This window comes from Arthrobacter sp. UYP4 (assembly GCF_057291175.1).
Genome location: NZ_JBXAVU010000005.1, coordinates 1 through 54,152, shown reverse-complemented (window position 1 = coordinate 54,152; position 54,152 = coordinate 1). Strand labels below are relative to the sequence as shown.

59 protein-coding genes and 1 tRNA gene (1 of these 60 running past the window's edge) are annotated in these 54,152 nt (G+C 69.6%); 38 read left to right on the top strand and 22 right to left on the bottom strand.

What is annotated here, in order from left to right:
* On the top strand, nt 1–364 hold the 3' portion of the coding sequence (locus AC0Z9V_RS16070) for a dihydrodipicolinate synthase family protein (protein WP_485142100.1). It extends 551 nt beyond the left edge of the window; the window shows 364 of its 915 coding nt (coding positions 552–915); its start codon lies off the left edge, out of view; the stop codon is at nt 362–364.
* A gap of 67 nt (nt 365–431) precedes the next feature.
* Nucleotides 432–1,571, top strand: a complete 1,140-nt coding sequence (locus AC0Z9V_RS16065; RefSeq protein WP_485142099.1) for an MFS transporter — start codon at nt 432–434, stop codon at nt 1,569–1,571.
* A gap of 150 nt (nt 1,572–1,721) precedes the next feature.
* Here AC0Z9V_RS16065 and AC0Z9V_RS16060 read toward each other — a convergent pair whose 3' ends face one another.
* Complete coding sequence (locus AC0Z9V_RS16060) at nt 1,722–3,281, bottom strand: alanine/glycine:cation symporter family protein (protein ID WP_485142098.1); 1,560 nt, start codon at nt 3,279–3,281, stop codon at nt 1,722–1,724.
* A gap of 213 nt (nt 3,282–3,494) precedes the next feature.
* Between AC0Z9V_RS16060 and AC0Z9V_RS16055 the strand changes: the two genes are divergently transcribed.
* Both AC0Z9V_RS16055 and AC0Z9V_RS16050 read left to right on the top strand, forming a co-directional pair.
* Nucleotides 3,495–3,776, top strand: a complete 282-nt coding sequence (locus tag AC0Z9V_RS16055) for an ArsR/SmtB family transcription factor (protein ID WP_485142097.1) — start codon at nt 3,495–3,497, stop codon at nt 3,774–3,776.
* Nucleotides 3,773–4,162: a VOC family protein gene (locus AC0Z9V_RS16050; RefSeq protein WP_485142096.1), complete on the top strand. Its 390-nt coding sequence runs from the start codon at nt 3,773–3,775 to the stop codon at nt 4,160–4,162. Before AC0Z9V_RS16055 ends, AC0Z9V_RS16050 begins: the two co-directional genes overlap by 4 nt.
* 32 nt (nt 4,163–4,194) lie before the next feature.
* On the opposite strand, the gene AC0Z9V_RS16045 is transcribed toward AC0Z9V_RS16050, so the two are convergent.
* The gene (locus AC0Z9V_RS16045; protein ID WP_133081428.1) at nt 4,195–4,410 is read right to left on the bottom strand and encodes an AsnC family protein; all 216 of its coding nucleotides are present in this window, start codon (nt 4,408–4,410) and stop codon (nt 4,195–4,197) included.
* Between the two features lie 63 nt (nt 4,411–4,473).
* Entirely contained in the window at nt 4,474–5,016 is a 543-nt protein-coding gene (locus AC0Z9V_RS16040) for an acyl-CoA thioesterase (RefSeq protein WP_485142095.1), read from the bottom strand.
* A gap of 63 nt (nt 5,017–5,079) precedes the next feature.
* On the opposite strand from AC0Z9V_RS16040, the gene AC0Z9V_RS16035 reads away from it, so the two are divergent.
* Nucleotides 5,080–5,823 (top strand): maleylpyruvate isomerase family mycothiol-dependent enzyme, encoded by a 744-nt coding sequence (locus AC0Z9V_RS16035; RefSeq protein ID WP_208739079.1) that lies wholly within the window; start codon nt 5,080–5,082, stop codon nt 5,821–5,823.
* A gap of 63 nt (nt 5,824–5,886) precedes the next feature.
* Nucleotides 5,887–6,888 (top strand): NADP-dependent oxidoreductase, encoded by a 1,002-nt coding sequence (locus AC0Z9V_RS16030; RefSeq protein WP_485142094.1) that lies wholly within the window; start codon nt 5,887–5,889, stop codon nt 6,886–6,888.
* Between the two features lie 170 nt (nt 6,889–7,058).
* Here the strand turns inward: AC0Z9V_RS16030 and AC0Z9V_RS16025 are convergent, their stop codons facing one another.
* Nucleotides 7,059–7,691 (bottom strand): GNAT family N-acetyltransferase, encoded by a 633-nt coding sequence (locus AC0Z9V_RS16025; RefSeq protein ID WP_485142093.1) that lies wholly within the window; start codon nt 7,689–7,691, stop codon nt 7,059–7,061.
* A 292-nt stretch (nt 7,692–7,983) separates the two neighbouring features.
* Between AC0Z9V_RS16025 and AC0Z9V_RS16020 the strand changes: the two genes are divergently transcribed.
* The 4 genes from AC0Z9V_RS16020 to AC0Z9V_RS16005 all read left to right on the top strand — a co-directional run bounded on the left by AC0Z9V_RS16020 (nt 7,984) and on the right by AC0Z9V_RS16005 (nt 11,535).
* On the top strand, nt 7,984–8,811 hold the full coding sequence (locus tag AC0Z9V_RS16020; protein ID WP_208740157.1) for an aldo/keto reductase: 828 nt from the start codon (nt 7,984–7,986) through the stop codon (nt 8,809–8,811).
* Between the two features lie 125 nt (nt 8,812–8,936).
* Nucleotides 8,937–9,569 (top strand): Rho termination factor N-terminal domain-containing protein, encoded by a 633-nt coding sequence (locus AC0Z9V_RS16015; protein WP_208740158.1) that lies wholly within the window; start codon nt 8,937–8,939, stop codon nt 9,567–9,569.
* Nucleotides 9,570–9,697: 128 nt separating this feature from the next.
* Nucleotides 9,698–10,474: a sulfite exporter TauE/SafE family protein gene (locus AC0Z9V_RS16010; RefSeq protein WP_459287700.1), complete on the top strand. Its 777-nt coding sequence runs from the start codon at nt 9,698–9,700 to the stop codon at nt 10,472–10,474.
* A gap of 32 nt (nt 10,475–10,506) precedes the next feature.
* Nucleotides 10,507–11,535 carry a zinc-binding metallopeptidase family protein gene (locus tag AC0Z9V_RS16005; RefSeq protein WP_208739914.1) on the top strand — a complete coding sequence of 343 codons (1,029 nt, stop codon included), beginning with the start codon at nt 10,507–10,509 and terminating at the stop codon, nt 11,533–11,535.
* A 39-nt stretch (nt 11,536–11,574) separates the two neighbouring features.
* Here the strand turns inward: AC0Z9V_RS16005 and AC0Z9V_RS16000 are convergent, their stop codons facing one another.
* Entirely contained in the window at nt 11,575–12,237 is a 663-nt protein-coding gene (locus AC0Z9V_RS16000; RefSeq protein ID WP_208739915.1) for a pyridoxine/pyridoxamine 5'-phosphate oxidase, read from the bottom strand.
* A gap of 127 nt (nt 12,238–12,364) precedes the next feature.
* Here AC0Z9V_RS16000 and AC0Z9V_RS15995 point away from each other — a divergent pair, with 127 nt between their 5' ends.
* From AC0Z9V_RS15995 to AC0Z9V_RS15975, 5 genes are all read left to right on the top strand, one after another.
* The gene (locus tag AC0Z9V_RS15995; protein WP_485142092.1) at nt 12,365–13,159 is read left to right on the top strand and encodes a phosphatase PAP2 family protein; all 795 of its coding nucleotides are present in this window, start codon (nt 12,365–12,367) and stop codon (nt 13,157–13,159) included.
* Entirely contained in the window at nt 13,143–13,772 is a 630-nt protein-coding gene (locus tag AC0Z9V_RS15990; protein ID WP_485142091.1) for a TetR/AcrR family transcriptional regulator, read from the top strand. The genes AC0Z9V_RS15995 and AC0Z9V_RS15990 overlap by 17 nt, the downstream gene beginning before the upstream one ends.
* 95 nt (nt 13,773–13,867) lie before the next feature.
* Nucleotides 13,868–15,328 carry an amino acid permease gene (locus AC0Z9V_RS15985; RefSeq protein WP_485142090.1) on the top strand — a complete coding sequence of 487 codons (1,461 nt, stop codon included), beginning with the start codon at nt 13,868–13,870 and terminating at the stop codon, nt 15,326–15,328.
* Nucleotides 15,329–15,469: 141 nt separating this feature from the next.
* Complete coding sequence (locus AC0Z9V_RS15980; protein WP_485142089.1) at nt 15,470–16,951, top strand: APC family permease; 1,482 nt, start codon at nt 15,470–15,472, stop codon at nt 16,949–16,951.
* Nucleotides 16,952–17,091: 140 nt separating this feature from the next.
* Nucleotides 17,092–17,517: a DUF4190 domain-containing protein gene (locus tag AC0Z9V_RS15975; protein WP_133081441.1), complete on the top strand. Its 426-nt coding sequence runs from the start codon at nt 17,092–17,094 to the stop codon at nt 17,515–17,517.
* Nucleotides 17,518–17,521: 4 nt separating this feature from the next.
* On the opposite strand, the gene ppk2 is transcribed toward AC0Z9V_RS15975, so the two are convergent.
* A complete protein-coding gene (gene ppk2, locus AC0Z9V_RS15970; protein ID WP_485142088.1) occupies nt 17,522–18,580 on the bottom strand; it encodes a polyphosphate kinase 2 in 1,059 nt (352 codons plus the stop codon).
* Between the two features lie 283 nt (nt 18,581–18,863).
* On the opposite strand from ppk2, the gene AC0Z9V_RS15965 reads away from it, so the two are divergent.
* The 5 genes from AC0Z9V_RS15965 (at nt 18,864) to AC0Z9V_RS15945 (ending at nt 23,113) form a co-directional block, all read left to right on the top strand.
* Nucleotides 18,864–19,682 carry a DUF1684 domain-containing protein gene (locus tag AC0Z9V_RS15965; RefSeq protein WP_485142087.1) on the top strand — a complete coding sequence of 273 codons (819 nt, stop codon included), beginning with the start codon at nt 18,864–18,866 and terminating at the stop codon, nt 19,680–19,682.
* 98 nt (nt 19,683–19,780) lie between these two features.
* Nucleotides 19,781–20,368, top strand: a complete 588-nt coding sequence (locus AC0Z9V_RS15960; RefSeq protein ID WP_485142086.1) for a GNAT family N-acetyltransferase — start codon at nt 19,781–19,783, stop codon at nt 20,366–20,368.
* A 172-nt stretch (nt 20,369–20,540) separates the two neighbouring features.
* Nucleotides 20,541–21,002, top strand: a complete 462-nt coding sequence (locus AC0Z9V_RS15955) for a MerR family transcriptional regulator (RefSeq protein ID WP_133081445.1) — start codon at nt 20,541–20,543, stop codon at nt 21,000–21,002.
* Nucleotides 21,003–21,108: 106 nt separating this feature from the next.
* Complete coding sequence (locus AC0Z9V_RS15950) at nt 21,109–22,155, top strand: NAD(P)-dependent alcohol dehydrogenase (RefSeq protein ID WP_208739231.1); 1,047 nt, start codon at nt 21,109–21,111, stop codon at nt 22,153–22,155.
* Between the two features lie 307 nt (nt 22,156–22,462).
* Entirely contained in the window at nt 22,463–23,113 is a 651-nt protein-coding gene (locus tag AC0Z9V_RS15945; protein WP_133081602.1) for an alpha-ketoglutarate-dependent dioxygenase AlkB family protein, read from the top strand.
* Here AC0Z9V_RS15945 and AC0Z9V_RS15940 read toward each other — a convergent pair.
* The 3 genes from AC0Z9V_RS15940 to AC0Z9V_RS15930 all read right to left on the bottom strand — a co-directional run bounded on the left by AC0Z9V_RS15940 (nt 23,110) and on the right by AC0Z9V_RS15930 (nt 25,056).
* Nucleotides 23,110–23,622 (bottom strand): mycothiol transferase, encoded by a 513-nt coding sequence (locus AC0Z9V_RS15940; protein ID WP_485142085.1) that lies wholly within the window; start codon nt 23,620–23,622, stop codon nt 23,110–23,112. The two genes, AC0Z9V_RS15945 and AC0Z9V_RS15940, sit on opposite strands and share 4 nt — an antisense overlap.
* A complete protein-coding gene (locus tag AC0Z9V_RS15935; protein ID WP_485142084.1) occupies nt 23,619–24,287 on the bottom strand; it encodes a GNAT family N-acetyltransferase in 669 nt (222 codons plus the stop codon). Before AC0Z9V_RS15935 ends, AC0Z9V_RS15940 begins: the two co-directional genes overlap by 4 nt.
* 76 nt (nt 24,288–24,363) lie before the next feature.
* Nucleotides 24,364–25,056, bottom strand: a complete 693-nt coding sequence (locus AC0Z9V_RS15930; protein WP_485142083.1) for a FadR/GntR family transcriptional regulator — start codon at nt 25,054–25,056, stop codon at nt 24,364–24,366.
* Nucleotides 25,057–25,142: 86 nt separating this feature from the next.
* Between AC0Z9V_RS15930 and AC0Z9V_RS15925 the strand changes: the two genes are divergently transcribed.
* Entirely contained in the window at nt 25,143–26,432 is a 1,290-nt protein-coding gene (locus AC0Z9V_RS15925; RefSeq protein WP_459267914.1) for an alpha-hydroxy acid oxidase, read from the top strand.
* 16 nt (nt 26,433–26,448) lie between these two features.
* Here AC0Z9V_RS15925 and AC0Z9V_RS15920 read toward each other — a convergent pair whose 3' ends face one another.
* Nucleotides 26,449–27,477, bottom strand: coding sequence for an alpha/beta fold hydrolase (locus AC0Z9V_RS15920; protein ID WP_485142082.1), 1,029 nt, complete (start codon nt 27,475–27,477; stop codon nt 26,449–26,451).
* A 122-nt stretch (nt 27,478–27,599) separates the two neighbouring features.
* Between AC0Z9V_RS15920 and AC0Z9V_RS15915 the strand changes: the two genes are divergently transcribed.
* Complete coding sequence (locus AC0Z9V_RS15915; RefSeq protein ID WP_208739042.1) at nt 27,600–27,911, top strand: hypothetical protein; 312 nt, start codon at nt 27,600–27,602, stop codon at nt 27,909–27,911.
* A gap of 71 nt (nt 27,912–27,982) precedes the next feature.
* On the opposite strand, the gene AC0Z9V_RS15910 is transcribed toward AC0Z9V_RS15915, so the two are convergent.
* Nucleotides 27,983–28,285, bottom strand: coding sequence for a DUF4193 domain-containing protein (locus AC0Z9V_RS15910; RefSeq protein ID WP_133081453.1), 303 nt, complete (start codon nt 28,283–28,285; stop codon nt 27,983–27,985).
* Between the two features lie 129 nt (nt 28,286–28,414).
* On the opposite strand from AC0Z9V_RS15910, the gene AC0Z9V_RS15905 reads away from it, so the two are divergent.
* From AC0Z9V_RS15905 to AC0Z9V_RS15880, 6 genes are all read left to right on the top strand, one after another.
* On the top strand, nt 28,415–29,068 hold the full coding sequence (locus AC0Z9V_RS15905) for a DUF2243 domain-containing protein (RefSeq protein WP_485142081.1): 654 nt from the start codon (nt 28,415–28,417) through the stop codon (nt 29,066–29,068).
* Nucleotides 29,061–29,939, top strand: a complete 879-nt coding sequence (locus AC0Z9V_RS15900; protein ID WP_485142080.1) for a cytochrome c oxidase assembly protein — start codon at nt 29,061–29,063, stop codon at nt 29,937–29,939. The genes AC0Z9V_RS15905 and AC0Z9V_RS15900 overlap by 8 nt, the downstream gene beginning before the upstream one ends.
* Nucleotides 29,940–29,941: 2 nt before the next feature.
* Nucleotides 29,942–30,691: a hypothetical protein gene (locus AC0Z9V_RS15895; RefSeq protein ID WP_485142079.1), complete on the top strand. Its 750-nt coding sequence runs from the start codon at nt 29,942–29,944 to the stop codon at nt 30,689–30,691.
* 174 nt (nt 30,692–30,865) lie between these two features.
* Nucleotides 30,866–31,300 carry a hypothetical protein gene (locus AC0Z9V_RS15890; RefSeq protein ID WP_133081457.1) on the top strand — a complete coding sequence of 145 codons (435 nt, stop codon included), beginning with the start codon at nt 30,866–30,868 and terminating at the stop codon, nt 31,298–31,300.
* A 65-nt stretch (nt 31,301–31,365) separates the two neighbouring features.
* Nucleotides 31,366–32,691, top strand: coding sequence for an alpha-amylase family glycosyl hydrolase (locus AC0Z9V_RS15885; RefSeq protein ID WP_485142078.1), 1,326 nt, complete (start codon nt 31,366–31,368; stop codon nt 32,689–32,691).
* A gap of 96 nt (nt 32,692–32,787) precedes the next feature.
* Entirely contained in the window at nt 32,788–33,054 is a 267-nt protein-coding gene (locus tag AC0Z9V_RS15880) for a hypothetical protein (protein WP_208739037.1), read from the top strand.
* 81 nt (nt 33,055–33,135) lie between these two features.
* Here AC0Z9V_RS15880 and AC0Z9V_RS15875 read toward each other — a convergent pair.
* Nucleotides 33,136–33,208: transfer RNA gene (locus AC0Z9V_RS15875), tRNA-Ala, on the bottom strand.
* Between the two features lie 112 nt (nt 33,209–33,320).
* Between AC0Z9V_RS15875 and AC0Z9V_RS15870 the strand changes: the two genes are divergently transcribed.
* From AC0Z9V_RS15870 to AC0Z9V_RS15860, 3 genes are all read left to right on the top strand, one after another.
* Complete coding sequence (locus tag AC0Z9V_RS15870) at nt 33,321–34,880, top strand: DHA2 family efflux MFS transporter permease subunit (RefSeq protein WP_485142077.1); 1,560 nt, start codon at nt 33,321–33,323, stop codon at nt 34,878–34,880.
* A 36-nt stretch (nt 34,881–34,916) separates the two neighbouring features.
* Entirely contained in the window at nt 34,917–36,389 is a 1,473-nt protein-coding gene (locus AC0Z9V_RS15865; RefSeq protein ID WP_459267906.1) for a S10 family peptidase, read from the top strand.
* 212 nt (nt 36,390–36,601) lie between these two features.
* The gene (locus AC0Z9V_RS15860; protein WP_485142159.1) at nt 36,602–38,371 is read left to right on the top strand and encodes a glycoside hydrolase family 15 protein; all 1,770 of its coding nucleotides are present in this window, start codon (nt 36,602–36,604) and stop codon (nt 38,369–38,371) included.
* Nucleotides 38,372–38,375: 4 nt separating this feature from the next.
* Here the strand turns inward: AC0Z9V_RS15860 and AC0Z9V_RS15855 are convergent, their stop codons facing one another.
* Entirely contained in the window at nt 38,376–38,876 is a 501-nt protein-coding gene (locus AC0Z9V_RS15855) for a DUF456 domain-containing protein (protein ID WP_485142076.1), read from the bottom strand.
* A 127-nt stretch (nt 38,877–39,003) separates the two neighbouring features.
* Between AC0Z9V_RS15855 and AC0Z9V_RS15850 the strand changes: the two genes are divergently transcribed.
* A complete protein-coding gene (locus AC0Z9V_RS15850; RefSeq protein ID WP_485142075.1) occupies nt 39,004–40,020 on the top strand; it encodes a hypothetical protein in 1,017 nt (338 codons plus the stop codon).
* 107 nt (nt 40,021–40,127) lie between these two features.
* Here the strand turns inward: AC0Z9V_RS15850 and AC0Z9V_RS15845 are convergent, their stop codons facing one another.
* Nucleotides 40,128–41,045 (bottom strand): SDR family oxidoreductase, encoded by a 918-nt coding sequence (locus AC0Z9V_RS15845; protein ID WP_459267903.1) that lies wholly within the window; start codon nt 41,043–41,045, stop codon nt 40,128–40,130.
* A 358-nt stretch (nt 41,046–41,403) separates the two neighbouring features.
* Here AC0Z9V_RS15845 and AC0Z9V_RS15840 point away from each other — a divergent pair, with 358 nt between their 5' ends.
* The gene (locus AC0Z9V_RS15840; protein WP_459267902.1) at nt 41,404–42,060 is read left to right on the top strand and encodes a histidine phosphatase family protein; all 657 of its coding nucleotides are present in this window, start codon (nt 41,404–41,406) and stop codon (nt 42,058–42,060) included.
* Nucleotides 42,061–42,147: 87 nt separating this feature from the next.
* Here the strand turns inward: AC0Z9V_RS15840 and AC0Z9V_RS15835 are convergent, their stop codons facing one another.
* Both AC0Z9V_RS15835 and AC0Z9V_RS15830 read right to left on the bottom strand, forming a co-directional pair.
* Entirely contained in the window at nt 42,148–43,341 is a 1,194-nt protein-coding gene (locus tag AC0Z9V_RS15835) for an MFS transporter (protein WP_485142074.1), read from the bottom strand.
* 82 nt (nt 43,342–43,423) lie between these two features.
* A complete protein-coding gene (locus AC0Z9V_RS15830) occupies nt 43,424–44,227 on the bottom strand; it encodes an SGNH/GDSL hydrolase family protein (RefSeq protein ID WP_485142073.1) in 804 nt (267 codons plus the stop codon).
* A 115-nt stretch (nt 44,228–44,342) separates the two neighbouring features.
* On the opposite strand from AC0Z9V_RS15830, the gene AC0Z9V_RS15825 reads away from it, so the two are divergent.
* The 3 genes from AC0Z9V_RS15825 (at nt 44,343) to AC0Z9V_RS15815 (ending at nt 47,016) form a co-directional block, all read left to right on the top strand.
* The gene (locus tag AC0Z9V_RS15825) at nt 44,343–45,182 is read left to right on the top strand and encodes an SDR family oxidoreductase (protein ID WP_485142072.1); all 840 of its coding nucleotides are present in this window, start codon (nt 44,343–44,345) and stop codon (nt 45,180–45,182) included.
* Nucleotides 45,183–45,186: 4 nt separating this feature from the next.
* The gene (locus AC0Z9V_RS15820) at nt 45,187–45,816 is read left to right on the top strand and encodes a flavin reductase family protein (protein WP_485142071.1); all 630 of its coding nucleotides are present in this window, start codon (nt 45,187–45,189) and stop codon (nt 45,814–45,816) included.
* 117 nt (nt 45,817–45,933) lie between these two features.
* On the top strand, nt 45,934–47,016 hold the full coding sequence (locus AC0Z9V_RS15815; protein ID WP_133081469.1) for a fatty acid desaturase family protein: 1,083 nt from the start codon (nt 45,934–45,936) through the stop codon (nt 47,014–47,016).
* 16 nt (nt 47,017–47,032) lie between these two features.
* On the opposite strand, the gene AC0Z9V_RS15810 is transcribed toward AC0Z9V_RS15815, so the two are convergent.
* The 3 genes from AC0Z9V_RS15810 to AC0Z9V_RS15800 all read right to left on the bottom strand — a co-directional run bounded on the left by AC0Z9V_RS15810 (nt 47,033) and on the right by AC0Z9V_RS15800 (nt 50,000).
* On the bottom strand, nt 47,033–48,427 hold the full coding sequence (locus tag AC0Z9V_RS15810; RefSeq protein WP_485142070.1) for an FtsX-like permease family protein: 1,395 nt from the start codon (nt 48,425–48,427) through the stop codon (nt 47,033–47,035).
* Nucleotides 48,424–49,245, bottom strand: coding sequence for an ABC transporter ATP-binding protein (locus AC0Z9V_RS15805; protein ID WP_485142069.1), 822 nt, complete (start codon nt 49,243–49,245; stop codon nt 48,424–48,426). Before AC0Z9V_RS15805 ends, AC0Z9V_RS15810 begins: the two co-directional genes overlap by 4 nt.
* Before the next feature lie 89 nt (nt 49,246–49,334).
* Nucleotides 49,335–50,000 carry a TetR/AcrR family transcriptional regulator gene (locus AC0Z9V_RS15800; protein ID WP_485142068.1) on the bottom strand — a complete coding sequence of 222 codons (666 nt, stop codon included), beginning with the start codon at nt 49,998–50,000 and terminating at the stop codon, nt 49,335–49,337.
* Nucleotides 50,001–50,116: 116 nt separating this feature from the next.
* On the opposite strand from AC0Z9V_RS15800, the gene AC0Z9V_RS15795 reads away from it, so the two are divergent.
* Nucleotides 50,117–51,574: an MFS transporter gene (locus tag AC0Z9V_RS15795; protein WP_485142067.1), complete on the top strand. Its 1,458-nt coding sequence runs from the start codon at nt 50,117–50,119 to the stop codon at nt 51,572–51,574.
* 118 nt (nt 51,575–51,692) lie between these two features.
* Nucleotides 51,693–51,923, top strand: coding sequence for a zinc-ribbon domain-containing protein (locus AC0Z9V_RS15790; RefSeq protein ID WP_459267892.1), 231 nt, complete (start codon nt 51,693–51,695; stop codon nt 51,921–51,923).
* Here the strand turns inward: AC0Z9V_RS15790 and AC0Z9V_RS15785 are convergent.
* The 3 genes from AC0Z9V_RS15785 to AC0Z9V_RS15775 all read right to left on the bottom strand — a co-directional run bounded on the left by AC0Z9V_RS15785 (nt 51,920) and on the right by AC0Z9V_RS15775 (nt 53,970).
* Nucleotides 51,920–52,678, bottom strand: coding sequence for an anti-sigma factor domain-containing protein (locus AC0Z9V_RS15785; protein ID WP_485142066.1), 759 nt, complete (start codon nt 52,676–52,678; stop codon nt 51,920–51,922). The two genes, AC0Z9V_RS15790 and AC0Z9V_RS15785, sit on opposite strands and share 4 nt — an antisense overlap.
* Nucleotides 52,665–53,228, bottom strand: a complete 564-nt coding sequence (locus tag AC0Z9V_RS15780; RefSeq protein WP_485142065.1) for an RNA polymerase sigma factor — start codon at nt 53,226–53,228, stop codon at nt 52,665–52,667. The genes AC0Z9V_RS15785 and AC0Z9V_RS15780 overlap by 14 nt, the downstream gene beginning before the upstream one ends.
* 70 nt (nt 53,229–53,298) lie before the next feature.
* Nucleotides 53,299–53,970 carry a class F sortase gene (locus AC0Z9V_RS15775; protein ID WP_485142064.1) on the bottom strand — a complete coding sequence of 224 codons (672 nt, stop codon included), beginning with the start codon at nt 53,968–53,970 and terminating at the stop codon, nt 53,299–53,301.
* Nucleotides 53,971–54,152 lie beyond the last annotated feature (182 nt).

The window sequence follows — 54,152 nt, the reverse complement described above, 5'->3', positions numbered from 1 at the left end:
GGCCGTCATCCCCGATCATGTGAGCATCGGCGTATCAGGAGACGCCGGCGCCGTTGCCGGCCTGGCCGCCGGATGCGACACCTGGTACTCCGTCATCGGAGGCACCCTGCCCGCCCTTGCCTCGAGGATCACCCGGGCAGCCCAGGAGGGCCGGATGTCCGACGCCGCCACCGAATCCCGGCGGCTCACGCCCTTGTGGGATCTGTTCGCCGAGTGCGGGGGAAGCATCAGGGTCGTCGCCGCTATCGCTGAGCAGCTCGGGCTAGCGCCCGCCGCAAGCCTGCCGTTGCCTCTTCAGGGCCTGACCAAGGAGCAGCGTCACCGGGTCACCGAGGTCATCGATGAACTCGGCCTCGACGAGTAGACACCCAGAAGTGCCACGCCGGGTACCGCGCGGGACAGGCCGACGACACCGTGCGCTGATTCGGTACGTGGTCGCCGCGACGCTGGTGCGCAGCGCCGACGGCGGCGCCGTCGTCGCCATCGTGCTCCTGGCGCATGATCTCGGGATGCCCGGCTGGATCGCGGGGCTCCTCGGGGCGTCGATCACCGCGCCTCACCTCCTCGGACCCTTCATTGCCCGCCGCCTGGACACCGCCCGCGACGGGCGTGCGGTGATCGCGGTGTCCGCGGTCCTCCACGGCGCACTGCTGGGCGCCGCTGCGCTGCTCATGCCGGTCACCTGGGCACTCTGGCCGGCTGTCCTGCTCCTCGTCTCCGGGATGTTCGGGCCGATGCTCACCGGTGGCATCAGTAGCCGCCTGCCGTCCATCGCCGGGGCTGACCAGCACGCCCAGCGCAGGGCGCAAAGCTGGGATGTGGCGACCTATGGTTTCAGCGGCACACTCGGACCGGCCGCAGTGGCGTGGATCGCGGCGGCATCGCACCCCCTGACGGCAACCCTGGTCCTCGCCATGGCATCCGTGATGGGCGCTGCCGCTGTGCTGGCGCTTCCCCGGCAGACTCCGCCGGACCCGGCGGTCGATGTCCCCTCACCTCTACGGACCCTGGCGGGTATCGTGCGGTACGGTCCGCTCCGGCGCACCCTGGGCCTGACCGCCACCGTCGCCTTCTCGGTCGCAGCACTTCCGATCCACGCTGTCGCGATCGCCCCGGGGATGGGCGGCGCATCCACGGCCGGTGCACTGGTCGCCGGATACGGCGTGGGAAACCTGCTCGGATCGATAGGCCTGATGCTCCGACCGCTGCGCGGGGACGCCGACCGGCTGATGACCCTGCTGTCCGTCCTCGTCGCCGTCACCTTGATACTGGTCGCTCTCGGGCAGGACCTCCCGACGTCACTTCTCGCTTTCGGTCTGGCCGGGATCGCCAACGCGCTGTTCTTCGCGGCAACACTCGCCGCGCGCAGCGAATATGCGCCCCGCGCGGCACGCGGGCAGGTTTTTGTCTGGGTCGGCGCCCTCAAGATCGCGGCAGGATCCGCCGGCACGGCCGCCGCCGGTACGATCACAGGTTCCGCCGGCTGGGCACCGCTCGTCCTGGCGGCAGCGCTCACCCTCCTGGCCGCCGGGTTCAGCACACGAGGACGAACGCGGGCACTCCCCCGATGATCCGGTCGGTTCGTCCCCGCACCGTCGCGGCGGGAGCTCCCTCCACCCCTGCTGGAGGACGACCCATCGGCACATCCGTGTAGCCGATCAGCCATCGTCAGCACGGAGCAGGTGGTCCACCCGCCCCAGGACCGGGCGGGTGGAGACCAACTACTTCTCGGCCCGCAGTTCGTCCTTCTCGATGCCGAGGAGGAGCTTCCCGCTTCGGCGATCGGCCAGGTAGTCGCGCATCTCCCGCTTGATGACGGGGAGCAGGAAGTACACGCCGAGCAGGTTCACGAAGGCGCAGACGAACAGCGCGGCATCGGCGAAGCTGATGACCTGGCTGAAGGTCAGCACGCACCCGGCCACCGTGAAGAACAGGAAGATGACCTTGTAGGTCAGCTCCGCCACCTTGCCACGACCGAAGAGGTACTCCCAGGCCTTGAGTCCGTAGTAGGACCACGTGATGAGGGTCGAGTAGGCGAACAGGACGACGGCGACGGCCAGGACGATGGGGAACCATGGCAGGACCGTCGCGAACGCGTCCGACGTCAGGATGACGCCATCGGGCGTGTCCCCGCCACCCTGGACCTGGTCGATGCCCGCCTGCAGGCTCGGGGCACCGGCGATCACGATCGCGAGGGCGGTCATGGTGCAGATCAGCACGGTGTCCACGAGCGGCTCGTAGAGGGCCACGAAGCCCTCGCTGACCGGACGGCGGGTCTTGACCGCGGAGTGGGCGATGGCTGCCGAGCCGACGCCGGCCTCATTGGAGAAGGACGCACGCTGGAAGCCGACGATCAGCACGCCGAGGATGCCGCCCGCGATGCCCTGCGGGTTGAATGCGCCGCCGATGATGGCACCGAACGCGGCGGGCACCTGCTCGATGTTCACGATGATGACGAAGAGGCAGGCCAGGACGTAGATGCCGCCCATGGCCGGGACGAGCCGGGACGTCGTGGCGCCGATCGACTTGATGCCACCGAGGATGACGATCGCGACGAAGAACGCGAGCACGACACCGAAGATGAGGGCGGCACCGGCGCTGCCGAGGAACCCGTCCTCGCCACCGGTGACGTTCTGCACCTGGGCGAAGGTCTGGTTGGCCTGGAACATGTTGCCGCCTGCCAGACCGAAGATGAGGATAGCGACGGCGAAGACGCCGGTCAGGATCTTCGCCGGGATGCGACCGAGCTTCCGGAACGCGATGGGCAGGTACTTGAAGGGGCCACCGCTGATGCTGCCGTCCTCGTGAACCTCCCGGTACTTCACGCCGAGCGTGCATTCGGCGAACTTCGTGGCCATGCCGATCAGTCCCGCGCAGATCATCCAGAACGTGGCTCCCGGGCCGCCGAGGGCCATCGCGGCACCGACACCTGCGATATTGCCGAGGCCGACGGTTCCGGAGAGTGCCGAGGTGAGCGCCTGGAAGTGCGGGACCTCGCCCGGATCGTCCTTGGAGGAGTAGCGTCCACGGACCACTTCGTAGCCGACCTTGAGGCCGCGGAACTGGGGAACCCCGAAATAGATGGTGCACACGATGCCGGCAAGGATGAGCCAGGCGACCACGGCGGGGAAGCTGACCTCCCCGATGGTGATCGGGAAGAACACGATGCCCGAGAAGATCTCGGTGGGCCTCGCGAAGGCGTTGTTGATAGCCTCGTCGACGGCCGCCAGCCATCCGACGTCTTCGGTCACTGCCCTGGGAAACGCTGCGTCGAATGTCATCCGTCAACGAAACCCTGCCTGAAGCGGGAGCGCAGTGACAATCGGTCCTGAACCGGAAAATATTCCGATCGTGACGTCCGTGAGTGCGACGAGGCGGAGGAAACCGATTCCACTCCTCACCCCGGCAGGTGGCCGGCCGCCGGCGCACAACCCGCACCTGTCCCGACGACGAGCCCCTTTACAGGTAACCGCGAACTTACCTATTATGCTCGCGTGACTGATATCTACCGGGCGCTGGCCGACGAGACGCGGCGGGCGCTCCTGGATGAACTCCTGGGCCGGGAGAAGCAGACCCTGTTCGAGCTGTGTTCGAAGCTCGCCATGAACCACGGCATCACCCCGTCACGCCAGGCGGTGGCACAACACCTCGACATCCTGGAGGCGGCCGGGCTCGTGCACTCCGAACGCAGTGGCCGTTACCGGTTCCACATCATCGACACCTCGCCACTGGCCGGGATCCTCGACCGCTGGCCGCCCCGGAAGGCAGAATCATGAAACTCGAAGCAATCAGCATCTTCGTCGACGACCAGCAGCGGGCCCTCGACTTCTACACCCAGCACCTCGGCTTCGCCGTGTCCGCGGACATCCCCATGGGCGAGCACCGCTGGCTCACCGTGATCGATCCCGATCGCCCCGACGGCACGCAGATCTCCCTCGAGCCCAAAGGTCACCCTGCCGCAGGGCCTTTCACCGACGCGCTGGCCGCCGACGGCATCCCGTTCTGCGTCCTCGGGGTCGCGGACGTGCACGCCGAGTACGACAGGCTGACGGCCCTCGGTGTCACCTTCACGCAGCCGCCGACCATGATGGGCCCTGTCATCGTGGCAGTCCTCGACGACACCGTCGGCAACCTGCTGCAGCTCGCACAACCCACCGGCTGACGGCAGCCAGGAAGGGCGAGGCACGTGCGCCGCTACTGCTTCCCGTACTTCCGGTGCACGGCCTGCTTGCTCACCCCGAGGCACTGCGCGATCGCCTCCCAGGACAAGCCTGCCTGACGTGCACCACGCACGAGCCCGGCCTCGGCCCGGCCCACCTCGCGGTGCAGTTCGGCGATCGCCTGCAGGGATTCTGCCGGCCCTTTCCCATCCATCGAGCCAACGAGTGTCTTCATCCGCTCCACCTCCATGCGTCAACATTAGTTGACGCAGGGAGGTCACTGCAAGAGCTCTCCGATCTGCAGCGCCGGGCGCTACCAGGAATGCGGCGCAGGCCTGCGGGTGCTCGGGAGCGCGTTGTTGAGCCGCCATTCGTGGATCCACTCGGGCAGCACCAGGTCCTCGGGCGGCGCACCGAATGCGGTGACGATCTCCTCGTTGCTCACCGGCCCGGACCCGGAGACCAGGCGTGTGGCGATGAAGGCCCGGGCGTAGATCTCGCCGTCGGCCACTGCCCGCTGCTCGAAGTAGATGGCTCGCTCATCGAGTCCGATGATGCGCGTCTCGATCGCGTAGAGCTGGCCGAGCTGGAGGGACTTACGGAAGCTGATGGTCTCGCCGGCGGCAACCGGACTCCACCTCCTGCGGCGCACCTGCGCCCACACGCCGCTGCGCACCATGAGATCGAAGCGCCCGAGGTCGAAGACGGAGAAGTACATGCCGTTGTTCATGTGCATCGCGATGTCGATATCCGTCGGAAGGACGCGCAGGGTCACGCTGCTGGAATCCCAGATGCCGAGGGCAGGCCGCCTTCGCGACAGGAGCAGTTGCAGCATCGTGCGGAAGATCAGGTGCATGGCAGCAATATTACTCACCAGTAACATGGGCGACCTCCAGTCGCTCCCCCCTAGACTCGGTGGATGGAGCAGCCCTCACCGCACGCCCTTCCGTTCGGCCGGTACAGGGAACTGCTGGACCAGGAGTACCGCACCCTCTCGAACCTCGTCGGGCCCGCGCTCGACCGCCCGGTGCCGGCCTGCCCGGGCTGGACCGGTGAGGATCTGGTACGCCACACCGCGATCGTCTTCCTGCAGAAGGCGGAGACGATCCGGACGGGCGTGAGGCCGAGCCACGGCTGGCCACCCGTCAGTGTGGGGAGCTTCCCTCCGCAGGCACTCCTCGCCCACTGCTACGCCAGCCTGATCGAGCAGTTCGATGCGCATGAGCCCGGCGACCGCGTCGAGACCTGGGTCCCGGAGGACCAGACGGTCGGATTCTGGATCCGGCGCCTCACCCATGAGACCGCGATCCACCGCTTCGACCTCGAGGACACGGTCGCGGGCGGCACCACGCCCCTGGACGCCAAGCTGGTACTGGACGGCATCGACGAGGTCCTGACGGTGATGCTGGGGCGCGGACACCCCGATCCGTCGGCCTCGGGGGCGGTGGTACGACTCGAGGCGGGGGGCCACTCCTGGGACATCCGACTCGACCGGCGGCGGGCCGTCGTCGAGCGTGACATCGCCGCGGACGGCCAGGCGACCCTCCGGAGTACGGCGGAACCGCTCCTCCTCTGGCTGTGGGGACGTGCACCCGGGCCAGGACCCGCAGCCATCGAGGGACCCGCGGCCGAACTGCGGGCCCGACTGGCCGCCGCCCTGTAACCGGAATAATTCCTCCGGATAATTGCTTGTCGCCTGCAGGAAGCAACCAGCACAAGGAGCACCATGGCCATCAGCACACAGATCCAGCTCGTCCGGCGCCCGGTCGGCAGTCCCACCGAGGAGGACTTCGCCACCGTGACGGCGGAACTGCCCGCACTCGGTGCGGGTGAGGTACGGGTCCGCAACGACTACGTGTCCGTCGATCCCTACATGCGCGGGCGCATGAACGACTCCCGGTCCTATGTCCCGCCCTTCGGACTCGGCGAGACGATGACCGGTGGCGCGGTGGGCAGGGTGGTCGAATCCGACTCCGACGCGATGCCCGTGGGCACCGCCGTGCTCCACAGCTACGGCTGGCGCGACCTCGCACAGGGCCCCGCGGCGCACTTCTCGCCCCTGCCGGAGACGGACCTGCCCCTGTCGGTCTTCCTCGGTGCGGCCGGCATGACGGGTCTCACCGCCTACGCCGGGCTCAAGCGCGTCGCAGGGCTCGGGGAGGGCGACGTCGTCTTCATCTCCGGAGCGGCCGGCGCCGTCGGCTCGATCGCAGGGCAGGTGGCACGGAAGCTCGGCGCATCGCGCGTCATCGGCTCGGCGGGCTCCGCCGAGAAGGTGGCCCTGCTCAAGAGCCGGTACGGATATGACGAGGCATTCAACTACAAGGACGCCCCGGTGCGGCAGCAGCTGCGCCAGGTCACGCCCGACGGCATCGACGTGTACTTCGACAACGTCGGCGGCGACCACCTTGAGGCGGCGCTTGACCGCCTGAACACCGGTGGGCGCGCCGCGCTGTGCGGCGCGATCTCGCAGTACAACGCCACGCAGCGGACGCCGGGACCGGACAACATGGCGAACCTCGTCACGCGGTCCCTCAAGCTCGAGGGCTTCATCGTCGGCCGGCACCAGGACCTGCAGGCCGAGTTCGTCCAGCAGATGACCGGATGGCTGTCGGACGGCAGCGTGGTCTTCGACGAGACCGTGGTGGACGGCGTCGGGAACTCCGTGCGGGCTTTTCTCGACATGATGAACGGCGCCAACACCGGCAAGATGCTCGTCCGCGTCTGACAGCACGGGCCTCGCAGCGCTCGGACGGCGGGACGGCGACGACGATGGGACGGACCAGGTGACTGCGGCTCGGTCGGCGCGATGGTGGAGCGCGTCCTGCTCCGCCCATCCGCGCGGTACCCGTCGCAGCCCACGGCCGCTTCCCGCCGGTCGAGCCGGCAGCGTGCGGGCTAGGCGGTGCCGCCGTCCCGCAGGCTCGCTTCGAGCCTGCGGCGCTGGTCCGCGGGCAGCAGCGCCCGGTACTGGGGGAACTCGGTGAGGAACGCGCGGACCCGCGGGCAGTAGGGGACGACGGCGATGCGCCGCTTGTGCGCGTTCAGCAGGACCTCCCGGACGAGTGCCGGCTCCACGTCGACGGCGTCGAAACGCGGGTCGACGACGGCCTGGATCAGCACCGCGTGTGAGCCCTTCATCTCGTACTTCACGTGGCCCACCATGGTCCCGTCGCTGAAGAGCTCGAACCGCGAGAACAGCGCGTTGTCACGGAAGCCGCTGCGCGCCCTGACCGGGGCGGTGCGGGCCTCGGCCTGCACCTCCCGCCGCTCGATCTCCTCGACCAGCAGCTCGTACCGGTGCAGGGCTTCCATGGGCGGGAAATCGCGGTCGAGCAGGCGGTAGGCCTGGTTGCACAGGACCCGCAGCTGCCGGGTGGACACGACCGTGAGATCGTCGGGAAACTCCGACTCCTCGGCCCGGGGAGTCGGACTGGGGGAAATCCTCGGGAACGCACCCCACGCGGACTGCTCCGGCTCGGCAGCCTGGACGGACTGCGGATGGGGATCGACAAGAAGGGAAGTTTCCATGATCAGCTCCACGATGGTGGTTCGATGGCCCGCTGCTAGGCCCTGCCAGAGACTATAGGCCCATTCTTTCGGGATGTGAAATTAAGTACCCTTACTACTTCTCCCCGGAACAGGTCGCCGCCGCACGGCCGGCCTTGAACCGATCTTGAGGATTCCTTCGGCCTACCTTGATCCATTCGAGACCGAAACGGAATCGTTCCCCTGCCCTCCGAGGTCGGGGACCGCGTGTTGACGACGCCGAGGCCGTCGGTGGAGGCTGGACCGACACCACCCCTCGAGCAGGAGCTCCACCATGGCACTCGCCCCCACCGTCCAGCTGCGCGGCGGCGCGCACCTCCCCCTCCTCGGACTCGGCACCTGGCCGCTCGACGACGACGAGGCGGCGGAGACCGTCAGCCTCGCGATCGACACCGGATACCGGCTCATCGACACGGCGGAGAACTACCGCAACGAGAAGGGCGTGGGTGAGGGCATCCGCCGCTCGGGCGTCGCCCGCGACGAGCTGTTCATCACCACCAAGTTCAACCGCGAGCACCACAGCAAGGACGGCGTCCGACGGGCGTTCGAGGCGAGCGCCGCACTGCTGGGCCTCGACTACGTGGACCTGCTGCTCGTCCACTGGCCCAACCCCGACCAGGGTCGCCATGTCGAGGCAGTGCAGGGCATCGCGGCGCTGATGGAGCAGGGACTCGTACGGGCCGTCGGGACGTCCAACTACAAGCCGGCACACCTGCAGCAGGTTCTCGACGCCGGGATCGTGCCCGACGTGAACCAGATCCAGCTCGACCCCCAGCGGCCCCGCATCGAGGAACGCGCGTTCCACAACGAGCACGGCATCGTGACGGAGTCCTGGAGCCCGCTCGGCCCGGGCAGCGGACTGCTGGACGACGCCGGCGTCGTCGCGATCGCGGAGGCGCACGGCAGGACTCCCGCACAGGTGGTGCTGCGCTGGCACGTCCAGCAGGGCATGGTCGCCATCCCGAAATCGTCCAACCCGGAACGGCTCGCGCAGAACCTCGCCGTCTTCGACTTCGAACTGTCGGGAGAGGAATTGGCCCGCATCTACAGGCTCGACACCGGCGAGGCCGAGATCGTCGATTCGGACACCTTCGGCCACTGAGCCGGGCTCGCCCGTTCTCCTTGACACCGGCCCCGGTCGCCGGGAAAGTGATAAGCACGCTTAGTTCTTCGTGCCGACCGGACCTGCCGATCTGCGCGGGAGCATCGACCGGAAGGAAGATCAGCATGGCGGACGAACCCGGGAATCAGACCCCGAACACCCGCGAGGTCAGTGAGACCGAACTACGCGGGATGACGGTGGACGAGCTGCGCAAGGAGGCCAGGGAGGAGGGACTGCCGGGCACCTCGGGGATGCGGAAGGACGAACTCGTCGATGCGGTGGCCTCGGCCCGGCAAGACTCCACGGACGGCCCGTCCGGGGCCGGCGGCGACCGGTCCCGTTCCGAGGAGGAGGACACCTCCGCGGAGGTGGGTGCCGGCCCGGACGGCGGCCGGATCCGCACGGGATCCGAGACCTCGAAATCGCTGAAGTATTCGCAGGAGATCACCTCGCCCGACGAGGACCCCGAGCGGGAGGGCCGCAGCCTGGCGACGACACACCACGAGGTCATCAAGCAGTGGGCCGAGTCGCGGGACGCCCGTCCAGCGACCGTCGACGGGACGGAACACGGTGACCACCTCGGCGTCCTCCGCTTCGATTTCAACGAGGACACCGACAAGCTGCGCCACGTGAGCTGGGAGGAGTGGTTCCGGACATTCGACGAGCGCCGGCTGAACTTCATCTACCAGGAGCAGCGCAAGGACGGGAAGCAGTCGAACTTCTTCATCCTCGAGAGTCCCGACCGCGAGGACGCCTGACGCACCATCCGGTCCGGGTCGGTCCGCAGGGAAGGGTGACCAGGCATATCCTTGGCCTGGTGCCCCTCCCGCCGCGCATCCCGATGCCCTGAATCGGCGGACACCTCCCATCACCGAGAGGACCCCGCTTGCTCGAGATCGCCGTGATCCTGGCCGCCGGCTTCTGGGCCGGAATGATCAACGTCGTCGTCGGCTCCGGCACCCTGGTCACCTTTCCCACCCTCCTGCTCTTCGGCTACCCTCCGATCGTCGCCAACATCTCCAACAACATCGGCCTGGTGGGCGGCGGTCTATCCGGATCGTGGGGCTACCGCCGCGAGATCGCCGCGAACAAGCGCCTGCTCCTGCGGCTCCTGCCCCTCTCGGTCCTCGGCGGGCTCGGCGGGGCGCTCCTGCTGCTCGTCCTGCCGGCACAGGCCTTCCAGGCGATCGTGCCCGCCCTCATCATCATCGGACTGGTCATGGTGGCGCTGGCCCCCCGGGTGCAGCGCGCCGCCGCGGCCAAGGCCGCCGAGAGTGCGCCGGACGCGGCGCCGTCCCGCCGTCGTTCCCTGCTCCTCCTCGCGGGGATCGGTGTCCTCGGCCTGTACGGCGGCTATTTCGGTGCGGCGCAGGGCATCCTGATCGTCGGCCTGATGAGCATGGTGACCATCGAGAGCCTGCAGCGCATCAACGCCATCAAGAACGTCCTGACCACCGCCGTCAACAGCGTGGCCGCCGTGACGTTCATGGCCTTCGCCTGGGAGTCGATCAACTGGTCGCTGGTGCTCCTCATCGCCGTCGGCGCCACCCTCGGCGGCTTCCTCGGCGCCCGCGTGGGCCGCAGGCTCTCCCCGCTCGCACTGCGGGCGACCATCCTCGTTCTCGGGACCGCCGCCCTGATCCGCATCGTCTTCTTCGGCTGACACGCCACCGCCCACGAATCCCAGGACCCTCCATGCAACGTTTCGCCTGTGCCGTCTGCTCGGCGCCCCTCTTCTTCGAGAACTCCCGCTGCCTCGCCTGCCGCACGCAGCTCGGCTTCCACCGCGGCGAGCGGGCCATCGCACCGCTCGACGACGACGGCGCCTACCGCGACCTCGAGGGCCAGGTACTCCGTCGCTGCGTCAACCTGAAGCTGTCGGGGTGCACCTGGCTGGTGCGGGAGGAGGGCGACGAATGCTTCAGCTGCAACCTCACGCGGACGCGCCCCGACGACCACGACACCACCGGACTGGCGCAGTTCCTCGACGCCGAGCGGTCCAAGCGCCACCTCATCTACGAGCTCGACGGGCTCGGCCTGCCGATCCGGGACCGGACCGAGGACCCGGACCGCGGCCTCGCCTTCGACCTGCTCTCGAGCGTCGAGGAGAAGGTGGTCATCGGACACCAGAACGGCCTGATCACCATCGACCTCGCGGAGACCGTCGACTCCCACCGCGAGAAGATGCGGGCCAGGCTCGAGGAGCCCTACCGCACCATGCTCGGGCACTTCCGGCACGAGACCGGACACTACTTCGAGGGCACGCTCGTGTTCTCGGATGCCGAGCTGACGGGGAGGGCGCGCGACCTGTTCGGTGACGACCGTGCGAGCTACCAGGACGCCATCAAGCGCCACTACGACGAAGGCGCACCCGAGGGCTGGGAGAACGACCACATCTCGATGTACGCGACCATGCACCCGTACGAGGACTTCGCCGAGACGTTCGCCCACTACCTGCACATCTGCGACACGGTGGACACGGCCCGCAACCATGGACTCGCCTCGGGCCCGGGACCGGACACGACCGAGGACTTCGGGACGGTGGTCCGCGAGACCTGGATCCCGCTCGCCGTGGCCCTCAACCAGGTCAACCGCAGCATGGGCGCCAATGACCTGTACCCGTTCGTCCTACCGCCCGCCGTCGTCGACAAGCTCGACTTCGTGCACAAGCTCCGCGTGCGGGTCGGAGGGACCCCGGTCGGATCGGGGACCGTCCCCGCATAGACGCAGTCGTGCCGGGGGTGGCCGTCGTCCGGAGACGGACTACGGCCAGAGCATGGTCCTGCGCCAGCCCTCCCCGAAGCGGGTGTAGAGCAGCCGCGTATGCCTGCGCTCCTGGTCGGCCTGCCAGAACTCGACGGCGTCGGCGGCGACCGTGTAGACGGTCCAGGTGGTCGAGGCCAGGCCGCCGGCGGCGTCGATCTTCCGCACCTGGTCCTCCACCGCCGCGTCCAGGTCCTCGCGGCCGCCCATCACCGCGCTCTGGCTCCCCGCCAGGACGAGCGCACGCGCCACCGGGTGGCGGCGCTGGAAGTCGGCGTCGTTCTCGTCCGCGCTGCCGACGGAGACGGAACCGCGGATCCTCACCTGCCGCCCGGCGGCCGGCCAGAAGAAGGTCAGCGCCGCCGCGGGATGCGCCGCCAGCTGCCGACCCTTGGGACTGTCGCTGCTGGATGCGACCTGCCAGCCGGCAGCCGTCACGTCCTTCACGATCACGACGCGGGCATCCGGGGTGCCGTCCTCGCCCACCGTCGACAGGGTGACCGCGTGCGGCGCGGCGATACCGTCCTGCACCGCGCGCTCCAGCCACTCCACGAAGAGGTCCACGGGCGAGGAGGGCGCCGCCGAGGGGTCGAAGGGCGGCATCACGTCGGGGAACACGGGTACGCCGCGGACTACGTCGCGGATCCTTCCGGGGTCGGTCATGGCGCCAGCCTAGTTGCACAGCGCCCGCAAGCGCAGGAACACAGCAGGCCGGGGGCAGGACCGCCAGTGCCGGCGGCGGAACCCACGGGGAATGCCGGGCACGGCACGACCGGCATAGAGTCGGAGGATGCCCTCCCACCAGGACCAGTACGTAGGACCCCGCGATCTCACGCGATGGACGACCCCGGTCGGCCGCCTGCTCGTGCGGTGCGTCCGGCCCCTCGCCCAGTGGCTGGGACCGCATGCGGCACTGCTGCTCATCATCGCGATCGGGGGCGGTGTCGCCGCGGCCCTCACCGCGGCATCGGCCGAGGTGTACGAGTCGGTGGTGGAGGCCGACGGCGTCGCAGCCCTCGACCAACCCGCCCTCGACCTCGCCGTGTCGCTGCGGCAGGACTGGCTCAACGCCGCCATCACGGGCTACACGCACATCGGCGGCCCCATCGGCATGCCCATTCTGGCGGTCGCGATCCTGGTGCTGCTCGCCGTGCGCCGCAGGTCCTGGACGCCGGTGATCCTGCTACCGGCCGCGGCCTTCGGCTCGCTGCTGATGACCGTCGCCGGCAAGGACGCGATCGGCCGCCTGCGCCCGCCGATCGAACTCGCCGTCCCACCCTATGAGACCTCGCCGTCGTTCCCCAGTGGGCACTCGCTGAACGCCCTGGTGATCGCGGGCATCGTGGCCTACCTGCTCGTCCTGCGGCAGCACCGCAAGCGCACCAGGGCACTGACCATCACCCTCGCCGTCGTGTTCGCTGCGACCATGGGACTCAGCCGTGTATTCCTCGGCCATCACTGGCTCACCGATGTTCTCGTGGCATGGACCCTCGGCATCGCCTGGCTCGCCGTCGTCATCACCGCGCACCGGCTCCTCCTCACGTTCCGGCTCCACCGGGCGGCGGCGCGTGGCACACCCGCCTGAACCACCCGAGGCGGTTTCCGCCGTCGTCCGGCCCCTTCGGCGGGACGCGCAACGCAACCGCGAAGTGGTCCTCGCGGCGGCGCGACGGATGTTCGCCGAGCACGGGGCCGAGTGCGCATTCGAGGACATCGCCCGGGAGGCCGGGGTGGGAGTGGGCACGGTCTACCGCCGCTTCCCGGACCGCCGGACGCTCATCGAGGCGATCCTCGAACAGCGTGTGGCCGACGTCGCCGCGGTCGGCGTGGATGCCCTCGCCACGGCCGAGCCCTGGGCCGCAGCACGGCTGTTCGTCGGATCCACCGCACGCATGCAGCTCGAGGACCGGGGCCTGCGGGAACTGCTGCAGGACTCCGGCTTCGTGTCCGCGGGCCTCGCGATGCTCCGCGAGCGCATCGCACCCGTCGCGGCGGAGCTGGCCCGACGGCTCCGCGACGACGGCGGCGCCCGACAGGACGTCACGGGACAGGACCTGCTGGTCCTGATCCGCATGCTCGCCTCCCTCACCCCCGAGGCGGCAGGCCGGCCCGCAGCAGCTAACGGCGTCGAGCGGTACCTCGACCTCGTCCTCGACGGACTCCACCCGCCGCCGGAAGAAACACGTAAGGAGGAATGAACCTTTCCGTTCAGGTACGCCCACTTCCGCTGATGGGTAGCCCGCCCCATACTTGGCTGGTGCGGAAATGCCACCCCTCCTAGGAACGGACGATGATGTCGAACAGCTCAGGCGTACAGGGCACGCAGTCGATCCTGCGGCGTAAACCCATCGACAACGTCGAGGACGAGACGGGCCGCACCGGCCTCTTCAAGAGCCTCGGCCTGTGGCAGCTGACGGCCATCGGCGTCGGCGGCATCATCGGCGTGGGCATCTTCACGCTGGCAGGGCTCGTCGCCAACGGTGGCGAGGACGGCGCGCCGGTGGGGCCGGCCGTCCTGATCTCCTTCCTGGTCGCAGGGCTGGCCAGTGCGGCGGCCGCGCTGTCCTACGCCGAATTCGCCGGCATGATCCCCAGGGCCGGTTCCGCCTACACCTACGGGTACGTCGCCCTCGGTGAGATCATCGGCTGGTTCATCGGGTGGGATCTCCTGCTCGAGTACATCGCGATCGTGGCCGTGGTCGCCATCGGCATCTCCGGCTACTTCACCGAGTTCATGTCCGGGATCGGGGTCACCGTGCCCACCTGGATGCAGGGGACGCCGGACACCATCGAGGGTGGCGTGGTCAACGTGCCCGCGATCGTGGTGTGCCTGCTCATCACCTTCATCCTGAGCCGCGGCACCAAGACGTTCGGCCGGTTCGAGCTCATCGCCGTCGGGCTCAAGATCCTGCTCATCCTCGGCATCGTGGGCCTTGGCTTCTTCTACGTGAACGCCGACAACTACTCTCCGTTCCTTCCCTCCGGCTTCGGCGCCGTCTTCACCGGGGCCGCCACCGTCTTCTTCGCGGTCTTCGGGTACGACGCCATGAGCACCGCGGCGGAGGAGGCCACCGACGGCAAGAAGCACATGCCGAAGGCCATCCTGCTGTCGCTCCTGATCGCGATGGTGCTGTACGTCCTGGCGACCCTCGTCCTCACCGGCATGCAGAACTACACGGACATCAGCCCGACGGCGGGCTTCGCCTCCGCCTTCCAGTCCGTGGGCCTGCCGGTCGTCGCGACGATCATCTCGGCCTTCGCCGTGATCTCCATCCTCACCGTCATGCTCACGTTCCTGCTCGGCGTCACCCGCGTGTGGTTCTCGATGAGCCGCGACGGCCTCCTGCCCGCCTGGTTCTCGACGACGGACCGGAACGGCACGCCGCAGCGCGTCACCTGGATCGCCGGCACCGCCGCGGCGCTCCTCGCCGGGGTCTTCCCCATCCGCGCCGTCGCCGACCTCACCAACATCGGCATCCTCGCCGCGTTCATCGTGGTGTGCATCGCCGTGATCGTGCTGCGCCGCACGCGCCCCGAGGTACCCCGCACCTTCCGGTTGCCGCTGATGCCGATCGTGCCCGCCTTCGGCGTCCTCGCGTCGCTGTTCCTGATCCTGCAGCTCCACTGGGAGACCTGGCTGCGCTTCGGCGTGTGGCTCCTGATCGGGCTGGCCCTCTACTTCCTCTACGGCAGGAAGCATTCGCTCATGAACCCGGACAGTCCCCGCCACGCCCTCCTCAAGCGCGACGCATAGCCTCTTCCGGCACCGGAGGGAACGGGCCCGCCGCATCGTCACCAAGATGCGGCGGGCCCGTTCGTTTCCTATCCTCGACAAGGGCCTGCCGCGTTCCCGCGGCCGGCCGCCACCCCGAACAGATGAAGGATCAGCACACCCATGGACCTCTTCCGGACCAAGTCCATCGAGCAGTCGATCAGGGACTCCGACGAAAAGGGACACGGCCTCAAGCGGTCCCTCAACACCTGGGACCTCATGATCATGGGCGTCGCGGTCGCCGTCGGCGCCGGCATCTTCTCGGTGGGTGCGCAGGCGGCGGCGTTCAACGCCGGTCCGGCCGTGACCATCTCCTTCGTGCTGGCGGCGATCACATGCGCCCTCGCGATCATGTGCTACGCCGAGTTCGCGACGGCGCTGCCCGTCGCGGGCAGCGCCTACGTCTTCACCTACGCGACGATGGGCGAGCTGCTGGCCTGGATCATCGGCTGGAACCTGATCCTCGAACTGCTCATGGCAGCGGCCGTGATCGCCAAGTTCTGGGGGGTCTACCTCTCGGATCTCTTCAGCGTCCTCGACCTCGACATCCCCGCGGAGATCAGCCTCCTGGGGCTCGACCTCACCTGGGGGCCGCTGCTGATCGTGGCGATCTTCACGGCCGTGCTCATCTACGGGACCAAGCTCTCCGCCCGGGTCAACAGCGTGTTCACCGTCATCAAGATCGGCATCGTGCTGTTCGTGATCGTCGTCGGCTTCTTCTACGTCAGCCCCGAGAACTACGCGCCGTTCGTGCCCGCCTCCGAGCCTGCCGCCGAGACCGGTTCCGACTGGGCGAACCAGCCCTTCCTCTCCTTCCTGAGCGGCGCCTCCCCGGCGGCCTTCGGTTTCACGGGCATCATCTCGGGTGCCGCCCTCGTCTTCTTCGCCTTCATCGGGTTCGACGTCGTCGCCACATCGGCGGAGGAAGTGAAGAACCCCAGCCGCACGCTGCCGCGCGGCATCTTCGCGGGCCTCGCGGTGGTCAGCGTCCTCTACATCCTGGTGACCCTCGTGGTCACCGGCATGGTCTCCTACAAGGAGCTCGGCGCCTCGGGTGCGCCGTCGCTCGCCACCGCCTTCCAGCTCGTGGGCGCCGACTGGGCCGCGGGCATCATCTCGCTCGGCAGCCTGATCGGCCTGACCACCGTGATCATGGTGCTGCTCATGGGACTCGCCCGCGTGATCTTCGCGCTCAGCCGCGACGGCCTCCTGCCGCGCGGGCTCAGCCGCACCTCCGACAAGCACGCGACGCCGGCACGCACCCAGATCCTGTGCGGCGTCGTCGTCGCCCTGCTCGCCGGGTTCACGCAGGTGGAGGTGCTGGCGGAGATGATCAACATCGGCACGCTGTCCGCCTTCATCACGGTCAGCCTGGGGATCATCGTGCTGCGCCGGAAGCGCCCCGACCTCCGGCCCGCGTTCCGGGTCCCGTTCGGCAAGGTCATCCCGATCGCCTCGGCCGCCCTGTGCCTGTACCTCATGTCCAACCTGGCCACCATCACCTGGCTGTTCTTCGCCGGCTGGCTCGTGGTCGGCTTCGTCATCTACTTCGCCTACGGCAACCGCCACTCCCGCCTGCGGTCCGCGCAGCGCGTGGACGCCTAGCAGCAGGGGCCCGGGCCCGGGCCCGATCCCGGGAACCCGGCGGTGCGGGGTATGCGCCGGCGGGTCGGACGCGAGATGATGGTGCCCCGGCAGCAACAGCTCCGGGGCACCCGCGCACCAGCAGAGCAGAGGAACCCGCCATGTCCCAGGACCCCTACCCCAGCGAGCTCCCCTACTCAGGCCGCCATTCGAGCCCGTACGACGGCGGTGCGTACGGCAGCCAGGGCGGCGCTCCCTACCCGCCCACCCAGCCGTACCAGGGGGGCTACCAGCCGGGACCGTACCAGTCCTCCTACCAGTCGTCCTACCAGTCGATCGAGGGCGAGAAGGCGGCGCAGCTCTCCCTGATCCTCGGCATCGTGGGCCTGTTCGTGGCCGGGATCGTCCTGGGGCCGCTGGCCATCTGGCAGGCGAGGAAGGCCGAGCGCCTCGGCGTGCCCGCGACGGCGGGGAAGGTGCTCGGCTGGATCAACGTCGTGCTCTACGGCCTCGCCATCCTGTTCGGGATCCTCCTGGTGGTCCTCATGTTCGCCGGATTCGCGGCCACCTCCAGCTACAGCACCTGAGCCGCTAGAGCGTCGGGAAGCGGCGGGTGGACTGCTCGCCGGCCTCGACCAGGTGCGAGTTCGGCCCGGTCCCCACGATCAGGGGATCCGGTGTGCCGACGACGTCGGCATCCTTCTCGTCGTAGTCGAGGACCGACAGGACGTAGCGGAGTGCCTCGATCCTCGCCCGCTTCTTGTCGTTGCTCTTGATGACGGTCCACGGCGCGTCCGCGGTGTTCGTGTAGAAGAACATCGCCTCCTTCGCCTCGGTGTAGTCGTCCCACTTGTCGAGCGACTGCAGGTCCATGGGGCTCAGCTTCCAGCGGCGCACCGGGTCCGAGTGTCGCTGGGCGAAACGCCGCCGCTGTTCCTCTCGGGACACGGAGAACCAGAACTTGATGAGGAACGTGTCGCTGCGCACGAGCATGCGTTCCACCTCCGGGGCCTGCCGCATGAACTCGAGGTACTCGGTCGGCGTGCAGAACCCCATGACCCGCTCCACACCGGCGCGGTTGTACCAGGACCTGTCGAACAGGACGATCTCGCCGCCCGAGGGCAGCACGGAGACGTAGCGCTGGAAGTACCACTGCGTCTGTTCCTTCTCGCTGGGCTTGTCCAGCGCCACCACGCGCGCTCCGCGGGGATTGAGGTTCTCCGTGAACCGTTTGATCGTGCCGCCCTTGCCGGCGGCGTCGCGCCCTTCGAACAGGATCGCGACCTTGGCCCGGTTCGCCCTGACCCACCCCTGCATCTTGAGCAGTTCGATCTGCAGCGCCCGCTTGGTCTTCTGGTACTCGCGCTCCGTCATCCGGGTGTCGTACGGGTAGTCCTCGCGCCAGGTGGGCAGGTCCGGATGCGGCAGGAGCACGTGGTCGTCGCCGTCGCCGTTCCCGCCGCGAGTCGGCACGGGGACGGACGGCGGCTCGTCGGCGCCCTCGCTCCCGGCGGAGACCGCAGCGCGGTCGGCGGGAGCATCGGTCGGCTCGTCGGTCAGTTCGTCCGTGGGTTCGTCCGTGGGTTCTTCCGTGGGTTCTTCCTCGGGCTCGTTCGCAGCCCCGGCCGCCGTTCCTGGTCCATCGGTCATTCTCTTCTCTCCTGCCCGTCGACGGTCCATCGTCGCAGACGGACCTGGGGACGGGACGGGAGGAGGCAGGACCGGAGGCCCGGTGGACGGATCGACGGCCTGCCGGTATGCCGCTCGCCCGCGGAGCGGGAAGTCGCTGGACGTGGACACCGTGGGACGTGGACACCGTGGGACATGGATACCGTGGGGCGGGGACGCCGCGGACCGGGAATGCCGCGGGCACCGCCCGGGTTCTAGGCGGTGCGGACAGAGCAGTGCAGGAACACCCGAGCAGGAGGACAGGATGAGCACCACCACCCGGACGGCCGAGGAACGCTGGGCGCGTTTCCGGGAGGCGCGCAACGCGGCGCTCGCTGAGGAGCACGGCTGGCTCTCGCTGACGTCCTTCCAGTGGCTCGGCCCCGAACCCGCGGAAGTGGAGCAGGTCCCGGGGCTGTGGTCCGCGACGGATGACGGAGCAAGCCTCACGGCCTCCGCCGCCGACGGGCTGATCGGGCTGCCGGGCGGGCACCGGGTGGACGGCACGATCACCGCTGTCCTCGACGACGAGGAGTCACTCCTGTGGGTCTCGCACGGCGGGTCCACGGGACGCCGGATCGTGGTGGAACTCGCCCGCCGTGCCGGCCGCTACGCCATCCGGACCAGGGATGCGGAATCACCGACGGCGATCGGCTTCGAGGAGGTCCCGGTGTTCGGCTACCGCCCGGACCTCGTGGTGGAAGCCCGCTTCGAGCCGTACGACGAGCCGCGCGAGGAACACATCCGGACCGCGCATGACGAGGTCCCCGGCGCCACCACGCTCGTGGGCGACGTCGTGTTCTCGCTGCCGGATGACGCCCGGGAGTTCCGGCTCGGCGCCTCCCAGGAGGAGGCCGGGGGCCTCTCCATCACGTTCCACGACAGCACCAACGGATCGGCGACGGCCGACTGGCGGAAGGTCGCCACGCGCCGCCCGCGCCCGGACGGCACGGTGATCGTCGATTTCAACAGGGCGATCAACTATCCCAGTGCCTTCACGCCCTACGGCACCTGCCCCATGCCCGTCGATGCCAACAGGCTGGAGGCGGCCATCGAGGCGGGGGAGAAGAATCCGCTCTCCTGAGGAGCAGGACGCCGCCGGCGCCGGCAGGCGTAGAGGACCGTCCGGGAGCCAGGGGCCCGCACACCGCACGTACGGACCGGCATCTGTAAGGTGGCGGCATGGTGATCGAGATCCGGCCGGCGACGGTGTTCGAGGACATCTCCACGATGGTCGGTCCCAAGCGGCCCGAGGCCACTGTGTGCTGGTGCCTGAGCTACCGGATCCCGTCGACGCTGAATCTCGCACTCCGCGGCCCCGAACGCGGAGCTCTCGTCAGGGAACTCGCAGCACAGGACCCTGCACCGGGAGTGCTCGCATACGACGGTGACGACGTCGTGGGATGGGCAGCCGTGCACCCCCGTGCCGCCACGAGCTTCGCCCGGAACCGCAGGATCCCTCGCGTGGACGACAGTGAGGTGTGGTCGATCTGGTGCATCAGGGTCCGCCCGGGACACCGCAGACAAGGCATCTCGCACCACCTGCTCAGCGGCGCCGTACAGTTCGCCCTCGATCACGGAGCCCCAGCGATCGAGGGATACCCGGTCGACAACCAGGGCCGGAAAGTAGACCTCACGATGGCCTACGTAGGAACCCGCGCACTGTTCGAACGAGCCGGCTTCACCGAGTCCGCCGTCACGAGCTCGGTCATCGACGGGTTTCCGCGCCTCCTCATGCGATACGAGCCGGATCAAGCCGGCGAACACTGAGCGCTCGACCTGGACTACCGGACCTGGACCGGGACCTCGACCCGCCGGCATCCCGGACAGGGAGTCCTTCGGAGCCGTCGGTCGTACGGCCGCGGCCCGTGGCCTCGTGCGAACCTCGTCACTGCCGAGGGCAGCTTGTCTTCAAGTACTTGAAGTTCCTATCGTTGATGGAGTGAGCGCACCGACGGTCCGAAAGACGTACACGATCAAGGAGACGGCGGCCCTGACGGGGCTGCCGGCGAGCACGCTGCGCTATTACGAGTCCATCGGCGTGATCACTCCGATCTCCCGCGGCGCGAGCAGCAAGCACCGGATCTACACGCCGGAGGACCTCGATCTGCTGACCTGGGTCTCCTGCCTGAGCGCAACGGGGATGTCCGTCAGCGACATGCGCCGCTACATCGGGAACGGAGCACTCGGGGCTGCTGCTGCCCCGGAGCAGATCGAGTTGTTGAAGGCCCAGCAGGAACACCTGGCCGTCGAAGCGAGATCCATCGCCCTGCGCGAACGCTACGTCGCACTGAAGATCGACTACTGGCAGGCCGTCCAGGACGGGGACGATTCCAGGGCCGCGCATCTGTCGGACGAAGCCCGCTCCCTGGCCGACGATCTCAAGAAGACCAGGAAGCAGTAGGCACGGCGCCACCGCCGAAGGGCTTCACGGCCCAGAACGCCCTTATGCAAGCGGACGAACACGGCCGGCCGCAACCAGCAACCGAACACCCCACAAGGAGAAACCCATGCCCACCACAGTTCACGCCTACGCCTCGCCCTCCGCTGACGGCGACCTCGCCCCCACCACCATCGAACGCCGCGACGTCGGTCCCCACGATGTCCTGATCGAGATCAAGTACGCCGGCATCTGCCACTCCGACATCCACACCGTGCAGGGCGACTGGGGTCCCCAGCCCTACCCTCTGGTACCCGGGCACGAGATCGCGGGCATCGTCGCCGAGGTCGGCTCCGAGGTGACCCGGCACGCCGTCGGCGATCGCGTCGGCGTCGGCTGCATGGTCAACTCCTGCGGGGAGTGCAAGAACTGCACGGCGGGCGACGAGCAGTACTGCGTCAACGGGATGGTCGGCACCTACGGTGCCACCGACCGCGACGGGACCGTCACCCAGGGTGGCTACTCCACCCACGTCGTCGTCACCGAGGACTTCGTGCTCAGGATCCCCGAGGGCATCGAGCTCGACGCCGCCGCCCCCCTGCTCTGCGCCGGCATCACCACCTACTCACCCCTGCACCGCTGGGGCGCCGGCCCGGGGAAGAACGTCGCCGTGATCGGCCTCGGCGGCCTCGGTCACATGGCCGTCAAGATCGCGCACGCCATGGGCGCCGAAGTCACCGTCCTCTCACAATCACTCAAGAAGCAGGAAGACGGCCTCCGCCTGGGCGCCGACCACTACTACGCCACCAGCGACGAGACCACGTTCACCGATCTGGCCGGCTCGTTCGATCTCATCATCAACACCGTCAGCGCCAGCATCGACATCAGCGCCTTCCTGGGACTCCTGACGGTCGACGGCGCTCTGGTCAACGTCGGCGCGCCCGCCGAGCCGCTGCCGGTGAACGCCATGGCGCTCATCGGAGGTCGCCGTTCGTTCGCCGGCTCCATGATCGGCGGCATCGCCGAAACACAGGAGATGCTCGACTTCTGCGCCCGGAACGGCATCGGCGCCGAGATCGAGGTCATCCCGGCCGAGAAGATCAACGACGCCTACGAGCGTGTGCTGGCCTCGGACGTCCGCTACCGCTTCGTCATCGACGCCGCCACCTTCGCCTGACCACGACCCGCCGGCGCAGTCCAGGAGACCACCGGCACCGTTCAGCAGGCAGGTCGCCGGCCCACCATCCTCGATGGAGGACGCCGACAGTCGTCGGAACTCAGCAGCCCATTCCTGCTCAGGGAGTGGGCTGCTGTTCCGGGTTCCAGGGTGGTGCAGACGATCGGCTCGCGACCGGCACTTCAGGGACGCCTCCGCGTCGTCCGCCGGTGACCTTCCTGCGCTTCGTCCTCCGCCGTCCTTCCGGGTGAGCGCGGAAGTCGGCAGGGCGGCGGTTCCGCCGCACAATGGTGGTGTGACCGATCCGATGGACGCCCTGATCCCACGGCCCCGGCAGGAGCCCGCTCCCGGAGCCGTGCACGTCCCCGGCTGGCTCGACCTCGATCGCCAGCGGGAACTCGTCGGGCTCTGCCGCACGTGGGCCAGTGGACCGGTCCCGATGCGGAGGGTGACGATGCCCACCGGCGGGGTCATGTCCGTGCGGAGCGTGAGCCTGGGCTGGCACTGGCTGCCGTACCGCTACAGCCGCACCGCGGACGACGCCGGTGGCGGGGCCGTCGCGCCGTTTCCCGAGGTGCTGCGCACGCTGGGACGGGACGCCGTGGACGCCGCGTACGGCGACGGGTCCGGCGCGTCCTACGAACCGGATGCCGCGCTGGTCAACTACTACGACGACGCCGCGAAGATGGGCATGCACCAGGACCGCGAGGAGCGCGTGAACGCGCCCGTGGTGTCCCTCAGTCTGGGCACCACGTGCGTCTTCCGCTTCGGGAACACGGAGAACCGGAACCGTCCGTGGCAGGACGTGCACCTGGCGTCCGGAGATCTCTTCGTGTTCGGTGGCCCGTCACGGTTCGCCTACCACGGGGTCCTCAAGACGCTGCCCGGGAGCGCCCCTGCCGGCATCGGGTTCGAGGGCCGGCTCAACATCACGCTGCGGCAGACCGGGCTCGGCTAGCTCCCGGAGAGGATGATGCCCCGCGCATAGGCCGCCTGCCCCGCGTGCTGCACGGCATCGTCCACCACACTCACGAGCCGCACGAGCAGCGTGACCGGTGGGTCCCACTGCTCGTCGACGATCCTTCGCAGGTCCTCGTCGGTGAGGCCCGCGACGAGGCGCCGGGAGCGCTCGTGGACGGCATCGAAGTAGTCCAGCAGCTGTTGCGCCGACCCGACCCGCACGGCGTCGACCTGATCGGTGGAGTGACCGTAGCCGGTGTCCTCGCGATCGAGATGCAGTGCCCACCGATCGGCGTAGCCGTCGGACAGCCACACCTGCTCGTGCCCGAAGGCCTCGGCGAAGTGACTGTCCTCGACGCGCGTGAGGTGCCAGACCAGCCAGGCGATCGAATTGGCCGAGCCGCCCGGGCGGAGGGACAGCTGCTCGGCGTCGAGGCCCTCCACAGCGCCGCGCACCAGGTCGGGCAAGCGCCCGAAAGCCTCCGAGAGGACCTCGACCGGCGTCACGGACGCTCCTGCCCGGCCACGGCGGCCCGCGATGCCAGCAGCAGCCTGAACCGTCGACGCTGCCTGGCCGGGATGAGGGAGAGGAACTGCGGGTGGGAGGCCAGGAACTCCTGCGCCTCCGGGCAATAGGGCATGACGGCCAGGCGGCGACGATGCGCGTTGAGCAGCGCGGCCTGCATCAGCACCGGCTCGAGGCCCGTGCGGCGGAACCTGGGGTCCACCACGGAGTGCAGCAGCAGGACGTCCCCACCCCGCATCTCGTACTGCACGTAGCCGGCGAGAACGCCGTTGCGGTACAGCTCGAACCGGGAGAACAGCGCGTTGTCACGGAACTTCTCCCGGGAATCGTCCGCTGCCCCGTGCCGCTCGGTTTGGCGTTCACGCCGCTCCAGCTCCTCGACGAGGAGGTCGTAGCGTTCCCGCATCGGAAGGGACGGGTGGTCGGTGTCCAGGGCCTGGTACGTGCGGTTGCACAGCATGCGCAGCTGGCGCGTCGACACCTCGGCGAGGTCCTGCGGGAAGTCCGCGTCCGAGTCCTGCGGAACAGCGGTGAGATGCGCTCGCCGGAGGCCCCAGGACGGCGTCTTCCCGTCCTGTCGTGCGGTGGGATGCTCGAGTACGTGCGGAAGGTGTTCCATCGTCAGCTCCACGTCCGGTGGGTCCACGGCCTCCTGCTCGACCAGTTCCAGAATTCTAGGTGACCTGCGCCCTCTTGCAAAGCACAGCAGACTGTCAATGGCCCTACCTCTCGCTGTGGATACCCGACTCCCGGTAGAAGCCTTCGATATGATCCTGCATCAGCTCCGCGGCGTGCTCCCCACGCCCCTCGAGCACCGCGTCGAGGATCGCCCGGTGCTCCCGGCGCAACCGCTGGGACGTCGCGCCCCACTCGGGCAGTCGCGCGGTCAGCCGCTGCGTGTAGTCCTCGATCGATCCCCGGAGGGATCCCATCATCGCGCCCACCAGGACGTTGCCGGCGGCCTCCGCGAGCGCCACGTGGAAGAGCGCGTCCCGCTGCAGGAAGCCGGCGGGACCGTCGTCGTAGCGGTCCATCTCGTCGAGCAGCCGTGCCGCGCGTTCGAGGGACGGTGATCCCGGCGACGCATGGGCCGCCGCCCAGGTCTCCAGCAGGAGCCGCGTCTCCACGATGTCCTTGACCGGCAGGTGGGCGCTCGCCACATGGAGCCGGAGGGCGGAATCGAGGGCGAGCGACGGGTTGCCCGTGATCACCGTGCCGGCCTGCGGCCCGGACCCCACTCCGGCGCGGACGACGCCGAGCGCCTCGAGGACGCGCGTCCCCTCTCGGACGGACGCACGGGAGATCCCCAGCCGCTCCGCCATGGTGCGCTCGCCGGGCAGCCGCGAGCCGATGGCCAGGCGGCCGGCCGCGAGTTCCTGCTCGAGCCATGCAGAGACCACCTGGTGCGTGCGCATGGCGCCAGCATAGCTTGTGTGGTCTGACCACAGCCCGTAGGATCCGCGATCAGACCGTCCGGCCCGACGACGAGCAGAGGCACACCATGCAGACCCCTTCCCGCGCATCCGTCCCTCCCGCGCTCAGGCGCCGGATCCCCAGAGTCGCGGATCTCGCCCCACTGATGCAGTTCAAGAAGCCGGAGTTCGGCGCCGCGGCCCGACTCCAGCGGGCCAACACCGTCTGGGACCTCCGCGACATGGCCAAGCGCCGCACGCCGACGGCTCCCTTCGACTACACGGACGGTGCCGCCGAAGCCGAGATCTCCCTCGGCAGGGCCCGCGAGGCGTTCCTCGACCTGGAATTCCGTCCCGGCATCCTCCGTGACGTCCGGACCGTCAGCACCGTGACGCCGATCCTCGGCAAGGACTCGGCCCTGCCGTTCGGTATCGCCCCCACGGGCTTCACGCGCATGATGCAGTCGGAGGGCGAGTACGCCGGATCGCAGTCCGCAGAAGCCGCAGGCATCCCGTACACGCTCTCCACCATGGGAACGGCGTCCATCGAGGACGTCGCACAGGCAGCCCCGAACGGGCGCAACTGGTTCCAGCTCTACCTGTGGACGGACCGCGACCGCTCCATGGAACTCATCGCACGTGCGGCCGCCGCCGGGAACGACACCCTGATGGTCACGGTGGACACCGCCGTCGCCGGCGCCCGGCTCCGCGACGTCCGCAACGGCATGACCATCCCGCCGGCACTGACGCTGAAGACCGTCGTCGACGCGTCGTACCGCCCCGCCTGGTGGTTCAACTTCCTGACGCACGAGCCGCTCTCGTTCGCCTCGCTCTCCCGCTATTCCGGCACCGTCGCCGACCTCATCAACTCGATGTTCGACCCCACCCTCACGTTCGAGGACCTCGACTGGCTGCGCAGCGTCTGGAAGGGCAACCTCGTGGTCAAGGGGATCCAGACCCTCGATGACGCCAGAAAGGCCGTCGACCACGGAGCGGACGGCATCATCCTGTCCAACCACGGCGGCCGGCAGCTCGACCGCGCGCCGGTCCCCCTGCACCTCCTGCCGCGCGTCGCCGCCGAGCTCAAGGGCAAGACGGAGATCATCCTCGACACCGGCATCATGAGCGGCGGTGACATCGTCGCGGCGCTGGCCCTCGGCGCCGACTTCACCCTGATCGGGCGGGCCTACCTCTACGGGCTCATGGCGGGCGGGCGCAAGGGCGTGGACCGCACCATCGAGATCCTCGGTACACAGACCGCCCGCACCATGCAGCTCCTCGGCGTCAACCGCATCGAGGACCTGACCCCCGACCACGTCCGGCTGCTCGGCGATGCGACGGCCGACGTGAAGCTGCCCGACGCCGCCATGACCCTCTGACGGCCGGACGGGTCCGTCACCGGGTGCCCCTTCCGCGGGCCTCCGCCTGCTGTTCCCGGCCGAGTTCCACGAGGCGGTCGTCGTCCGTCCGGTTGCCCTTCAACTCGATCGCGACACCCTCGACCTCCTCGGCGATGGCGCGGACGGCGTCCACCGGAGCCAGGGAGGAGTGCACCTCCGGCAACTCCGGCAGAACGGCGATGCCCGCGCCGCGAACACTCCCGCCGTCGGTCCCTGGCGCGTGTGCTGATCCAGCGAGTGGCCGCTCCGCCTCGAGGGTGCCGCTCGCGTAGCGCACGCAGAGATCCGCGACCTCCCTCGCATGCGCGTGCATGACGGAGTGCGCCGCGCCTTCGATCTCCACGACCGGAGCCCCGCCGAAGGCCCGGCCCAGCCTCGTCACCCAGGCCGGCGGGCACACGGCGTCGTGCTGGCCGCGGATGATGAGCGTCGACGAGCGGACCCGGGTGGCCGTGGTCTCGATCGGGTACGACATCATGCGCGGGAGGATCTTGAAGAACCAGCCGAACCCGCACGTCAGGTAGGCGACGACGGCAAGCAGTTTCACGCGGGCCGGCTCATGGAGGCTCGCCCGCAGGAACCGGAAGGCCTGGACGGCCGTGGAGCGCGCCGCATCGTCCACGACGGGGCTGATGAGGACGAGGGTCGAGAGCTGGGGCCGGGACGCGGCGAGATGGGTGCAGATCTGGGTGCCCATGGAGTGGCCGATGACGACGGGATCCTCCAGCCCGAGATCGTCGATGGCCTTGCCGACGAGCTCCGCGAACTGTCCGATCGACAGGGCCCTGCGTGCATGCGGGACGCCGCCGAAACCGGGCAGATCGAGGGCGAAGACAGGCCCGAACTGCATCAGGTGCGGCGCGAGCTGCTCGAAGTAGTGCGATGACACACCGAGGCCGGAGACCAGCACGAAGGCGCGCTCACCGGCCTCACCGACGGAGCTGACGCGGGCCCACACGCCGCTCCCCTGGATCCTCCGGACCGTGATGTCCGGGCCCTGCTCCGTTCCTCGTGAAATCGCCACGCCTCATTCTGTTGTCGGAGGCGGGGAAAGCCTCGGTCGCGGTCTATTATTCATCCTGTGGTCCTGCCTGGGGCGGGTCCGGAAAACATAAGTCTGGGGAGACGAATATGAAGCGTGGGCGGATGCACTATCCGTTGCGTTACAGGCGCGCGCGGTCACTGCTCTACGCGATCGGCCTGTTCTGGCTGTGGCTCTGGTTCGGCAGCGCTGCATCGCTGGAGGTGCTCTACGGTTCGCCCGTGCATGCGGCCCTCGCGATGTACGGTCTCGCCGTCGTCATCCTGGTGTCGATTCCCGCCGCCCTGCTCGCGGTCATCCGGATGGTCCTGACGCGTCCCCGCCGGGACGCCGTCGTCGTCGAGCTCCCTGTCGCGTCGCGGTCGCGCCGACCGCTCGAAGCCACGCACTGGTGGTACGACGAGAAGGCTTCCTGAGCATCCCCCGACTCCGCTCCGCATGACGGCGCCTCCCGCGGGAAACGCCGCCGTCGTCCCGGGGCCGCGGGTCAGCCCTCGCAGTCGCTGCAGTACTGCCGGCCGTCCTTCTCGAGGGCGATCTGGCTGCGGTGCCGGACGAGGAAGCAGGACGCACAGGTGAACTCGTCCTCCTGCGGCGGGATCACCTGGATGAGGAGTTCCTCACCGGAGAGGTCGGCGCCCGGCAGGTCGATGCCCTCGGCGGTGTCGCCGTCCTCGATGTCGACCGACGACGACTGGGTGTTGCTTCCCCGATTCGCCTGGAGCGCCTCGAGCGACTCCGCTTCCTTGTCCTCGTCGTTGTTGCGGGGTGCGTCGTAGTCCGTTGCCATGCCGATGCCGTTCTTCGTGGGGTTCGTTGTGCCGCGGGGCGCGTGCAGCAATCGAGTCTAGTGGGAAATATCGGGCGTACTGCCGGTTCCGGGCCTCCTCACCGTGATGCTTGTCATAGCGTCGGGTTCGTGCCGTCGCCCCTGGTCCCGCCTCGTGCCGGAGGGGTACAGACCGCGCCCGCGCCGCCCGCCACGGGGACGCGAAAGTGCTGGACGCGTCCGGGGCGGCGCTGGCACGCTGGGAGCTGTCCGCTTCCCCCGACGACGGGTGCCGCCATCGCTTCGTCCGCCATCCCGCCCGTCCCCGCCGCACGGGACGCCGAGGGCCTCCAGCGCCGGAACGTCCTGGTGGGCGTCCTGTTCGGCTGCGGCCTCATCGCCTTCGTCGACGAGGCCGTCTTCCATCAGCTCCTGCACTGGCACCACTTCTACGACCGGTCCACGCCGGCGGCCGGCCTCGTCTCCGACGGCGTGTTCCACGCGTTCAGCTGGTTCGCGACCGTGGCCTCCCTGTTCCTCTTCGCCGACCTCAGGCGCCGCGGAGCCCTGCGGGCCCGGCGCTGGGTGGGCGGTGTCCTCGTGGGCATCGGCGCGTTCCAGCTGTTCGACGGCCTGGTGCAGCACAAGCTGCTCGACCTGCACGAGGTGCGGTACGGGGTCGACCTGCTCCCCTACGACCTCCTGTGGAACGGTGTAGCCCTCGCCTTTTTGGCCGCCGGGATCCTGGTGCTCCTCGGAACCCGCCGCCGGACGGGCCCGGACGCCGTTCCCCGCCATGGGTGACGATCCGCACCACCTCGGCGAGGCCGTGTCCGGGCACCTTCCGGGAGGGCTCGTCGGGCTGGTCCTCGGCACCGCCGTCGTGCTCGTATGGCTCGGGGCGGCCGCGGCGTACCTGCTCGCCGGCCGCGCCGCCGTCCTGCGCGGACGGCCCGGATGGCCTCCCCGCCGGTCCGTGGCCTGGCTGGCCGGCACGGTGCTGGGGCTGGCCGTCACGGTGGGCCCGCTGGCGCAGGCCGCCGGCCGCAGCTTCACGGCCCACACGGCAGTCCATCTGGCCCTCGGCATGCTCGTCCCCCTGCTGCTCGTCCTCGGCGCTCCGGTGAGCCTGTTCCTCCGCGCCGTCCCCGTGTCCGTCGGGCGGCGCTTCAGCCGTCTCGCCGCCTCGGTTCCCGTGCGGCTGGGCACCCATCCGGCGGTCGCCACCCTCCTCGCCACCGTCCCGATGGCACTCCTGTATCGGGACGGGGGCGCCCTCGACCTGCTCCACCACCCGGTGCTCGGGCCGCTGCTGCACGTCCATTTCGTGGTCGCCGGGTGCATCTTCACCTACGCCGTCGTCGGAACGGACCCGAACCCGCACCGGGCGCCGGCGTGGCAGCGCGGCGCGGCGATCGTCACGGCGATCGCGGTCCACGGCATGGTGGCGAAGCACCTGTACGCCGTCGGCGGCGAGGCCGGCCCGCCGGACGTGGAGCAGGCGGCCCAGCTCATGTACTACGGGGGCGATGCCGTCCACGCGCTCCTCCTCGTGGTCTTCTGCGCACAGGTCTACCGGGCCAGCGGACGGCGCCTGGACCGGCGCACGGCTTCCCCGGCATCCTGTGTAGCCTTGCCGGAGCGGGCGGGTAGCCCGGCGCCCACCGAAGGATGACCATGCAACGCTTTCCACCCCTCGCGGGACTGTCCCTGGCCGCCCTGCTCGCGGTGGCCGGCTGTTCGTCACCCTCATCGTCGCCATCACCGTCGCCATCACCGTCCGCGGAGGCGGACGGGACGACGACGGACGGGACGACGACGGCGGACGACGGATCCCGCACGTACTCCTCGGAGGAACTCGCGGCGATCCTGGGCACCGTCACCGAGGCGGACGGCGCCGCCCTGCAGGTCCTACCTACGGACCAGATCGACCAGGGCATGGACCAGGCGCGCCGGTTCCTCGAGTCGGTCGTGATCACGCCGGAGGAGTGCGCGGTGTTCGCGTCCAACACCCTCGAGGTGCCCGAGGACGCCGGCTACGCCACGGGTGTCTCCGGCGCCGGTGGTGACGCCGTCCAGACCATCGTCTCGGCGTCGTCGTCCGCGGATGCCGCGTTCTTCCCCGGTCGCATCGACGCATCGTCCGCCGCACTGCAGGCATGCTCGTCCTTCACCGTCGAGGCACAGGGCGTGGTGATCGACCAGACGGTCCAGGACGTCGACGCGGCGACGGACGCCGACCGGAGCTTCGGGAACCTGACGCTGCAGTCCTCGCCGGACGGCGCCCGGCAGGAGACGATGACCGTCATCGGGACGCGGGGGAGCCTGGCCGTGACAGCTGTGCGCACCGCCCGGGACGCCCTACCCCAGGGGACGCAGGACGAGCTCCAGGACCTGATCGACGAGACGCTCGCCGCCGCTGGGTAGCCTCGCCCGGTCCGGGACTCGGCCTGCGCAGGGACCGCAGCAGCACACCTCCGAGACGGATACCTCACGGTGGTGTGGAGCAACCCGAAGTGGACAGGGCTATGTCAGTCCGCATATAACTAGTTTGTCGAACTAGTTGACAGTAGGGTTCGTATTCTTGATGAAAGGGCGAGCATGACGCAGACAATCAGTGACACCCTGGGCGCAGGAGACACCGCCGTCGGGGCACCCCTCCACTGCGGGGAGCCCATGACCCTGCGCGAGACCTCCTACACCGGCTCCTCCTACGGCATGATCCCGCAGGCTCCGGCCGGGTTCGACGTCGAACTCGTGTGGGCCTGCTCGTGCGGTTTCCAGCTCTCCCACGAGGAGCCGGCCGAGCTCGCGCACCCGCTGCCTCCCGCCCTGCGCCGTGTCGCGGCGGCCGCCGCCGACCTCGAGTCGATGCAGTGGCAGCTCGACCAGCTCGCGGGGGAACTCGAGTCCGCCGTACTGCAGGCCGCCGACGCGGGCGCAGCCATTGTCGACATCGCCGACGCCGCGCACCTCGAGCCGGGCGAGGTGCAGCAGCTCGCCTCGGGCGGCCACCTCCTCGTGGACGCGAGCTAGCCGGCCTCCTCCGGGCCGCCAGCCGCCCTGCTCCACCCGATCGCCGTACCGAAGGGCAGGACCGCATGAAGGAACCCGACTGGGTCCGGCACGTGATCTGGTGGCACGTGTACCCGCTCGGTTTCGTCGGTGCGGAGAAGACCGCGACCACCGATCCGGCAGCCGCCCATCGCCTGCTGGACCTGGTGCCCTGGCTCGACTACGCGCTGGAGCTCGGCGCGTCCGGGCTGGCGCTCGGGCCCGTGTTCGCCTCGGAGACCCACGGCTACGACACCACCGACTACTTCCGGATCGATCCGCGGCTCGGCACGTCGGAGGACTTCGACACCCTCGTCGCCGAAGCGCACCGCCGCGGTCTGCGGATCCTGCTCGACGGAGTCTTCAACCACACCGGGCGCTCCTTCGCCGCATTCCAGGACGTCCTCGCCGACGGCCCGGGAGCAGCGACCGCCCCATGGTTCCTCCTCGACTGGCCCGACGGTGCCGGGGCCGGCACCGAGCCGGGGTACCGCGACTTCGAGGGCCACCACCACCTCGTGGCGCTGAACCACGACGAACCGGCCGTGGTGGACTTCGTCGCCGGGGTCATGGAGTACTGGCTCGGTCGCGGGGCGGACGGCTGGCGGCTCGATGCCGCCTACGCCGTCCCGGCCCGGTTCTGGGCCGAGGTCACCACGCGCGTCCGGTCGTCCCACCCCGAGGCATGGTTCGTCGGTGAATACATCCACGGCGACTACGGGTCGGAGATCCGGGCCGGCGAGCTCGACTCCGCCACGCAGTACGAGCTGTGGAAAGCCGTCTGGAGCTCGCTCAACGACGCGAACCTCTTCGAACTCGCCGCGGCACTGGAGCGCCACAACGCGCTGCTCGGAAGTTTCGCCCCGCTCACCTTCATCGGGAACCACGACGTCACGCGGATCGCCAGCAAGCTCATCGACCCCGCCCTGCTCCCCCACGCCGTCGTCGTCCTCCTCACGGCCGGCGGCACCCCGTCCATCTACTACGGGGACGAGCAGGGCTACCGCGGGACCAAGGAGGACAGGGCAGGGGGCGACGACGACATCCGGCCGCTCTTCCCACCCTCCCCGGGTGACCTCTCCCCCGTCGGCAGGCCCACCTACGAGGTCCACCAGGAGCTCATCGGCATCCGCCGCCGGCATCCGTGGCTCCACCGTGCGACGACGCAGGTGCTGCAGCTGTCCAACGAACTGCTGGTCTACCGCGTCGCGGCCGACGGCGACGCGCCACTCGTGGTCGCGCTGAACCTCGCGCCGGACACCCGGTCGGCAGAGACCGGCGGCGCCGTCGCCGTCCTCGCCGGACGGGCGACGGTCGAGTCCGGCACGCAGCGGATCCTCCTGCCGCCCCGCGCCTGGGCCGTCCTCGGCTGACCCGGTCCCTCGGGACGGGACGGCCGGTCCGCGGAGGGCGGCCAGGCCTGCCACGAGTGGATAATGGGACGACACATCCGCTGCAGAGGAGGTCGCATGGGTCCGGAGGACGCGCCGAGGGACATCGACACGACCGACTTCACCCCGTGGCCGCGACCGGTCCCGGCGCACGTCCTCAACGGCGTGAAGAAGCTGCTGCTCGTCGCCGCGATCCTCGTGGGCGTCCAGCAACTGCTGCCGTCCACGAGCATCGGATCCTCGCTGAGCAGCACCTTCACGCTGCTCGTGGTGATGTCGTGGCTGGGACCGCTCGCCCGGATCCTGGCGGCACGACCGTGGGCGCGGAAGGCTCCCGAGGAGTAGGTCACCCGAGCCGGCCATCTCCGCCACGACGAGAGAAGCGGGGCTCCTGATGACAGGAGCCCCGCTTCGTGTTCCGGACCGTGGAGCTTAGGGGAATCGAACCCCTGACCTTTTCATTGCGAACGAAACGCTCTACCAACTGAGCTAAAGCCCCGGACACCACTTCCGAACACCAACACTCTACCCAAGAGAAGGGCCGAGGCCCAAAGTCACGCCGGGACGGCCTCCGCTCCGGAGTGTCGGCACGCGGGCGTAGTCTTCTTCCCATGTCCAGCAACCCTCCGGCGGAGGCTCGTGCCCCGCTCCAGAACGACGACGTCAGGCCCTGGCCGGCCCTGTGGTCGCTCGTCATCGGCTTCTTCATGATCCTGGTCGATTCGACGATCGTCTCCGTCGCCACCCCCGCCATCATGGAGGGACTGGGAGCCGGCATCGACAGCGTCATCTGGGTGACGAGCGCCTACCTGCTGGCCTACGCCGTCCCGCTGCTCGTGACCGGCAGGCTCGGCGACCGGTTCGGGCCGAAACGCATCTACCTCGTGGGCCTCGTGGTCTTCACCCTCTCGAGTGCCTGGTGCGGTTTCTCCGGCACGGTCGAGGCCCTCATCATCGCGCGCGTCCTGCAGGGCCTCGGCGCCGCCCTGATGACCCCGCAGACCATGTCCGTGATCACGCGGATCTTCCCGCCGGAGCGCCGCGGTGCCGCCATGGGGCTCTGGGGATCCGTCGCCGGCATCGCCACGCTCGTCGGGCCCGTGCTGGGCGGCGTGCTCGTCGACTCCGCCGGCTGGGAGTGGATCTTCTTCATCAACGTCCCGGTGGGCGTCGTCGGCTTCATCCTCGCCGCCCGCCTCGTCCCGGTCCTGCCGACGACGTCCCACCGGTTCGACATGCTCGGGGTGTTCCTCAGCGCGGCCGGCCTGTTCTGCCTGGTCTTCGGGATCCAGGAGGGCGAGACCTACGACTGGGGCACCATCGCCGGCCCTCTCTCCGTCTGGTCCCTCATCATCACGGGCCTCGTGCTGCTCGTCGCCTTCGTGGCCTGGCAGCGCTTCAACCGCGGCGAACCCCTGGTCCCCCTCAAGCTGTTCCGCGACCGCAACTTCTCCCTCGCGAACACCTCCATCACGGCCATGGGCTTCTCGATCACCACCATGACGCTGCCCCTCATGCTCTACGCCCAGACGGTCCGCGGCCTCTCGCCCACGCAGGCGGCCCTGCTGCTGACCCCGATGGCCGTCATCTCCGGCGTCCTCGCCCCGTTCGTCGGCAAGTACGTGCAGCGCAGCAACCCGAAGTACATCGCCATCGCGGGCTTCGCCGGGATGTCCGCCGCGCTGTTCTGGCTGGGCTCCATCCTCACGGTGGACGTCCCGCTCTGGCAGCTGCTGCTGCCCATCTCGCTGCTCGGCCTCTCCAGTGCCGGCATCTGGGCGCCGGTGTCGCTGACGGCCACGCGCAATCTCGCTCCGTCGCTCGCGGGCGCCGGCTCCGGGGTCTACAACACCACGCGGCAGATGGGCGCCGTCCTCGGCAGCGCCGCGATCGCGGCCGTCATGCAGTCGCACCTCCTGGCCAACCTCGGTGGAGGCGGTATCAGCACCACTCCGGGGACGGCCCTCCCCGACGAGGCCAAGGCCGGCTATGCGCTGTCCATGGGGCAGTCGCTCTACCTGCCGGCGATCGTCATCATCCTCGGCTTCGCGGCGGCCCTGTTCTTCGCGAGACCGCAGCAGAACCGGGTGTGGGAGGGCGATGCCGGGGCCGCGGGTGGGAGCCCGTCCGCGGCGGACCGGCCTCGGGAAGCGACACCGGCCGACTCCTGAGCTGTTGCCTCGGGGAACTACCGGTAGTCTTCTGCCATGGCTGATGAGACGCAGGACACAGCGAAGGACACGGAGACCGCCGCGGCGAAGGAGGTGTCGGACGACTTCGCCGTCCGGGAGCACACCTCGCCGTCGGGTCTGAAGTACACGACGACGACGGGACGCCTCGTACTGCGGCGCGAGGAGACGAAGGACGGCAAGGCGGACGGCTTCAAGCCGAAGGCCGAGATCTTCCTCGTCGCGTACACGAAGCAGGACGCCGAACCGGACCGGCCCGTGACCTTCGCCTTCAACGGCGGACCGGGCTCGGCCTCCGTCTGGCTGCACCTGGGCCTGCTGGGTCCGCGTCTCGTGGAATCCGGTGACGTCGGGACCATGACGCCCGCCCCCTTCGGACTCGTCGACAACCCCGACAGCCTGCTCGAATCCAGCGACCTCGTGATGATCGACCCGGTCAACACCGGATTCTCCCGGGTGGTGGCGGGCGAGAAGGCCGACGAGTTCCACGCCTTCGTGCAGGACCGCGACCTCGTCGCGGAGGTCATCCGGCTGTGGACCACCCGCAACAACCGCTGGCTCTCCCCCAAGTACCTCGTCGGCGAGTCGTACGGCACCCTCCGCGCCGTCGCGGTGGCCGGACGGCTCTTCGACGCCTACGGCATGGCGGTCAACGGGCTCGGTCTCATCTCCACGGTGCTCAACATGTCCACGCTGCGGTTCTTCCCCGGCAGCGACCTGCCGTACGCCCTGCACCTGCCGACCTACGCCGCCATCGCGCACTACCACGGCCGGCACGGCGACCGGGAACTCGCCGACGTGGTCCGTGAGGCCGAGGAGTACGCGGCCAGGGACTTCGGCTACGCCCTGACGCAGGGCAGCCGGTTGACCCCGGAGGAACTCGACGAGGTGGTGCACCGGCTCCACACCATCACCACCCTCGACGAGGGCTTCATCCGCCGCACGAACCTCCGCTGGGCCTACCACGAGTTCGCCGCCGAGATCCTCCGCTCCGAGGGCCTCGCCGTCGGCCGCATCGACGGTCGCTTCGCCGCGAAGCCCGCGAACCTGCAGTCGTCGGACTCGTTCGACGACCCGAGCATCCGGGCCATCACGGGGCCGTACTCCGCAGCCATGAACCACTACGTCCGCGCCGAGCTCGGCTACGAGAACGACCTTCCCTACGAGATCCTGACGGCCCGTGTACAGCCCTGGAGCTACCGGACGTTCGAGGGCGCCCCCGTGGACGTCTCGGGTGTCCTCGAACGCCTCCTCGTCCACAACCCCGCCCTGCGCGTCCACGTGGACTACGGCTACCACGACGGCGCGACGCCCCACTTCGCAGCCGAATACGTGTGGGCGCACATGAACCTCGACGACGCCACCCGTGCCCGGTTCACCCACCACTACCACGAGGCCGGTCACATGATGTACCTCAACCCGGTAGCACGCGACACGCAACTGCGCGCCCTCCGGGCCTTCGTCACGCAGGAGCGGACCGGCCGGGAATAGTAAGTAGGATGATGAAGACGGTCGCGGCGACAGCCGCGACGGCCCCTACCTTAAGGACTCGACCATGCTGAAAAGGATCCTCTGGGCCCTGGTGCCCATCATCGCCTCACGCGTGCTGAACAACCGCCGCGGCGGGCAGCCCCGGGCCAACAAGACGCGGTACAACGGCAAGTACGGCAGGTAGCAGCGCGCCGCGGGCGGGAGGACCGACGATCGCACTCCGTGACGAGGCCGGCTTCGCCGACATCCGTTCGTACGCCGCCATCGGTGACGGGCGGACGGTGGCGCTGGTCGCCCTCGACGGCTCGATCGACTGGTACCCCACGCCCGACATCGACTCCACGCCGACGTTCGCCCGCCTGCTGGACGCCGACGAGGGTTTCATCTCCCTCGCCCCCACGGCGGAGTTCTCGGTGGAGCGCCGCTACGCGGACGGCTCCAACGTCCTCGAGACCACCTACACCACGGCCACGGGCACTGTCCGCGTCACCGATTCCCTGAACACCGGGGTCGCAGGCAGGTTGCCCTGGGGCGAGCTCGCCCGCCGCATCGACGGGCTGGACGGATCCGTGGACATGGCGTGGTCCGTCGCGCCGGGCACCTGTTTCGGCACGGCGTCGCCCTGGCTCGACGAAGGACCGGAGCACCCGGTGCTGCGCATCGACGCGGTCGGGCTCGGAGTCCTCGGGATCGACCACGGACTGAAGACCCCCCAGGGCCGATCCGTCGAGGGAGCCTTCACCACCTCCGCGGGATCCTGCCATCTCGTGGCCGTCGTCTCGACGCACGGGGAGCCGCTGCCGCTCCCGGACCCCCAGAGCATCGACGACGGCGTGGACCGGACCATCCGCAACTGGCAGACGTGGTCCGACAACTTCGGGTACGACGGCGACTACCGGCACGCCGTGCTGCGCAGCGCCCTGGCCCTGAAGCTGCTGCTGCACAGTCCGTCCGGAGCCATCGCCGCTGCGGCAACGACGTCGCTCCCCGAGAGTGCGTCCGGCGGCAAGAACTGGGACTACCGCTACGCTTGGGTCCGGGACACCGCCTATACGCTGCACGCACTCACCCGCGCGGGTCTTCGCGAGGAGGTCCACGGAGCCGTGTCCTGGATGCTCAAGAACCTGCGGTCCCAGGGATCCGACCTCGAGGTGTTCACGCGCCTGAACGGCGACACCCCCGACGGCACGCGACGCCCCGACCTCACCGGCTGGCGCGGCAACGGCCCGGTGGTCGACGGCAACCCGGCGGCAGGGCAACTGCAGCTGGGCGTCTTCGGCGACGTGTTCGACATCGTCTGGCAGTACGTCCAGGCGGGCCACGTCCTCGATCCTGCGACCATGCGACAGCTCGCCGACCTCGCCGACCTGACCTGCGATGTCTGGCAGCGACGCGACGCCGGGATGTGGGAACTGCCGGAGGAACGCCACTACGTCACCTCGAAGCTCGGCTGCTGGAACGCGCTGCGGTGCGCCGTGCTGCTCGCCGAACGAGGCCAGCTCCAGGGCCCCGTGGAGCGGTGGACCGCCGAGCGCGACCGCATCCGCGACTGGGTCCACGAGCACGGCTGGTCCGAGGAGCGGCAGAGCTACATCTGGTATCCCGGATCCACGGAGCTTGACGCCTCGATCCTCCTGCACGCCATGAGCGGCTTCGACACGGGCCCGCGGATGTCGGCCACCATCGACGCCCTGCGCGAGGAACTCGGCGCAGGACCACTGCTCTACCGCTACAGCGGGATGCAGGAGGAGGAGTCGACCTTCGTGGCGTGCGCCTACTGGCTGGTGTCGGCGCTCGTCGCCGTGGGCCGCCGCGACGAGGCCGTGGACCTGATGGAGGAGCTCCTGCCGCTGGGGAACGACGTGGGCCTCATGTCCGAGATGATCGACCCTGCCGACAACTCCTTCATGGGGAATCTCCCGCAGGGGCTCAGCCATCTGGCCCTGATCGTCGCCGCCCTGTCCATCTCCGGCAAGTCCTGAGCCGTCAGGACGTGACGAAGTAGACCCAGACGCCGATCACCCAGGTGGTGCCGGCGAGGCAGGCGAGCGCCAGCTCCGCGAGGATGCCCAGCCCGGTCGCCTTCAGGGCGTGGAGGCTCGAGGCCAGTGCCGCACGTGCAGTGCGCTGGCGGGCGAACTCACTGGCGAACAGGCCGAGGGCGAAACCGACGAACAGGCCGACCACGGGGATCACGAACATGCCGGCGATCCCTGCCAGCACCCCGAGGGTCACCGACCGGCCCGGTATCTGCCGCTGCCTGAGGGTCCGGCCCGTGAGCACCACACCGGCACCGAGACCGGCACCGGCCAGGACCGTGCCGATCGCGAAGACCACCCAGCCCTCGGTACTGGCCACGGTCAGCGCCCACATGAGCAGTGACACGATGACCAGGATGCTGCCCGGCAGGACCGGGACCACCACTCCCGCGATACCGACGGCGATGAGCGCACCGCAGACCACCGTCATGAACACCTGTAGATCCATGGCCCCAGTCTTGCATCGACAGGCGTGACCGGGGCCACGGACGGGCCCTGTGGCCCCGGTCATGGAATACTGGAGGGAATACTAAGCCGCCTTAGCGAGCCTGCGGGCCCTGAGATCAGGAGGATCAATGAGCACACCGGCAACAGGAAACAACGAGGGCGACCGCTCCCGGCACGGCGACGACTCCGCCAACCCCACGGAACTGCTGGACACAGGACGGTCCGGCGCGGGAGCGAGCAGCGCCGGCGGCGCAGCGGGTGCGGGCCGCACGGGAACGGACGACGGCGGGAGCGACTACGTGCCCGGCGCATACTCGGCCGACGACGACTCCAGCGGCGAGTACGTCCCCGGCATGTACTCGGACGCCCCGGACAGCACCCCGACCCGCGAGCACACCCAGGCGCCCATCTCCGCGTCGAGGGCTGTCCCGCACGACGAGGACACGAAGATGCACACGCAGGTCGCCCCGGTGGTGGCGGCCCGGCAGGAGACCGACGCGCGCAGCGGTGATCGGAGCCGTGAGCGGCCCGCCCCGCGGAGCGCCGTTCCGGGATCGCGTGTTCCGGGCCTGGAGGAGCGCAAGCTGCTCCACCAGCGCGAGAAGGAGCTCTTCGGCGGCATGAAGTTCGGCTCGGCCTTCTTCGGCTGGCTCACCGCCACCGGCATGTTCGTGCTGCTCTCGGCCCTCGTCGGCGCCCTTGCCGCGGTCTTCGGCGTCGGTTCGAACCTCTCTACCGCGGACCTGACGAGCGGTTCGGGCGAGGCACAGACCACGGGCATCACGGCCGCCGTCGTGCTGGGCGTCGTCCTGCTGCTCTCCTACTTCGCCGGTGGCTACGTGGCCGGCCGCATGGCCCGGTTCAGCGGGGTCAAGCAGGGGGTCGCGGTCTGGCTGTGGGCCGTCATCGTCGCGGTCGTACTCGCCGTCATCGGGTTCATCATCGGCAACCAGGCCAACGTCACCGAACGGTTCCAAGGCCTCGGCGTCCCATCCGCCGCCGATCTCACCGGCCCCGGACTCATCAGCCTGCTCGTGGTGGCCGCCGTCGCGCTCGTCGGGGCGATCCTGGGTGGCCTCGCCGGCATGCGGTACCACCGGAAGATCGACCGCGCGGACTTCGACGCCCTGGAGACCACGGAGTAGATACGGCACAGGCACCGGAGGTGCCGGCGACCGGACGGTCGGCAGACAGGACGACGACAGCCCCGGACTCGAACGAGTCCGGGGCTGTCGTCGTCCTGCGGGAAGCCTCAGGGCGAGGGCATCCCACCGTTGACGTTGAGGGTCTCACCGAGCACGTAGCTCGCCTCGGACGAGGCCAGGAAGACGTAGGCGGGAGCGAGTTCGGTCGGCTGTCCGGCGCGGCCGAGCGGGGTGTCCTTCCCGAATTCGGGCAGCGCCTCCGCGGGCTGTCCGCCCGAGGGCTGCAGCGGCGTCCAGATGGGACCGGGTGCCACGGCGTTGACGCGGATGCCCTTGGGCGCGAGCTGCTGCGCGAGTCCCTTGGTGAAGTTATTGATCGCGGCCTTGGTGCTCGCGTAGTCGACGAGTGTCGGTGACGGCTCGTAGGCCTGGATGGACGTGCTGTTGATGATCGCCGACCCGGGCTGGAGGTGCTTGAGCGCCTCCCTGGTCACACGGAAGAACGAGTAGATGTTCGTCTTGTACGTGTGGTCCAGCTGCTCGTCGCTCAGCTCCTCGAGGGAGTCGACCGCCACCTGCTTGCCGGCGTTGTTGACGAGGATGTCCAGTCCACCGAGCCCGTCCACCGCCTGCTGCACCAGGGCGGTGCAGTACTCGGGGTCCTTCAGGTCACCCGGGATGCAGACGGCCGTGCGGCCCTCCGCCTCGATGATGCCCTTGACGACCTGCGCGTCCTCTTCCTCCTCGGGAAGGTAGGACAGGGCGACGTCGGCGCCCTCACGCGCGTACGCGATGGCAACCGCCGCGCCGATCCCGGAGTCGGACCCCGTGATGAGGGCCTTCCGGCCCTGCAGCCGGCCCGTCCCGCGGTAGGAGGTCTCCCCCCGGTCCGCCTTGATCTCCAGATCGGATTCGAGCCCCGGCTCGGCCGTCTGCTTGGCCTGCGGGGTGATGCTCTCGAAACGGGTGACGGGGTTCTGGAAGGTGTACTGGTCGGTCGATCCTGTGGTGCTCTCGGAGGTCATAGGTGTTCTCCCTGTACAGAATGCGTGTGCCGCGCCATGTCGACGCCTGGCTGGATGACAGCTCGCCCTGAAGCTAAGCCTACTTATCACCCTAGGCGCGGGGGAAAGCCCGGACAAGCCCGCCGGACGCCACGCGGATCGCTGGCATGACGTGCCACCGGCGGCTACGACAGTGCGCGGTGCCGTCGCACGGGAGAAGGGTCAGAAGACGACCGAGAAGAAGCCGGCGCCGATGCCGAGCACGAGGGCGGCGACGACCAGCCAGACGATCGGGGTGCGGAGCCTGCGCATGTGATCCATAGTGCGTCCAGTCTAGTGGGCGCGCCATGGAGCGACCGGCGGTCGTAGAGTCGGTGCCATGGAGTTGTTGCTGATCCGTCATGGCCAGACACCGAACAATGTGGCCGGATCCCTGGATACGGCTTTCCCGGGTGCCGGACTGACCGCGCTCGGCGAGCACCAGGCCCGCGCCGTGCCTGCCGCCCTTGCGGGCGTCGCCCTCTCGGGCATCTACGCCTCGCCGCTCGTCCGGACGCAGCAGACCGCCGAACCGCTGGCCTCGACGCTCGATCTCGACACCGGTGTGGTCCCCGGGCTGGAGGAGATCAGTGCCGGCAGCCTGGAGATGCTGAGTGATCCCGTCTCCGCGGAGGCGTATGCGACGTGCCTGCTCGGATGGATGGAGGGCGATCTCGACCGACGCATGCCCGGCGGCACGACCGGGCATGCGTTCATCGAGCGGTACGACCGCGCCATCCGGCGGATCGTGCAGGACAGCACCCCGGAGCAGTCGGTCGCCGTCTTCTCGCACGGGGCCGCGATCAGGGTCTACACCGCCGTCGCCACCGGCCTGAGCCCCGCCCGCGCGCGGACCCTGACCATCGACAACACGGGTATGAGCGTCCTGAGCGGCGGACCGGGTCGGTGGCACCTCGCCTCGTGGCACCCGGAGCCCCTGGGAGGGCCGGCACTCGAAGGGTTCGCCGGGAACGACGTCACGGGTCAGTCCACCTGAGGTCCCGCGGTCGGGCCGCGGGACCCGGATCGGCCCCGCCCGGGCACCGCACCGTCGGCAGCGACGAGCCTCCTGTCCGACGGTGCCTCAGCGGTTCTTCTGCACCCGCCGGACCGAGCCCGTGGTGCTGAAGAGGAAGATCAGCACGGACGCCAGCAGAACCAGGAGCGCAGGTGTCCAGGATCCCGTGGTGTCGTGCACGAAGCCCAGCAGCGGAGGCGACGCTGCCGCCAGGCAGTAGCCCGATCCCTGCACGATCGCCGACATTCGACCGGCAGATGCCTGGTCGCGGGCCAGCCGAATGATGGCGATGAAGATCACCGTGATGCCCCCGCCCTGGGCGATGCCGCCACAGATGGACCAGAACCACCACAGCTGCGGCGCCAGGAGCAGTCCGGCCGGGACGGACGTCCACAGCACTCCGACGGTGACGGCCACCGCCGTCGTACTCAGGAACCGGGCGGCGAACGGCACTCCGAGGCCGCCCACGATGGCGAGGATCTGGAAGATCGACGATCCGGCACCGGCTTCGGAGACGGACATGCCGAGTTCGTCATGCAGGTAGCTCGGCAGCCAGGCCGTCAGTCCGTAGTAGGAGAAGGCCTGCATGGCGAAGCCTGCCGTCAACCCGGCAGTGATCCACCCGGAGCCACGTACGGGCGGCAGCGTCGTGTCGCCGCCGTCCTCGGCCGAGACCGAGAAGGCGGTCCTCGGCCCCACCGCCAGGGCCCAGACCGCCACCGCCGCGACGGCGAGGACCGCGACCGCGGCGAGCGCGACCCGCCATCCGGCCAGCCCGGCGAGCGGCGCTGTCACCACCGAGGTGAGGAAGGATCCGATGTTCAACGCGGCGGTGTAGATCCCCATCGCCGTCCCCTGCCGGGACGGCGGGAAGTCCCGCCGGACGATCAGCGGGACCGCGATGTTGCCCACCGTGATCGCAAGGCCGATCACCACGGTGCCGCACACCACCAGCACGGGGCCGCCGGCGGAACGCACCAGGACGCCCGCCAGCACGCCGAGGATGGTCAGCGTCACCGCGAACTCGGCACCCCATCTCCTGGCGGCCAGGGACGCGAGTGGTGCCGCGAGGGAGAAGCACAGGACCGGGATGCTGGTGAGCAGCCCCAGCAGGGCGGGCGAGAAGCCCAGATCCGCCTGGATCCGATCCACCACTGGAGCGACCGCCACGATGGGGCCCCGCAGGTTGAGTGCCACCAGGCCGATGCAGGCGAGCAGGATGTAGCTTCTGGGAATCCCGGCGGGGAACCGGCCCCTCATGGGGCAGGACGCGGGGCCGGCGACTGTTTCATTCCTCCCATTGCTACCACGCCCGGAGCGCCGGCGCCTCGAGCGGCTTCCGCTACACGCGGCCCGGCGACCGGGCACGGGCCAGGCGCTTCAGGCCGTCCGCGGGCCGCACGGGGTCCGGCCACCGCGGCTGCAGGTCGTCACCCAGGGTGACCTTCCGCAGGCGGCGACCGAACATCGGCACCACCCACTCCCCCAGCCAGGCGGTCTCACGGCGCAGTCCGGCCACGAGCCCCGCGTACTCCTTCCGGTCGGGGAGGCGCGGGGTCAGCGAATGGTCGATGCCGAGGGACCGCAGGACATGGGCGGCGAGGTTCCGGTGGCCGGCCGGCGACATGTGCAGGCGGTCCGCGTCCCACAGGCCCGGGTCCGAGTACTCCTCGAAGCACCAGTAGTCCACCAGCACGGCGTCGTAGGTGCGCGCGATGCGCCGCACGTGGTCGTTGTACAGCCAGTTGCGCCGCTTCATCGGCTCGAAGACGGGGCTCAGCGGGATGTCGAACCCGGTGAAGAGGAGCGGGCGTGCCCCGGCTCCGGCGATGCGCGCCACCATCGACTCGTACGACCGCATGAGGGCAGCCATGTCGATGCGGAGTTCGAGGATGTCGTTGCCACCGGCGTAGAGACTGACGAGCGTGGGCTTGAGCGCGAGGGCCCGGTCCACCTGCTCGTCGCGGACGTGGTGCAGGCGCTTGCTCCGGATCGCGAGGTTCGCGTACTCCCACTCCGGGTCCTGGCGTCCCAGCTGCTTGGCGACGCGGTCGGCCCACCCCCGGACACCGTTGGGGAAGGTCGTGTTCCAGTCGCCCACGCCCTCCGTGAAGGAATCACCGATCGCCACGAACCGTCCCGCCATTCGAGGGAGCCTAGCGGTGCCGGGCGACCCGGGAGCGACGACGGGGCGAACGTCCGGTGAAACCCCCACGCGGCAGGCCGGAAATAATCCACGGGCGATCGTGGCTGAGAGGAGCATGGAGCATCGCATCGCAGTCACAGGCTCGACCGGCACCGTGGGCGGCGGCGTCGCCCGGATGCTCGCCGCCGAACAGGTGCCGCTCGTCCTGCCCGTCCGGTCCCCGGACCGGGCACAGCACCTGCCCGAGTCCACCGTCCGACGAACGACCTATGCGGACTTCGACGGGTCGGTCGAGGCCCTCGCCGGGGTCGATGTCCTCTTCATGGTGTCCGCCGCCGAGGAACCGGACCGGGTGGGGACCCACCGCACCTTCGTCGATGCGGCGAAGGAGGCGGGGGTGCAGCACCTCGTCTACACCTCGTTCCTCGGTGCCGCCCCGGATGCCGTGTTCCTCCTCGGACGCGACCACTGGTACACGGAGGAGCACATCCGCAGTTCGGGCATGTCCTGGACCTTCCTCCGCGACAGCCTCTACCTCGATTTCGTCCCCTCCCTCGCGGAGGACGGCGTCATCCGCGGTCCGGCCGGCGACGGCCTGCTCGCCGCCGTCGCGCAGGCCGACGTCGCACGCTCCGCCGCCGCGGTCCTGCGTGCGCCCGGCGACCACGCGGGGAGGACGTACCACCTGACGGGGCCCGAGGCCTTCACCCTGGCGGACGCCGCGGCGACCATCACGGAGTGCACGCCCGCGACCGTCCGCTTCGAGGACCAGACCCACGACGAGGCGATGGCGTCCCGCGCCCACCACGGGGCACCACGGTGGCAGGTCGAAGCCTGGGTCAGCACGTACACCGCGATCGCCCGCGGCGAGCTGGCGGAGGTCTCGCCCGACGTCGAGCGCCTCACCGGGCGCCGCCCCCTCGGCCTGCGCGAGCTCCTCGCGGCGAGGGGCTAGGGCCGTGCGCCGGGATATCGTGCCCGACCCGCAGGCCGGCCGTGCCTTCTACCGGTTCCTGACCTCGGTGGTGGTCCCACGCCCCATCGCGTGGGTCTCCTCGACCTCGGTGGACGGCGTGGACAACCTCGCCCCGCATTCGTTCTTCACCATCGCCTCGGTGAACCCGCCGATCGTCCAGTTCACGTCCGTGGGCCGCAAGGACTCCGTGCGCAACATCGAGGCCACGGGTGAGTTCGTGGTCAGCCTCGCCCCCGAGCACCTCTTCGAGGCCGTCAACGCGACCGGCACGGACTTCCCGCCCGACGTCAGCGAATTCGATGCCACCGGGCTCACCCGCGAGCCCAGTGCGAGGGTCGCACCGCCCCGCGTCCTCGAATCCCCCGCCGCCCTCGAGTGCCGGCTTCACCTTCTCCAGGACATGGGGGACTGCACGCTCGTCTTCGGCGAAGTGGTGCACGCGGTGGTCTCCGAGGACGTCCTCGACGGCACCCTTCCCGCGATCGATGCGCTGCGCCCGCTCTCGCGTCTCGGCAGGGACGAGTGGGGCACGGCCGGCAGGATCCGCTCGATCCCACGGATCCCCGTCGCGGATTGGCCCGGGCACTATGACGCCGGCACCGCAACTCCGTGACCTGGATCGACCCCATCTGCAGGCGCCGCCCAGGGTGCTGACATACAGTGGGGACATCTGCGGGTTTAGCACCCCACTCCCGGGCTGGGAAGCCATCCGTCAGCCCCAGGGACCCACATGAGCGTTACCGCCGCCCCGCGCACCGTCCGCATCTCCAGGCCGAACGACGTCGTCGCCTCCTACTCCGTCCTGCTCAAGCAGGTCCGCAAGGAAGGCCTCCTGAACCGCCGACGGCGTTTCTACGTTTCGGTGTTCGCCGTCCTCGCCCTCGCCATGGGCGCGGCCTGGACGGGGTTCGCGCTCCTGGGCGATACCTGGTTCCAGCTCCTCGTGGCAGCCGTGCTCGGAGTCGTCCTCACGCAGGTCGCGTTCCTGGCGCACGAAGCCTCGCACCGCCAGATCTTCAAGACCCGCGGCGCGAACGACTGGTCCGGCCGCATCCTGGCCGCCGGGGTCGTCGGCATCAGCTACGCGTGGTGGATGGACAAGCACACCCGCCACCACAACGATCCGAACACCCGCGGCAAGGACCCGGACATCGAGGTGGACACCATCTCGTTCCTCGAGGAGGACGCCGCCAAGGCCCGTGGCATCCAGGCCTGGATCACGCGCCGCCAGGGCTACCTGTTCTTCCCGCTGCTCACCATGGAGGGCATCAACCTCCACGCCCGCTCGATCAGCACCCTGTTCGCCCGCCGTGCCATCAAGGGCCGCTGGGTCGAGCTCGCACTCCTCGGCGCCCGCTTCGGGGCGTACCTGGGCGTCCTGTTCTGGTTCCTGCCGGTCGGCATGGCCTTCGCATTCCTCGGCGTCCAGCTCGCCGTGTTCGGCATCTACATGGGGGCGAGCTTCGCCCCCAACCACAAGGGCATGCCCGTGGTACCGAAGGACAGCAAGCTGGACTTCTTCCAGAAGCAGGTCCTCACCTCACGCAACATCCGCGGTGGCTCCTTCGTCAACAACGCCTTCGGCGGCCTCAACTTCCAGATCGAGCACCACCTCTTCCCGGACATGCCGCGCCCGCACCTGCGCCGCGCGGCCGTGATCGTGAAGGAGCATTGCGAGCGGCTGCGCGTGCCGTACACCGAGGTCGGCGTGGCCGCGTCCTACGGGGCCGTCGTGTCCTACCTGAACCGCGTGGGACTCGCCGCCCGGGACCCGTTCGACTGCCCCATGGTCAACCGCTTCCGCAGGCCCTAGCGTCCGGCCGCCTGCGTCACAGCGCGGCGGCCGGAGTACGCAGGACATGCGTCAGGACCGGGCGCGTGGCCCGCAGGCCGAGCGCCACCAGTCCGACACCGCCCGCGAGGCAGGCGATGATCACGGCGACGGACAGCGGCGCGAAGATCAGCGCGAACCCGGCGAGCGGGAGCACGACGACGACCGCCGTCAGTGCGCTGCCCACCGATACGACCATCAGCGGGAACAGGACCGCCCGCGTGCGGGCGGCGTCCATCGTCGGAACCGGCATGCCGAGCCGGTCCAGGCTCACGTAGAGGTCCCGCCGGTCGAGCAGCAGTGACGACTGGTTGACGCCCACGGAGCACGCCACCATGAGGAACGACGCGACGATGGTGATGAGCACGCCCGTGCGCACGTCGTCCCCCAGGAAGCGTTCGCTGCCCTCGAGGGGGCCGGCCGAGTTCATCAGGGCCGCTCCCGCTCCTCCGACGACGGCCACGAAGCACGTCATGGCGACGCCGCTGACCTGCCGCCAGGCCCCCTTCGGGGAGTCGAGGATCTGGCGGGCGGCGAGGAGCCGTTCAGGAGTCCGCGCCGAGCGCACCTGACGGCGGGCCAGGACCCCGATGATCCATGGGCCCACCAGGTCGAGGACACCGAGCGCCCCGGCGAACCCCAGCCCCAGGACCACCACCACGGTGGCGAAGTCCTCGACTCCACCGAGAGTGCCGAGAACCGTCACCACGACGGCGATCACGGACACGCCGATGACGGCGCGCAGCCAGTGGATCCGCGGTGCGTGTCCCCGGGTGCGCACGCCGAGCGGGGAGACCACGATCGTCCGCAGGCCCAGCATCGCGCTCACCGCCGCCAGCAGCACCACGCCCAGGGCCACCAGCGCGATGGGACCGGGTCCCATCCACACCGATCCCCCCAGGGCCCGGCCCCGGAAGGGGATCAGCTGGACCATGGGGATCAGCAGCAGGTGGCCGATGATCCCGGCGAGGGCGCCGACGGCGGCCAGCAGGGCCGATTCCGCGACGGTCATGACGGCGACGGTCGAGGCGGGGGCGCCGAGGAGGCGCAGGGTCGCGAGCCGCTCGTCCCGGCGGCGGGCGGAGAGCCGTGCGGCCGATCCGCCGAGGGACACGAGCGGGACCACGAGGAGCGCCGTGGCGATCGCGGCGAGCGCCAGGTAGAGCTGGCCGGTCTCGTCCTGCCACTGGAAGAAGGAGAGTCCGCCGGCGACGACGGTCAGCAGGAGCGCGGTCACGAGCCCGAAGGCCGTCACCGGGAGGGCTGCGGCAGAGAGCCCGCCCGCAGAGGGTCGCGCGAGCAGCCAGGCGAGGCGGAGCGGCACCTTGAGGGGGATGTGCAGCGTGGTCGGCGCCACGGCGGACGGGACGGCGGGAGCGCCGGTGGCGCTCATGCTGCCGACTCCGCTTGCAGCGAGTCGCTGACGATGCGCCCGTCACGCAGCCGGACGGTGCGCGCGCACCGGCGGGCGATGCCGTCGTCGTGCGTGACGACGACGAGCGTCTTCCCCATGCCGGTGGTGGACTGGAGGAGCAGGTCCATGACGTCGGCCGACGTGCCGGAGTCGAGCGCCCCGGTGGGCTCGTCGGCGAAGATCACGCTCGCTCCGGACACCTGTGCCCGGGCGATGGCGACACGCTGGGCCTGGCCGCCGGACAGTTGGCCGACGCGGCGGTCCTCCAGTCCCGCCAGGCCGAGTGCGGCGAGCCACCCCGCCGCCGAGTGCTCGGCACTCGAGCGGTCGACGCCGAGCAGCATCAGCGCGACGGCCACGTTCTCGAGTGCCGTGAGTTCGGGGATCAGCAGGCCCTGCTGGAACACGAAGCCGAAGGTGGAGCGGCGCAGCGCGGACCGGTCCCGGTCGGAGAGCCGCGCGACGTCGGTGGTGCCGCCGTCGTCGTGCCGGAGCAGTACCTGCCCGGTGTCCGGGGTGATGATGCCGGCGAGGCAGTGCAGGAGTGTCGTCTTCCCACCGCCGGAGGGACCCATGACGGCGACGGACTCACCGGCCCGGATGTCGAGGCTGAGGTCGGAGAGAGCGCGCGTCGCGTGGTAGGCCTTCGTCAGGCCGCGTGCGCTGAGCACGGCGGCCCGGGCGGCCGGCTTCGAGCTGACGGGATACGGGGTGGCCGCATCCAGCGCGGCGGATCTCATGGTGGGTGTCGTGATGGGTGAGGTGGACAGGGGTCTGCCGGGACGTGGGAAGGTCATGTCTCCATGCTTCCGCTGCCGGCCCGCCCGCGCGTCGGGCTGGAGGCTGACCGGCTTCCGGCCTCCTCATACCGTGGCGGGAGGCGGGTCTACGCCCGGGACGCCGATCCGGGATCCGCCAGGAGCACCCTGAAGACCTCACCGAGCGGGCCTGTGAGATCGTCGGAGGTAGCCGATGCCGCGGGCTGCACACCGGTGGAGGTGCGGAGCATCACCAACCCGAGCATCGTGGCCATGGCGATCTGCGCCCGCACCAGCAGGTGCTCGGTACCGGGATCCCCTGTGCTCCATCCCGCCGCCCCGGCGAGCCTCCGGGTGAAGGACTCCAGGGTCCGTCGGCGGATGCGGTCCGCGTTCTCGTCCCCGGACGAGCGCAGCAGGAGGAGGAGTTGCAGGGGATCGTCGGCGTTCGGCGATTCCACCACGTGGGTGATCAGCCGGCCGATCACGTCGTCGATGCCCACCGCGGGAGCCCTGTTCGCTGTGTCGAGCTCGTCGACGGTCCGGTTCATGCACGCCTCGAAGAGCCCCTCCTTCGACCCGAAATACCGGTTGATGAGCGCGACGTTGACCCCGACGTCGGACGCGATCTGCCGCACGGTCGTCGCGCGGTAGCCATCCGTGGCGAAGCGCCTGCGGGCTGCCCGCACGAGCGCGCGGCGCGTGACGGTGGCGTCCCGTCCCGACCGCACCTCGTCGGCCTGCTGTTCCCCTGTTCCAGGCGATTCCGAGGGCGCCTGCATCCCGTTGGCCATGATGTACCTCCGCACCCACTGTAGACCGCGGACACCGCATGTAAACGATTGTTGATTTCCAGGGACCAGCGATTATGCTGAGAAGTAATCACGCGTTTACTTCTCCGAGGAGCTCCATGTCCACCGTCACCCAGCGCCCCACCACGGGACCGGCCCCGAAGGATTCCGCCGGGCGCCCCCGCGGCACGGCGATCATCGCCTACCTGTCCCTCGGCGGACTGTCGTTCGCCGTCCTGCAGTCACTGGTCGCTCCGGCGCTCGGAACGATCGGACAGGACCTGGGCGTCTCCACCGCTTCGGCGAGCTGGGTACTGACGGCATACCTGCTGTCCGCCGCGGTGCTGACCCCGATCCTCGGTCGCCTGGGCGACATGGTCGGCAAGCGCAAGGTCCTCATCGTCGTCCTCGCACTGCTCCTGGTCGGCGCGGTCCTCGCCGCCCTCGCGACCAACCTGACGGTGCTGATCATCGCGCGCATCCTGCAGGGAGCCGCCGGCGCCGTCATGCCGCTCTCGATCGGCATCGTCCGCGACGAGCTGCCGAAGGAACGCGTGAGCGTGACGATCGGCCTCCTGTCGGCCATCTTCGGCATCGGCGCCGGCGTCGGGATCGTCGCTGCCGGCCCGATCGTCGAGTCGCTGTCCTGGCACTGGCTCTTCTGGATCCCCGCCGGCCTCGTGCTGATCGCGTTGCTCGGTGCCATCTTCGGCATGCCCGAATCACCCGTCCGCACACCCGGCCGCCTCGACACCCTCGGAGCGGGGATCCTGTCCCTCGGCCTCGTGGCGCTCCTGCTGGCCATCAGCGAGGGGCAGACGTGGGGGTGGGCCGACGGCAGGACGATCGGCCTGCTCGGCGGAGGAACCGTGCTGCTCGTCGTCTTCGTGCTCGTGGAACTGCGTGTCGCGGAGCCGCTGATCGACCTGCGGCTCTTCCGCCACCGCGGCGTGTGGACCGCACACGTCGTCGCCCTGGCCTTCGGCTTCGCGATGTTCGGGACCTTCATCCTCGTCCCGACGCTCCTGCAGCTGCCGACGGTCCTCGGCTACGGCTTCGGGAAGTCGGTGAGCGAGGCCGGCGTGTACCTGCTCCCCACGGTCGCGGCGATGGTCGTCTCCGGCGTGGTCGCCGGGGTCCTGATCCGCAGGATCGGCCCGAAGGTGCCGATGATCGTCGGCTCCGTCGCCGTCGTCGTCGCCTTCGCCCTCCCTGCCCTCGGCCATGCGGAGGAGTGGCAGATCCTCCTCTCGGGAGTCCTCACCGGGATCGGCATCGGGATGGCCCTCGCGGCGACCTCCAACGCCATCGTCGAGAGCGTGCCTGCGACCCAGACCGGAGAGGCGATCAGCGCGAACACCGTCCTGCGCACCATCGGCAGCAGCATCGGGACGGCCGTCATCGCCGCCCTCATCACGTCGAACACCACGGCCCTGGGCGCACCCGCCGATCACGCCTTCACCGCCGGGTTCTGGGTCTCCGCGGGCGTGGGTGTCCTGGCGTTGCTGGCAGCGCTCGCTGCCCCCTCGGTGCGGGGCCGTCATCGGGGCACCACGACGGCGGGTATCGACGACTGAGGACAGCCACCCCACGTACCGCCCCACGTACCGCCCCACATCCCGCCGGACACCGCAAGCGATCGGCGCGGCATGCAGGGGAAGAACGCTCCACCGGACCGTCCGGTTACGGTGGAGCATGTTCTTCCTCTTCGGCCTCACCACGCGTGAGCACCTCCGGTTCACCCGCTCGGCGACCTGCCGCTACTGCGGCCGGCATGCCCCGCAGCAGGTCCTCGAGCGCAGGACCAAGCTCTCGGTGTTCTTCATCCCGCTCATCACCCTGAAGAGGACGCGGCTGCAGGTCTGCACGAACTGCGGTGGGACGTCCAGGATCAGCGGCTCGGAACAGCGCGCCCTGGCCCACTAGCTGCTGATGCCCCCGATGGTGCCCCGAACCATGCTGACGCTGGAGTGGGAGGGGTCCCCGTCGAAGGGTTCGTCGGAGACGTCGACGATGGGGAACTGCGCCAGATCGATGTCGGCGGGCACGGCGAAGCTGCCGCGATCCCCGTCCATCAGGCCGATGCTGTACATCTGCCCGAGGTCGGGGGCGATCAGCCACACCTGCCGGTACCCCTCAGGCGCCGGGCCGGTCAGGTCGATGTCGAGGGTTCGGGTGCCGTCGCCCGCCCGCGAGACGGTGGCCTCGCCGGATCCTGAATAACCGGGCAGTGGCTCCAACGCGGCCTGCGCCTGCACGGCGGTTTCCCGATCCGTTCCCAGGGACTGGATCCCCCACAGGGCGCCTCCGCCCACCACGATCCCGACTCCTGCCGCCACGGCGAGCCAGCGCGCCGAGAACCGACGCCCGGCACGTGCGGGCCGGTCCGGGATCGGCACGACGACCGATGACGCCTCCTGCCGGCGGACGGGCGGACCCGACGTGTCGGCATCCAGGTCCGCGGACAGGCCGAGTTCGGTCCTGATGGCCTCCCAGACCGCCGGTCCCGGCGGCTCGAGCACGGTCGTCGACCCGTCGGCCTTCGCGACCATGACGACGCTCCGCAACTCGTCCACGTCGGTGGAGCAGGCACGGCACAGGCCGAGGTGCTCCCGTGACCATGGATCGAGGGGCTCGTCGAGCGCAGCGAGACCGACGAGGTCGGGGTCAAGATGCTGCATTCCATTCCCCCAATCGTTGCCGCAGGTGCACGAGGCTTCTCCGTATGTGGCTCTTGACGGTCCCCAGGGGGAGATTCAGGCGGGCCGAGATCTGCTGGTGCGTCAGGTCTTCGTAGAAGGCGAGCTTGAGGATCGAACTCTGCGGCTCGCCGAGCAGTTCGAGTTCGGACCCCAGGACCACCCGGTCAGTGATCGTATCAACCCCGTGATCCCGGGTGACGCCGGTTTCGGGGGTTGCCGCCGAGTGCATCACCAATCGCTGCTGCCTGCCCTTCGCCGACAGGGAGTCGAGGACGACGTTCCTGCAGATCCCCAGGATCCATCCCGGTACCGTGCCGGACTCCGGGTCGAAGCTGCTCCTGAAGCGCCAGGCCCTGACGAACACGTCCTGCGTGATGTCCGCAGCCGCCGCCCGGTCACCCGTCGACTTGAGCGCGATCGTGTGGACGAGGGGCGAGAAACTCCGGTAGGCAGCCGCCATGGCACCCTCGTCTCCTGCAGAGAACTCGAGGTCGAGCTCCCTCGTCCACTCAGGGCCCGGAGGTGCCACGGTCCACTCCTCAAGCGCGGGGGCCGCACCGGCGCGGCGTCCTGCGATCCTACGCCCTCACCGCGGCAAGTCAGAGGGGCAGGGCAGTGAGCACGACATTGTCCTCGTAGTCGCCTTCGTCCGGCAGCCATTCCCCTCCGCACGTGATGATCCTGAGCTGGTGGTCGCCGTCGCGGGCGAAGATCTCCGATCCGTCCAGCGTCGCCTTCGGGATGTTCCGCACGTCGGAGACCCGGTACCCGAGGGACCGCCCGTCGTCGAGGGTGATGGTGACGATGGTGCCGATGGGCACATCCTTCAACCGGGCGAAGGGCATGACCTCCGTGAGGCTGTCCACGTGGGCTGCCAGGACAGCGTTGCCGGCTTCAGCCCCGGGGGCGGGTCCGTACCGGTACCAGCCGGCCTCCCAGAAACTGTCGGGTATCTCCATGGCGTCGTTCTGATCGATCCCGACGTCGACGACCCTCACCGAGATGTCGGTGCCTGCGATGTCGAGTGCTACGGGAGCCGCATCCGCCGGCCTGAGCGCCGCATCTGCAGGCTGGACGGGAACGCCGGTGGCGCCCGTCGCCGGGGTCGCCGGGTCGGCCGCGGGCGCAACGGGTGCACCCGGTGCACCCGCCGAGGGTGACGAGATGGACGGCGCCGGCTCCGGGGGTGCCGAGGTGTCGCCCGGCGCGCACCCGGCGAGGACGACGGCGGCGAGCAGGGCTGCGGTGATTCCTCGCTGACTGGACTGCACTGTCTCGGATACTCCTTTCGAGATCGGTTCCGCGGGGTGGGGGGGGGGCCCCCCCCCCCCCCCCCCCCCCCCCCCCGGGGGGCCCCCCCCCCCCCCCCCGCGGGCGCCCCCCCCCCCCCCCCCCCCCCCCCCCCCCCGGCGCCCCCCCCCCCCCCCCCGGGCCGGGGCCCCCGCCGACCCCC

Excerpts from the sequence above, each read along its gene's own strand:
- AC0Z9V_RS16060 (WP_485142098.1), bottom strand. The coding sequence starts at position 3,281 with ATGACATTCGACGCAGCGTTTCCCAGGGCAGTGACCGAAGACGTCGGA.
- AC0Z9V_RS16050 (WP_485142096.1), top strand. The coding sequence starts at position 3,773 with ATGAAACTCGAAGCAATCAGCATCTTCGTCGACGACCAGCAGCGGGCC.
- AC0Z9V_RS16045 (WP_133081428.1), bottom strand. The coding sequence starts at position 4,410 with ATGGAGGTGGAGCGGATGAAGACACTCGTTGGCTCGATGGATGGGAAA.
- AC0Z9V_RS16040 (WP_485142095.1), bottom strand. The coding sequence starts at position 5,016 with ATGCACCTGATCTTCCGCACGATGCTGCAACTGCTCCTGTCGCGAAGG.
- AC0Z9V_RS16035 (WP_208739079.1), top strand. The coding sequence starts at position 5,080 with ATGGAGCAGCCCTCACCGCACGCCCTTCCGTTCGGCCGGTACAGGGAA.
- AC0Z9V_RS16030 (WP_485142094.1), top strand. The coding sequence starts at position 5,887 with ATGGCCATCAGCACACAGATCCAGCTCGTCCGGCGCCCGGTCGGCAGT.
- AC0Z9V_RS16025 (WP_485142093.1), bottom strand. The coding sequence starts at position 7,691 with ATGGAAACTTCCCTTCTTGTCGATCCCCATCCGCAGTCCGTCCAGGCT.
- AC0Z9V_RS16020 (WP_208740157.1), top strand. The coding sequence starts at position 7,984 with ATGGCACTCGCCCCCACCGTCCAGCTGCGCGGCGGCGCGCACCTCCCC.
- AC0Z9V_RS16015 (WP_208740158.1), top strand. The coding sequence starts at position 8,937 with ATGGCGGACGAACCCGGGAATCAGACCCCGAACACCCGCGAGGTCAGT.
- AC0Z9V_RS16005 (WP_208739914.1), top strand. The coding sequence starts at position 10,507 with ATGCAACGTTTCGCCTGTGCCGTCTGCTCGGCGCCCCTCTTCTTCGAG.
- AC0Z9V_RS16000 (WP_208739915.1), bottom strand. The coding sequence starts at position 12,237 with ATGACCGACCCCGGAAGGATCCGCGACGTAGTCCGCGGCGTACCCGTG.
- AC0Z9V_RS15995 (WP_485142092.1), top strand. The coding sequence starts at position 12,365 with ATGCCCTCCCACCAGGACCAGTACGTAGGACCCCGCGATCTCACGCGA.
- AC0Z9V_RS15985 (WP_485142090.1), top strand. The coding sequence starts at position 13,868 with ATGTCGAACAGCTCAGGCGTACAGGGCACGCAGTCGATCCTGCGGCGT.
- AC0Z9V_RS15980 (WP_485142089.1), top strand. The coding sequence starts at position 15,470 with ATGGACCTCTTCCGGACCAAGTCCATCGAGCAGTCGATCAGGGACTCC.
- AC0Z9V_RS15975 (WP_133081441.1), top strand. The coding sequence starts at position 17,092 with ATGTCCCAGGACCCCTACCCCAGCGAGCTCCCCTACTCAGGCCGCCAT.
- ppk2 (WP_485142088.1), bottom strand. The coding sequence starts at position 18,580 with ATGACCGATGGACCAGGAACGGCGGCCGGGGCTGCGAACGAGCCCGAG.
- AC0Z9V_RS15965 (WP_485142087.1), top strand. The coding sequence starts at position 18,864 with ATGAGCACCACCACCCGGACGGCCGAGGAACGCTGGGCGCGTTTCCGG.
- AC0Z9V_RS15960 (WP_485142086.1), top strand. The coding sequence starts at position 19,781 with ATGGTGATCGAGATCCGGCCGGCGACGGTGTTCGAGGACATCTCCACG.
- AC0Z9V_RS15950 (WP_208739231.1), top strand. The coding sequence starts at position 21,109 with ATGCCCACCACAGTTCACGCCTACGCCTCGCCCTCCGCTGACGGCGAC.
- AC0Z9V_RS15945 (WP_133081602.1), top strand. The coding sequence starts at position 22,463 with ATGGACGCCCTGATCCCACGGCCCCGGCAGGAGCCCGCTCCCGGAGCC.
- AC0Z9V_RS15930 (WP_485142083.1), bottom strand. The coding sequence starts at position 25,056 with ATGCGCACGCACCAGGTGGTCTCTGCATGGCTCGAGCAGGAACTCGCG.
- AC0Z9V_RS15925 (WP_459267914.1), top strand. The coding sequence starts at position 25,143 with ATGCAGACCCCTTCCCGCGCATCCGTCCCTCCCGCGCTCAGGCGCCGG.
- AC0Z9V_RS15915 (WP_208739042.1), top strand. The coding sequence starts at position 27,600 with ATGCACTATCCGTTGCGTTACAGGCGCGCGCGGTCACTGCTCTACGCG.
- AC0Z9V_RS15910 (WP_133081453.1), bottom strand. The coding sequence starts at position 28,285 with ATGGCAACGGACTACGACGCACCCCGCAACAACGACGAGGACAAGGAA.
- AC0Z9V_RS15900 (WP_485142080.1), top strand. The coding sequence starts at position 29,061 with ATGGGTGACGATCCGCACCACCTCGGCGAGGCCGTGTCCGGGCACCTT.
- AC0Z9V_RS15895 (WP_485142079.1), top strand. The coding sequence starts at position 29,942 with ATGCAACGCTTTCCACCCCTCGCGGGACTGTCCCTGGCCGCCCTGCTC.
- AC0Z9V_RS15890 (WP_133081457.1), top strand. The coding sequence starts at position 30,866 with ATGACGCAGACAATCAGTGACACCCTGGGCGCAGGAGACACCGCCGTC.
- AC0Z9V_RS15885 (WP_485142078.1), top strand. The coding sequence starts at position 31,366 with ATGAAGGAACCCGACTGGGTCCGGCACGTGATCTGGTGGCACGTGTAC.
- AC0Z9V_RS15880 (WP_208739037.1), top strand. The coding sequence starts at position 32,788 with ATGGGTCCGGAGGACGCGCCGAGGGACATCGACACGACCGACTTCACC.
- AC0Z9V_RS15870 (WP_485142077.1), top strand. The coding sequence starts at position 33,321 with ATGTCCAGCAACCCTCCGGCGGAGGCTCGTGCCCCGCTCCAGAACGAC.
- AC0Z9V_RS15865 (WP_459267906.1), top strand. The coding sequence starts at position 34,917 with ATGGCTGATGAGACGCAGGACACAGCGAAGGACACGGAGACCGCCGCG.
- AC0Z9V_RS15855 (WP_485142076.1), bottom strand. The coding sequence starts at position 38,876 with ATGGATCTACAGGTGTTCATGACGGTGGTCTGCGGTGCGCTCATCGCC.
- AC0Z9V_RS15850 (WP_485142075.1), top strand. The coding sequence starts at position 39,004 with ATGAGCACACCGGCAACAGGAAACAACGAGGGCGACCGCTCCCGGCAC.
- AC0Z9V_RS15845 (WP_459267903.1), bottom strand. The coding sequence starts at position 41,045 with ATGACCTCCGAGAGCACCACAGGATCGACCGACCAGTACACCTTCCAG.
- AC0Z9V_RS15840 (WP_459267902.1), top strand. The coding sequence starts at position 41,404 with ATGGAGTTGTTGCTGATCCGTCATGGCCAGACACCGAACAATGTGGCC.
- AC0Z9V_RS15835 (WP_485142074.1), bottom strand. The coding sequence starts at position 43,341 with ATGAGGGGCCGGTTCCCCGCCGGGATTCCCAGAAGCTACATCCTGCTC.
- AC0Z9V_RS15830 (WP_485142073.1), bottom strand. The coding sequence starts at position 44,227 with ATGGCGGGACGGTTCGTGGCGATCGGTGATTCCTTCACGGAGGGCGTG.
- AC0Z9V_RS15825 (WP_485142072.1), top strand. The coding sequence starts at position 44,343 with ATGGAGCATCGCATCGCAGTCACAGGCTCGACCGGCACCGTGGGCGGC.
- AC0Z9V_RS15815 (WP_133081469.1), top strand. The coding sequence starts at position 45,934 with ATGAGCGTTACCGCCGCCCCGCGCACCGTCCGCATCTCCAGGCCGAAC.
- AC0Z9V_RS15810 (WP_485142070.1), bottom strand. The coding sequence starts at position 48,427 with ATGAGCGCCACCGGCGCTCCCGCCGTCCCGTCCGCCGTGGCGCCGACC.
- AC0Z9V_RS15805 (WP_485142069.1), bottom strand. The coding sequence starts at position 49,245 with ATGACCTTCCCACGTCCCGGCAGACCCCTGTCCACCTCACCCATCACG.
- AC0Z9V_RS15800 (WP_485142068.1), bottom strand. The coding sequence starts at position 50,000 with ATGGCCAACGGGATGCAGGCGCCCTCGGAATCGCCTGGAACAGGGGAA.
- AC0Z9V_RS15795 (WP_485142067.1), top strand. The coding sequence starts at position 50,117 with ATGTCCACCGTCACCCAGCGCCCCACCACGGGACCGGCCCCGAAGGAT.
- AC0Z9V_RS15790 (WP_459267892.1), top strand. The coding sequence starts at position 51,693 with ATGTTCTTCCTCTTCGGCCTCACCACGCGTGAGCACCTCCGGTTCACC.
- AC0Z9V_RS15785 (WP_485142066.1), bottom strand. The coding sequence starts at position 52,678 with ATGCAGCATCTTGACCCCGACCTCGTCGGTCTCGCTGCGCTCGACGAG.